Origin of the sequence: Pseudomonas sp. ACN8, assembly GCF_002303925.1 — a bacterium.
Taxonomy (GTDB): domain Bacteria; phylum Pseudomonadota; class Gammaproteobacteria; order Pseudomonadales; family Pseudomonadaceae; genus Aquipseudomonas.
Genome location: NZ_MRCS01000010.1, coordinates 1 through 54684, shown reverse-complemented (window position 1 = coordinate 54684; position 54684 = coordinate 1). Strand labels below are relative to the sequence as shown.

59 protein-coding genes (1 of these 59 only partly in view) are annotated in these 54684 nt (G+C 59.6%); 31 read left to right on the top strand and 28 right to left on the bottom strand.

Annotated features, from left to right (window positions below; translation table 11 throughout):
- Window positions 1–997 carry the 3' portion of a SulP family inorganic anion transporter gene (locus tag BSF44_RS07715; RefSeq protein WP_095942992.1) on the top strand. It extends 530 nt beyond the left edge of the window, so 997 of the gene's 1527 nt are visible here — the last part of the coding sequence; its start codon lies beyond the left edge, outside the window; it ends in the stop codon at window positions 995–997.
- Window positions 998–1117: 120 nt separating this feature from the next.
- Here BSF44_RS07715 and BSF44_RS07710 read toward each other — a convergent pair whose 3' ends face one another.
- Window positions 1118–1768: a hypothetical protein gene (locus BSF44_RS07710; RefSeq protein ID WP_095942991.1), complete on the bottom strand. Its 651-nt coding sequence runs from the start codon at window positions 1766–1768 to the stop codon at window positions 1118–1120.
- A 369-nt stretch (window positions 1769–2137) separates the two neighbouring features.
- On the opposite strand from BSF44_RS07710, the gene coxB reads away from it, so the two are divergent.
- The 4 genes from coxB to BSF44_RS07690 all read left to right on the top strand — a co-directional run bounded on the left by coxB (window position 2138) and on the right by BSF44_RS07690 (window position 6531).
- Entirely contained in the window at window positions 2138–3265 is a 1128-nt protein-coding gene (coxB, locus tag BSF44_RS07705) for a cytochrome c oxidase subunit II (RefSeq protein WP_095942990.1), read from the top strand.
- Between the two features lie 82 nt (window positions 3266–3347).
- Window positions 3348–4940: a cytochrome c oxidase subunit I gene (gene ctaD / locus BSF44_RS07700; RefSeq protein ID WP_095942989.1), complete on the top strand. Its 1593-nt coding sequence runs from the start codon at window positions 3348–3350 to the stop codon at window positions 4938–4940.
- 126 nt (window positions 4941–5066) lie between these two features.
- Entirely contained in the window at window positions 5067–5618 is a 552-nt protein-coding gene (locus BSF44_RS07695) for a cytochrome c oxidase assembly protein (protein WP_056726726.1), read from the top strand.
- Window positions 5619–5643: 25 nt separating this feature from the next.
- Complete coding sequence (locus BSF44_RS07690; RefSeq protein ID WP_095942988.1) at window positions 5644–6531, top strand: cytochrome c oxidase subunit 3; 888 nt, start codon at window positions 5644–5646, stop codon at window positions 6529–6531.
- 11 nt (window positions 6532–6542) lie between these two features.
- Here the strand turns inward: BSF44_RS07690 and BSF44_RS07685 are convergent, their stop codons facing one another.
- The gene (locus BSF44_RS07685) at window positions 6543–6746 is read right to left on the bottom strand and encodes a twin transmembrane helix small protein (protein WP_095942987.1); all 204 of its coding nucleotides are present in this window, start codon (window positions 6744–6746) and stop codon (window positions 6543–6545) included.
- Window positions 6747–6817: 71 nt separating this feature from the next.
- Here BSF44_RS07685 and BSF44_RS07680 point away from each other — a divergent pair, with 71 nt between their 5' ends.
- Genes BSF44_RS07680 through BSF44_RS07660 form a run of 5 tightly spaced genes read left to right on the top strand, consistent with a single transcriptional unit; the run spans window position 6818 to window position 10717 of the window.
- Complete coding sequence (locus tag BSF44_RS07680) at window positions 6818–7558, top strand: SURF1 family protein (RefSeq protein ID WP_095942986.1); 741 nt, start codon at window positions 6818–6820, stop codon at window positions 7556–7558.
- Window positions 7524–8117, top strand: coding sequence for a hypothetical protein (locus tag BSF44_RS07675; protein ID WP_095942985.1), 594 nt, complete (start codon window positions 7524–7526; stop codon window positions 8115–8117). Before BSF44_RS07680 ends, BSF44_RS07675 begins: the two co-directional genes overlap by 35 nt.
- Before the next feature lie 10 nt (window positions 8118–8127).
- Window positions 8128–9198, top strand: a complete 1071-nt coding sequence (locus BSF44_RS07670) for a heme A synthase (RefSeq protein ID WP_095942984.1) — start codon at window positions 8128–8130, stop codon at window positions 9196–9198.
- On the top strand, window positions 9186–10085 hold the full coding sequence (gene cyoE, locus BSF44_RS07665) for a heme o synthase (protein ID WP_095942983.1): 900 nt from the start codon (window positions 9186–9188) through the stop codon (window positions 10083–10085). Before BSF44_RS07670 ends, cyoE begins: the two co-directional genes overlap by 13 nt.
- The gene (locus tag BSF44_RS07660; RefSeq protein ID WP_095942982.1) at window positions 10082–10717 is read left to right on the top strand and encodes an SCO family protein; all 636 of its coding nucleotides are present in this window, start codon (window positions 10082–10084) and stop codon (window positions 10715–10717) included. The genes cyoE and BSF44_RS07660 overlap by 4 nt, the downstream gene beginning before the upstream one ends.
- Window positions 10718–10884: 167 nt before the next feature.
- Here the strand turns inward: BSF44_RS07660 and BSF44_RS07655 are convergent, their stop codons facing one another.
- The 3 genes from BSF44_RS07655 to BSF44_RS07645 all read right to left on the bottom strand — a co-directional run bounded on the left by BSF44_RS07655 (window position 10885) and on the right by BSF44_RS07645 (window position 13406).
- Window positions 10885–11658: a MetQ/NlpA family ABC transporter substrate-binding protein gene (locus BSF44_RS07655; protein WP_095942981.1), complete on the bottom strand. Its 774-nt coding sequence runs from the start codon at window positions 11656–11658 to the stop codon at window positions 10885–10887.
- A 66-nt stretch (window positions 11659–11724) separates the two neighbouring features.
- Window positions 11725–12399: a methionine ABC transporter permease gene (locus BSF44_RS07650; RefSeq protein ID WP_056726718.1), complete on the bottom strand. Its 675-nt coding sequence runs from the start codon at window positions 12397–12399 to the stop codon at window positions 11725–11727.
- Window positions 12399–13406 (bottom strand): methionine ABC transporter ATP-binding protein, encoded by a 1008-nt coding sequence (locus BSF44_RS07645; protein ID WP_095942980.1) that lies wholly within the window; start codon window positions 13404–13406, stop codon window positions 12399–12401. Before BSF44_RS07645 ends, BSF44_RS07650 begins: the two co-directional genes overlap by 1 nt.
- Window positions 13407–13616: 210 nt before the next feature.
- Here BSF44_RS07645 and katE point away from each other — a divergent pair, with 210 nt between their 5' ends.
- Window positions 13617–15755 carry a catalase HPII gene (katE, locus tag BSF44_RS07640; RefSeq protein ID WP_095942979.1) on the top strand — a complete coding sequence of 713 codons (2139 nt, stop codon included), beginning with the start codon at window positions 13617–13619 and terminating at the stop codon, window positions 15753–15755.
- 49 nt (window positions 15756–15804) lie between these two features.
- Here katE and BSF44_RS07635 read toward each other — a convergent pair whose 3' ends face one another.
- From BSF44_RS07635 to zur, 4 genes are read right to left on the bottom strand one after another with little or no spacing between them, the layout of a single operon-like run.
- Entirely contained in the window at window positions 15805–16521 is a 717-nt protein-coding gene (locus tag BSF44_RS07635) for a PA5502 family lipoprotein (RefSeq protein ID WP_095942978.1), read from the bottom strand.
- Between the two features lie 37 nt (window positions 16522–16558).
- Window positions 16559–17347 (bottom strand): zinc ABC transporter permease subunit ZnuB, encoded by a 789-nt coding sequence (znuB, locus tag BSF44_RS07630; RefSeq protein ID WP_046042679.1) that lies wholly within the window; start codon window positions 17345–17347, stop codon window positions 16559–16561.
- Window positions 17340–18125 carry a zinc ABC transporter ATP-binding protein ZnuC gene (gene znuC, locus BSF44_RS07625; protein WP_007989407.1) on the bottom strand — a complete coding sequence of 262 codons (786 nt, stop codon included), beginning with the start codon at window positions 18123–18125 and terminating at the stop codon, window positions 17340–17342. Before znuC ends, znuB begins: the two co-directional genes overlap by 8 nt.
- Window positions 18122–18607 carry a zinc uptake transcriptional repressor Zur gene (gene zur, locus BSF44_RS07620; protein ID WP_095942977.1) on the bottom strand — a complete coding sequence of 162 codons (486 nt, stop codon included), beginning with the start codon at window positions 18605–18607 and terminating at the stop codon, window positions 18122–18124. The genes znuC and zur overlap by 4 nt, the downstream gene beginning before the upstream one ends.
- A gap of 66 nt (window positions 18608–18673) precedes the next feature.
- Between zur and znuA the strand changes: the two genes are divergently transcribed.
- Window positions 18674–19603 carry a zinc ABC transporter substrate-binding protein ZnuA gene (gene znuA, locus BSF44_RS07615; RefSeq protein ID WP_095943057.1) on the top strand — a complete coding sequence of 310 codons (930 nt, stop codon included), beginning with the start codon at window positions 18674–18676 and terminating at the stop codon, window positions 19601–19603.
- Window positions 19604–19736: 133 nt separating this feature from the next.
- Here znuA and BSF44_RS07610 read toward each other — a convergent pair whose 3' ends face one another.
- Both BSF44_RS07610 and BSF44_RS07605 read right to left on the bottom strand, forming a co-directional pair.
- On the bottom strand, window positions 19737–20687 hold the full coding sequence (locus BSF44_RS07610) for a homoserine kinase (protein WP_095942976.1): 951 nt from the start codon (window positions 20685–20687) through the stop codon (window positions 19737–19739).
- A 60-nt stretch (window positions 20688–20747) separates the two neighbouring features.
- Window positions 20748–21035, bottom strand: a complete 288-nt coding sequence (locus tag BSF44_RS07605; RefSeq protein WP_095942975.1) for a DUF2782 domain-containing protein — start codon at window positions 21033–21035, stop codon at window positions 20748–20750.
- A gap of 74 nt (window positions 21036–21109) precedes the next feature.
- Between BSF44_RS07605 and polA the strand changes: the two genes are divergently transcribed.
- A complete protein-coding gene (gene polA, locus BSF44_RS07600) occupies window positions 21110–23923 on the top strand; it encodes a DNA polymerase I (protein WP_095942974.1) in 2814 nt (937 codons plus the stop codon).
- 400 nt (window positions 23924–24323) lie between these two features.
- Here the strand turns inward: polA and yihA are convergent, their stop codons facing one another.
- On the bottom strand, window positions 24324–24968 hold the full coding sequence (yihA, locus tag BSF44_RS07595; RefSeq protein ID WP_046042671.1) for a ribosome biogenesis GTP-binding protein YihA/YsxC: 645 nt from the start codon (window positions 24966–24968) through the stop codon (window positions 24324–24326).
- Between the two features lie 191 nt (window positions 24969–25159).
- Between yihA and BSF44_RS07590 the strand changes: the two genes are divergently transcribed.
- The 7 genes from BSF44_RS07590 to BSF44_RS07555 all read left to right on the top strand — a co-directional run bounded on the left by BSF44_RS07590 (window position 25160) and on the right by BSF44_RS07555 (window position 32404).
- Entirely contained in the window at window positions 25160–25450 is a 291-nt protein-coding gene (locus BSF44_RS07590) for a cytochrome c5 family protein (RefSeq protein WP_095942973.1), read from the top strand.
- Between the two features lie 45 nt (window positions 25451–25495).
- Entirely contained in the window at window positions 25496–26125 is a 630-nt protein-coding gene (locus BSF44_RS07585) for a cytochrome c4 (RefSeq protein WP_095942972.1), read from the top strand.
- A 198-nt stretch (window positions 26126–26323) separates the two neighbouring features.
- Window positions 26324–26965 (top strand): thiol:disulfide interchange protein DsbA/DsbL, encoded by a 642-nt coding sequence (locus BSF44_RS07575; RefSeq protein ID WP_095942970.1) that lies wholly within the window; start codon window positions 26324–26326, stop codon window positions 26963–26965.
- Window positions 26966–26979: 14 nt separating this feature from the next.
- A complete protein-coding gene (locus tag BSF44_RS07570) occupies window positions 26980–27858 on the top strand; it encodes an endonuclease/exonuclease/phosphatase family protein (protein ID WP_057712592.1) in 879 nt (292 codons plus the stop codon).
- Window positions 27855–29831 carry a GGDEF domain-containing protein gene (locus tag BSF44_RS07565; RefSeq protein WP_095942969.1) on the top strand — a complete coding sequence of 659 codons (1977 nt, stop codon included), beginning with the start codon at window positions 27855–27857 and terminating at the stop codon, window positions 29829–29831. Before BSF44_RS07570 ends, BSF44_RS07565 begins: the two co-directional genes overlap by 4 nt.
- A gap of 103 nt (window positions 29832–29934) precedes the next feature.
- A complete protein-coding gene (locus tag BSF44_RS07560; protein WP_095943056.1) occupies window positions 29935–30714 on the top strand; it encodes an N-acetylmuramoyl-L-alanine amidase in 780 nt (259 codons plus the stop codon).
- 76 nt (window positions 30715–30790) lie between these two features.
- On the top strand, window positions 30791–32404 hold the full coding sequence (locus tag BSF44_RS07555; RefSeq protein ID WP_095942968.1) for an EAL domain-containing protein: 1614 nt from the start codon (window positions 30791–30793) through the stop codon (window positions 32402–32404).
- A gap of 7 nt (window positions 32405–32411) precedes the next feature.
- Here BSF44_RS07555 and BSF44_RS07550 read toward each other — a convergent pair whose 3' ends face one another.
- Both BSF44_RS07550 and algB read right to left on the bottom strand, forming a co-directional pair.
- Window positions 32412–34202 (bottom strand): ATP-binding protein, encoded by a 1791-nt coding sequence (locus tag BSF44_RS07550; protein ID WP_095942967.1) that lies wholly within the window; start codon window positions 34200–34202, stop codon window positions 32412–32414.
- A gap of 10 nt (window positions 34203–34212) precedes the next feature.
- Window positions 34213–35559, bottom strand: a complete 1347-nt coding sequence (algB, locus tag BSF44_RS07545; RefSeq protein ID WP_095942966.1) for a sigma-54-dependent response regulator transcription factor AlgB — start codon at window positions 35557–35559, stop codon at window positions 34213–34215.
- Between the two features lie 439 nt (window positions 35560–35998).
- Here algB and BSF44_RS07540 point away from each other — a divergent pair, with 439 nt between their 5' ends.
- The 5 genes from BSF44_RS07540 (at window position 35999) to BSF44_RS07525 (ending at window position 40128) form a co-directional block, all read left to right on the top strand.
- A complete protein-coding gene (locus BSF44_RS07540) occupies window positions 35999–36286 on the top strand; it encodes a hypothetical protein (RefSeq protein ID WP_095942965.1) in 288 nt (95 codons plus the stop codon).
- Between the two features lie 71 nt (window positions 36287–36357).
- Complete coding sequence (locus tag BSF44_RS07535) at window positions 36358–36522, top strand: DUF1328 domain-containing protein (protein WP_095942964.1); 165 nt, start codon at window positions 36358–36360, stop codon at window positions 36520–36522.
- Window positions 36523–36770: 248 nt separating this feature from the next.
- Window positions 36771–37076 carry a hypothetical protein gene (locus BSF44_RS30290; RefSeq protein WP_172435317.1) on the top strand — a complete coding sequence of 102 codons (306 nt, stop codon included), beginning with the start codon at window positions 36771–36773 and terminating at the stop codon, window positions 37074–37076.
- A gap of 285 nt (window positions 37077–37361) precedes the next feature.
- Window positions 37362–38693: a glutamate/aspartate:proton symporter GltP gene (gene gltP, locus BSF44_RS07530; RefSeq protein ID WP_095942963.1), complete on the top strand. Its 1332-nt coding sequence runs from the start codon at window positions 37362–37364 to the stop codon at window positions 38691–38693.
- Window positions 38694–38898: 205 nt separating this feature from the next.
- On the top strand, window positions 38899–40128 hold the full coding sequence (locus BSF44_RS07525; RefSeq protein WP_095942962.1) for a nucleoside recognition domain-containing protein: 1230 nt from the start codon (window positions 38899–38901) through the stop codon (window positions 40126–40128).
- Here BSF44_RS07525 and BSF44_RS07520 read toward each other — a convergent pair.
- Window positions 40110–41207 carry an aminopeptidase gene (locus BSF44_RS07520; protein WP_095942961.1) on the bottom strand — a complete coding sequence of 366 codons (1098 nt, stop codon included), beginning with the start codon at window positions 41205–41207 and terminating at the stop codon, window positions 40110–40112. The genes BSF44_RS07525 and BSF44_RS07520 overlap by 19 nt on opposite strands.
- A gap of 59 nt (window positions 41208–41266) precedes the next feature.
- Between BSF44_RS07520 and BSF44_RS07515 the strand changes: the two genes are divergently transcribed.
- Both BSF44_RS07515 and BSF44_RS07510 read left to right on the top strand, forming a co-directional pair.
- Window positions 41267–41689: a hypothetical protein gene (locus BSF44_RS07515; RefSeq protein ID WP_095942960.1), complete on the top strand. Its 423-nt coding sequence runs from the start codon at window positions 41267–41269 to the stop codon at window positions 41687–41689.
- A 40-nt stretch (window positions 41690–41729) separates the two neighbouring features.
- Entirely contained in the window at window positions 41730–42149 is a 420-nt protein-coding gene (locus tag BSF44_RS07510) for a hypothetical protein (RefSeq protein WP_095942959.1), read from the top strand.
- Window positions 42150–42153: 4 nt separating this feature from the next.
- Here the strand turns inward: BSF44_RS07510 and BSF44_RS07505 are convergent, their stop codons facing one another.
- Complete coding sequence (locus BSF44_RS07505) at window positions 42154–42387, bottom strand: DUF1161 domain-containing protein (RefSeq protein WP_095942958.1); 234 nt, start codon at window positions 42385–42387, stop codon at window positions 42154–42156.
- A gap of 177 nt (window positions 42388–42564) precedes the next feature.
- Window positions 42565–42996, bottom strand: a complete 432-nt coding sequence (locus BSF44_RS07500; RefSeq protein WP_056726695.1) for an OsmC family protein — start codon at window positions 42994–42996, stop codon at window positions 42565–42567.
- Window positions 42997–43235: 239 nt separating this feature from the next.
- Here BSF44_RS07500 and BSF44_RS07495 point away from each other — a divergent pair, with 239 nt between their 5' ends.
- Window positions 43236–44237, top strand: coding sequence for an LLM class flavin-dependent oxidoreductase (locus BSF44_RS07495; RefSeq protein ID WP_008045867.1), 1002 nt, complete (start codon window positions 43236–43238; stop codon window positions 44235–44237).
- Between the two features lie 68 nt (window positions 44238–44305).
- Here BSF44_RS07495 and BSF44_RS07490 read toward each other — a convergent pair whose 3' ends face one another.
- Together BSF44_RS07490 and BSF44_RS07485 are read right to left on the bottom strand one after the other, a co-directional pair.
- Window positions 44306–44527, bottom strand: coding sequence for a DUF1161 domain-containing protein (locus BSF44_RS07490; protein WP_008045869.1), 222 nt, complete (start codon window positions 44525–44527; stop codon window positions 44306–44308).
- Window positions 44528–44648: 121 nt separating this feature from the next.
- Window positions 44649–44864 carry a dodecin gene (locus BSF44_RS07485; RefSeq protein ID WP_095942957.1) on the bottom strand — a complete coding sequence of 72 codons (216 nt, stop codon included), beginning with the start codon at window positions 44862–44864 and terminating at the stop codon, window positions 44649–44651.
- A 157-nt stretch (window positions 44865–45021) separates the two neighbouring features.
- On the opposite strand from BSF44_RS07485, the gene BSF44_RS07480 reads away from it, so the two are divergent.
- Entirely contained in the window at window positions 45022–45345 is a 324-nt protein-coding gene (locus BSF44_RS07480; RefSeq protein WP_095942956.1) for a YqjD family protein, read from the top strand.
- Here BSF44_RS07480 and BSF44_RS07475 read toward each other — a convergent pair.
- Window positions 45342–46235 carry a LysR family transcriptional regulator gene (locus BSF44_RS07475; RefSeq protein ID WP_095942955.1) on the bottom strand — a complete coding sequence of 298 codons (894 nt, stop codon included), beginning with the start codon at window positions 46233–46235 and terminating at the stop codon, window positions 45342–45344. The two genes, BSF44_RS07480 and BSF44_RS07475, sit on opposite strands and share 4 nt — an antisense overlap.
- Window positions 46236–46359: 124 nt before the next feature.
- Between BSF44_RS07475 and trpB the strand changes: the two genes are divergently transcribed.
- Window positions 46360–47580: a tryptophan synthase subunit beta gene (gene trpB / locus BSF44_RS07470; protein WP_008002146.1), complete on the top strand. Its 1221-nt coding sequence runs from the start codon at window positions 46360–46362 to the stop codon at window positions 47578–47580.
- Complete coding sequence (gene trpA, locus BSF44_RS07465) at window positions 47580–48392, top strand: tryptophan synthase subunit alpha (RefSeq protein ID WP_095942954.1); 813 nt, start codon at window positions 47580–47582, stop codon at window positions 48390–48392. The genes trpB and trpA overlap by 1 nt, the downstream gene beginning before the upstream one ends.
- Before the next feature lie 63 nt (window positions 48393–48455).
- Here the strand turns inward: trpA and BSF44_RS07460 are convergent, their stop codons facing one another.
- The 8 genes from BSF44_RS07460 to BSF44_RS07425 form a co-directional block, all read right to left on the bottom strand.
- A complete protein-coding gene (locus BSF44_RS07460; RefSeq protein WP_095942953.1) occupies window positions 48456–50417 on the bottom strand; it encodes a DUF4105 domain-containing protein in 1962 nt (653 codons plus the stop codon).
- A complete protein-coding gene (locus BSF44_RS07455) occupies window positions 50414–50734 on the bottom strand; it encodes a DUF2388 domain-containing protein (RefSeq protein ID WP_057712574.1) in 321 nt (106 codons plus the stop codon). The genes BSF44_RS07460 and BSF44_RS07455 overlap by 4 nt, the downstream gene beginning before the upstream one ends.
- A complete protein-coding gene (locus tag BSF44_RS07450; protein WP_095942952.1) occupies window positions 50727–51080 on the bottom strand; it encodes a DUF2388 domain-containing protein in 354 nt (117 codons plus the stop codon). The genes BSF44_RS07455 and BSF44_RS07450 overlap by 8 nt, the downstream gene beginning before the upstream one ends.
- A gap of 105 nt (window positions 51081–51185) precedes the next feature.
- Window positions 51186–51503, bottom strand: coding sequence for a DUF2388 domain-containing protein (locus BSF44_RS07445; protein ID WP_095942951.1), 318 nt, complete (start codon window positions 51501–51503; stop codon window positions 51186–51188).
- A gap of 142 nt (window positions 51504–51645) precedes the next feature.
- Window positions 51646–51855: a DUF1127 domain-containing protein gene (locus tag BSF44_RS07440; protein WP_095943055.1), complete on the bottom strand. Its 210-nt coding sequence runs from the start codon at window positions 51853–51855 to the stop codon at window positions 51646–51648.
- Window positions 51856–52113: 258 nt separating this feature from the next.
- Window positions 52114–52329 carry a DUF1127 domain-containing protein gene (locus BSF44_RS07435; RefSeq protein ID WP_008018491.1) on the bottom strand — a complete coding sequence of 72 codons (216 nt, stop codon included), beginning with the start codon at window positions 52327–52329 and terminating at the stop codon, window positions 52114–52116.
- A 319-nt stretch (window positions 52330–52648) separates the two neighbouring features.
- Complete coding sequence (locus tag BSF44_RS07430; RefSeq protein WP_095942950.1) at window positions 52649–54142, bottom strand: acetyl-CoA hydrolase/transferase family protein; 1494 nt, start codon at window positions 54140–54142, stop codon at window positions 52649–52651.
- 213 nt (window positions 54143–54355) lie between these two features.
- Window positions 54356–54684, bottom strand: a 329-nt coding sequence (locus BSF44_RS07425; protein ID WP_141250009.1) for an NAD(P)(+) transhydrogenase (Re/Si-specific) subunit beta, incomplete at its 5' end; no start/stop codon positions are given.

Sequence of the window (54684 nt, the reverse complement as noted above, 5' to 3'; positions counted from 1 at the left end):
CATGTGGCTTTGGGAGAAACTCCGTCCGCAATCCCTGCGCTTCATTCCTGGCGCGCTACTGGGCGTCGGCCTGGCCACGGTTGCCAGCCTGGTGCTGGCGTTGCAGGTCAAACGGGTTGAGGTACCGGCCAATCTGACGGAAGCCATAGACTGGCTGAAGCCCGCGGACCTGCTCAACCTGGCTGATCCGACCTTGCTGATCGCGGCGTTTGCCGTGGCCTTCATCGCCAGCGCCGAAACCTTGCTCTCAGCCGCTGCGGTTGATCGCATGCACAGTGGTCAGCGCTCGGACTTCGACCGGGAACTGTCGGCGCAAGGTATCGGCAACATGTTGTGTGGCCTGCTTGGGGCACTGCCGATGACCGGCGTTATCGTACGCAGTTCGGCGAATGTTCAGGCCGGCGCAACCACGCGGTTTTCGACCATTTTCCACGGTCTGTGGTTGTTGGCGTTCGTGCTGTTGCTGTCCAGCGTGCTGCAAAGCATTCCGGTGGCGAGCCTGGCGGGCGTGCTGGTGTACACCGGTTTCAAGCTGGTGGATCTCAAGGTCTTCCGTGGTTTGGGCCGGTATGGTCGGGCGCCGATGTTCACCTATGCGGCAACCGCACTCACCATCGTTTTCACGGACCTGCTGACCGGCGTGTTGATTGGCTTCGGCCTGACGCTGGTGAAGCTGGCGCTGAAAGCTTCGCGGTTGAAAATCAGCCTGATCGACCTGCCTCAGGACGGTGAAATGGAATTGCGCCTGGTGGGGGCGGCGACCTTCCTCAAAGTGCCAGCGCTGACCCAGGTGCTGAGTAGTATTCCACCAGGCGCGACGGTGCATGTGCCGCTCAACAACCTGAGCTATATCGATCACTCGTGTCTGGAACTGCTGGAGGAATGGGGTCGGGCGAACGCGGCCAAGGGGTCGAAGCTGTTGATTGAATCACGGGGGTTGAAGCGCAGGCTCGAAGGCAGGGTTCGTACCAACACGGGTACTGGTGCGGCTGGCTGAGGCCCAATGTGGGAGCGAGCTTGCTCGCGATGGCGGCGGATCAGTCAACGTTGATGTTGAATGTCATGACCCCATCGCGAGCAGGCTCGCTCCTACAGGAGGACAGTGTTTACCGGTGGATCAAGCCGCCGGCTGATCCAGTTCCAGGCCTACGCCCAGGCGGCGGGACATGCACGGCCAGCGTTTCCACGCGGCGCCGGTGTCCGGGCTGCTGAGCTTGTCGCGGTAGGCTTCCACCGACTCTAGCGCAAAGCTCTCTTCGGTCAACATTTGCTCGAACGCGTGATGTACGACTTCGTCCAGTTGGTTGGCAAATTCCTCACCGATCAATTGGTGAGCAATCAGGTTGGCGACAGTCATGTCCAAGGGGATCAGTGGCTGGCCGAAATGCTTGATGTACAGGTCGTTGACCTCTTCGACAAACCGGTGCGCCAGGTAAGCTTCATCCAGCAGGCTGTCGAGCCCGACATGGCCGGCCATGATGGCTGGCGGCTGGAGGAAGTACTGCTCGGCGATACTCAGTACCGGTTTGATCTGTGACTCAATGCCCGCTTCCCTGGCGACTTCATTGGCTGCATCCAGCAGATCGGGCACTTCTTCGATGTAGGCGGCGACAAATCGCGTCAGTACGCCGTTGGTATCGGCCTCCGGCAATTGGATCGCCGGGTGCAGATGAGGCAGTTTACTTTCCAGCTGACGCGTCAGCAGACCGGTCTCGGCTTCGTGTTGTTGGGCTTTTTGGATCTGCTCGCGCAATGCGGCGGTGTTCATGAAAACTCCAGGAAACAAGGCAATGAAATAGGGAAGACATAACTTAGCTGGCTTACGAAAAATGCTAAGACGCATTTGTCATAATTATTTCATCCTTGAGACGGCTCCGTTATATCGATTTGCCACCACTCGTCTGCATCCTTCTCCATTCGTGCCCTGCAACGCAAGTCAATGCTGTTTCAGATCATTTACGCCTTCGCATTGCGAGGTCAGAGTCGCTGTCTATACTCGGGGTGGAATGGAGTTAGCTGATGACGCCCGACTGCATATGCAGCAAGGCCCGGTGCTCAAGTTCGTAGTCTGATGCAGCCGCTCCCTTGCCGCAGGTGAAAGCCGGCGGGATAACAAGAACGATAAGGGGAACCCGCAATGATGCGACATCCACATGTCTGGATGGGCCTCCTGTTGTGGTCGATTTTCAGTCAGGCGCAAGCGGCCTGGACTGTGAATATGGCGCCTGGAGCGACTGAAATCAGTCACGCAGTATTCGACCTGCACATGATCATTTTCTGGATCTGTGTGGTGATCGGCATCATCGTATTTGGTGCCATGTTCTGGTCGATGATTCTCCACCGCCGCTCGACCGGGCAGGTGGCCGCCAAATTTCATGAAAGCACCACCGTCGAAATCCTCTGGACCATCGTGCCCTTCCTGATCCTGGTGGCCATGGCGATTCCCGCTACCGCGACCCTGATCAAGATGTACGACGCCAGCGAGCCGGAAATCGATATCCAGATCACCGGCTATCAGTGGAAGTGGCACTACAAATACCTGGGCCAGGACGTCGAGTTCTTCAGCAACCTGACCACCCCTCAGGATCAAATCCACAACAAGGAAACCAAGGGCGAGCACTACTTGCTCGAAGTCGACAAACCATTGGTGCTACCGGTCGGCGCCAAAGTGCGCTTCCTGGTGACCTCCGCCGACGTGATCCACTCCTGGTGGGTGCCGGCTTTTGCGGTCAAGCGCGACGCGATTCCCGGGTTCGTCAATGAAGCCTGGACCCGCATCGACAAGCCCGGCATCTACCGTGGCCAGTGTGCCGAGTTGTGCGGCAAGGATCACGGCTTCATGCCGACCGTGGTCGAGGTCAAGGAAAAGGCCGATTACGAAAAATGGCTGGCCGAGCGCAAGACCGAGGCCGCGCAACTCAAAGAGCTGACCAGCAAGGAATGGACCCTCGACGAGCTCAAGGATCGCGGCGACAAGGTCTATCACACCACCTGCGTGGCCTGTCACCAGGCCGAAGGCCAGGGCCTGCCGCCGATGTTCCCGGCGCTCAAGGGCTCGAAGATCGCCACCGGGCCGAAAGACGCTCACCTGAGCATTGTCTTCCACGGCAAGCCTGGCACCGCCATGGCCGCATTCGGCAAACAACTGTCGGAAGTCGATATCGCAGCGGTCGTGACCTATGAACGTAACGCCTGGGGCAACAACAAGGGCGACATGGTCACGCCTAAAGAAGTGCTGGAGCTGAAACAGGCGGAAAGCAAATGACCCGGTCTATTGCGCACGAAAGGAACCGGTCGGGGCTAAGCACCCCGGCCTGCCCAGCCCATCTGTTTGCAGGAGACAGGACATGACTGCTGTAATCGATGAACATGTTCATACCGCCACCGACCACGCCCACGGCCCTGCTAAAGGCCTGATGCGCTGGGTGCTGACCACCAACCACAAGGACATCGGTACGCTGTACCTGTGGTTTGCGTTCTCCATGTTCCTGCTTGGCGGTTCGTTCGCGATGGTTATTCGCGCCGAGCTGTTCCAGCCTGGGCTGCAGATCGTCCAGCCGGAGTTCTTCAACCAGATGACCACCATGCACGGTCTGGTGATGGTCTTCGGTGCGGTGATGCCGGCCTTCGTCGGTCTCGCCAACTGGATGATCCCGCTGATGATCGGCGCGCCGGACATGGCCCTGCCGCGCATGAACAACTTCAGCTTCTGGCTGTTGCCGGCGGCGTTCCTGCTGCTGGTGTCGACCCTGTTCACTCCGGGTGGCGGACCGAACTTCGGCTGGACGTTCTACGCACCGCTGTCGACGACCTACGCGCCGGAAAGCGTGACCTTCTTCATCTTCGCCATCCACTTGATGGGGATCAGTTCGATCATGGGCGCGATCAATGTGATCGCCACCATCCTCAACCTGCGCGCCCCCGGCATGACGTTGATGAAAATGCCGTTGTTCGTCTGGACCTGGCTGATCACCGCGTTCCTGCTGATCGCGGTGATGCCGGTACTGGCCGGTTGCGTGACGATGATGCTGATGGACATCCATTTCGGCACCAGTTTCTTCAGTGCCGCCGGTGGCGGAGACCCGGTGCTGTTCCAGCATGTGTTCTGGTTCTTCGGTCACCCCGAGGTGTACATCATGATCCTGCCGGCGTTCGGTGCGGTCAGCTCGATCATTCCGGCTTTTTCGCGCAAGCCACTGTTCGGCTACACCTCGATGGTCTACGCCACGGCGAGTATCGCGTTCCTGTCGTTCATCGTCTGGGCGCACCACATGTTCGTGGTCGGCATTCCGCTGGTGGGTGAGCTGTTCTTCATGTACGCCACATTGCTGATTGCGGTGCCGACGGGTGTGAAGGTGTTCAACTGGGCCAGCACCATGTGGCAGGGCTCGCTGACGTTCGAGACGCCGATGCTGTTTGCCGTGGCGTTCGTGATCCTGTTCTCCATCGGCGGTTTCTCCGGGTTGATGCTGGCCATTGCCCCGGCGGACTTCCAGTACCAGGACACCTACTTCGTGGTCGCGCACTTCCATTACGTGCTGGTGCCGGGGGCGATCTTCGGGATCTTCGCCTCGGCCTATTACTGGATGCCGAAATGGACCGGCCACATGTACGACGAAACCCTCGGCAAGTTGCATTTCTGGTTGTCGTTCATCGGCATGAACCTGGCCTTCTTCCCGATGCATTTCGTGGGGCTGGCGGGCATGCCGCGACGGATTCCGGACTACAACCTGCAATTCGCCGACTTCAACATGGTGTCGTCGATCGGCGCATTCATGTTCGGCGCCACGCAGATTTTCTTCCTGTTCATCGTGATCAAGACCATTCGCGGCGGCCCGGCGGCACCGGCCAAGCCATGGGATGGGGCTGAAGGCCTGGAGTGGAGCATTCCGTCACCGGCGCCGTATCACACCTTCACCACGCCGCCGGAAGTGAAATGAACGCGCGCCTTGTAGGAGCGAGCTTGCTCGCGATGGCCGTCAACGATAACGCTGGAAGCCTGACACACAACGGCGCTCTCAAGTTTTTCGCGAGCAAGCTCGCTCCTACAGGGTTGTGCGGAAGTCATGGCTGACTCAATTTCGATGAAGAAGCTGGTCACGCGCCTGCTGACCGTGGTGGTGGCAATGTTTGTGTTCGGCTTTGCCCTGGTGCCGATCTACGACGTGATGTGCAAGGCCTTCGGCATCAATGGCAAGACCGGCGGGCAGTACGAAGGTGAGCAAACGGTCGACACCTCGCGGCAGGTGCGTGTGCAGTTTCTGTCGACCAACACCGCTGACATGCCTTGGGACTTTTACCCCAAACATGACGAATTGACCGCGAACCCGGGGGCTGTGAACGAGATGATCTTCATCGCCCACAACCCCACCGATAAGCCGATGAGCGCCCAGGCCGTGCCGAGCATTGCGCCCAGCAATGCGGCGGCGTACTTCCACAAGACCGAATGCTTCTGCTTTACCCAGCAAGTGCTGCAGCCCGGTCAGCGGATCGAGATGCCGGTACGTTTCATCGTTGACCGTGACATGCCCAAGGATGTGAAGCACCTGACGCTGTCCTACACGCTGTTCGATATCACCGCCCGACATCCACCGGTAGCTGTAAACACTGGCGGCTGAGCGTGCCCGATAAGGAGAACAATAAATGGCAACTCATGAACATTATTACGTCCCGGCCCAGAGCAAATGGCCGATCATCGCAACTGTCGGGATGTTCGTCACAGTGTTTGGCCTGGCCACCTGGTTCAACGATCTGAAAGCGGCGCGTCCGGAATCCCACGGGCCGCTGATCTTTTTCGTCGGTGGCCTGTTGGTGGCTTACATGCTGTTCGGCTGGTTCGGCACGGTGATCAAGGAAAGTCGCGGTGGCTTGTACAGCGCACAGATGGATCGCTCGTTCCGCTGGGGCATGAGCTGGTTCATTTTCTCGGAGGTGATGTTCTTCATCGCCTTTTTTGGCGCCCTGTTTTATGTCCGCCATATCTCCGGGCCGGCGCTCGGCGGTGAAGGCGCCAAAGGCATGGCGCACATGCTGTGGCCGAACTTCCAGTTCACCTGGCCGCTGCTGAGTAACCCCGACTCGAAACTGTTTCCGCCGCCCAGGGAGGTCATCAGCCCCTGGGGCCTGCCGTTGCTCAACACCGTGTTGCTGGTGAGTTCCAGCGTGACTGTGACCATCGCCCACCATGCCTTGAAAAAGGGCCATCGCGGTGCACTGAAACTCTGGCTGTTGCTCACCGTATTGCTCGGCTGTGCGTTCCTCACCTTCCAGGCCGAAGAGTACATTCACGCCTACCACGAACTGGGCCTTACCCTGGGTTCGGGCATCTACGGCGCAACTTTCTTCATGCTCACCGGGTTCCACGGCGCCCACGTCACCATCGGCACCATCATCCTGTTCGTGATGCTGGTGCGGATCATGCGCGGGCACTTCGACAACGAGCACCAGTTCGGTTTCGAAGCGGCGAGCTGGTACTGGCACTTCGTGGATGTGGTGTGGATCGGGCTGTTTGTTTTCGTCTATGTGCTCTAAGGCAGCTACAGCTACCAGGGGGCATTGGAAACCAGCTGGCCGCTGAAAAAGCCCCAGGCGATCAGACCGAGGGTAATGGCGGCCAGAGTGACACGCACACTCAAGGCAATGACGAGGCGGTTTGAGCGGCTGTCGTCCTTGACCAGAAAAAACAGGCCGCTGAACAGGCTGACAACCGTGGCAATCAGCATCAGGACGATGGCTGCTTTGAGCATGGTGAGACTCCGGGGGGATAAGCGATGCACTTGAGTATAGCTATCGCGATGACCGACTTTCTGGCAATGCCATGAAGCGCTTTCGGCCGGGTATCGTGCCAACGCTGGTGGTGGCGATGTTGCTGCCGCTACTGGTGTCCCTGGGGTTCTGGCAGTTGAGCCGGGGCGCGGAGAAAAGCGCGCTGCTGCAAACCTACGCCGAGCGCCGGGCCGCCGAGCCGATGGCCAGCACCGAACTGCAACACACGACAGACCCGGCCTTCCGTCGGGTTCACCTGTACGGCCAGTTCGATGCTGAACACAGCCTGCTGCTGGATAACAGTCAACGCAACGGCAAGGTCGGCGTCGAGCTATTGCAACCCTTTCACGATCAGGCATCCGGGCTTTGGTTGCTGGTCAATCGCGGTTGGCTGGCATGGCCGGAGCGCCGCACACCACCGCAATTCAAGACACCTGCCGAAGCAGTCAGCCTCGACGTGTGGGTCTACGTCTCCCCCGGTGCGACGTTCCAATTGCACGCTGACCCCACAACGTTGACGTGGCCGAAGCTGATTACGGCCGTTGAGCCAGACAAGCTCTGGGCAGCCCTGAATCGCGAAGGTTTTGCCTACGAACTACGTGCTGAAACCGGCCCCGTCACCTATCAGGCTGACTGGCCAGTAGTCGCCACGGGCCCGGAAAAACACGTCGCTTATGCCGTGCAGTGGTTCGCCATGGCGATCGCCCTGTTCGGTCTTTATCTCTATCTCGGCTGGTACAACGCAAAGGAGAAACACCATGGGAGCGGCCATGAATCCACCCAGCATGTCTGAGGCGAAACCGTCGGTGAACCGGCGCAAGGGCCGTATGCAACTGCTGTTGATCCTGCTCGGGGTGATCGGTCCGATGATCCTCGCCACCGGCATGTACAAGCTGAATTTCTGGGTGCCCGAGGGCCGCAGTTATCACGGCGAACTGATCGGCAACGGCCAGACCCGCGCGGACATCGGCGTGCAAGCCCGGGAAGATCGCTGGCAGATATTGGTGACCGCGCCCAAGGATTGCGCGGTGGACTGCCAGCAACTGGTGTATCTGGCGCGGCAAATCCAGATCGGCCTGGGCCGCGATGCGTCCCGCGCCAGCCATGCATTGGCCGCCGCGCAAACGCTGAACAGCGATTACGAGACTAAACTTCAACGCGAGTACCCGCAGTTGCAACGCTATTCACTGGACTTGCCTGCCTACACAAAAGCCGCCCAGAGCAATGACGCGCCGCATCTGTGGATCATCGATCCCCACGGCAATCTGGTGCTGCGCTACGACCCGTCGGTAAAGGGCAAGGACCTGCTCAACGATCTGCGCCACCTGTTGAAACTGTCGAACATCGGATAAGGGCATCGTCATGGCCAAGCCTGGATTTCGCCTCGCGTTGTTTGCCACCTTACTGGCACTGATTGTGGTGTTGCTCGGTGCCTACACCCGCCTGACCCACGCCGGCCTCGGCTGCCCGGACTGGCCCGGCTGCTACGGTTTCATCAGCGTGCCGAAAAGCGAAGCTCAGCTGGCCCATGCCGAATTGCATTTCCCGGACGCTCCGGTCGAGGCCCACAAGGGCTGGAACGAGATGGTCCACCGCTACTTCGCCGGCACTTTGGGGCTATTGATCGCGGTGTTGGCCGGTCGTTCGTGGGTGCATCGCCGACATCCCGGGCAGCCGGTGAAGCTGCCGTTGTTTCTGTTGGCGGTGGTTGTTGGCCAGGCCGCGTTCGGCATGTGGACGGTAACGCTAAAGCTCTGGCCGCAGGTGGTCACCGGGCATTTGCTGGGCGGCTTCGCGACCTTGAGCCTGTTGTTTCTGCTGACCTTGCGCCTGTCCGGCGTAGTGCCGGCGCTGACCGTGCCACGACGTTTGCAACACTGGGCGACGGCGGGGCTGCTGCTGGTGATCGGGCAAATCGCCCTCGGTGGCTGGGTCAGTTCCAATTACGCCGCCGTAGCCTGTATCGACTTCCCGACCTGCCACGGCCAGTGGTTGCCACCGGCGGACTTCGCCAACGGCTTTCACCTGACCCAGCACATCGGCCCGAACTACCTCGGCGGGCAACTGGACAGCGACGCCCGTACTGCGATTCACCTGACTCACCGTATTGGCGCCCTGTTGGTGACTTTGGTGCTGCTCGGTCTGGCATGGCAACTGAAAGCCGTCGGCATGACGCGCCTGGCAGGCCTGGTGCTGATCGCCCTCGGCGCACAAATCACCCTGGGCATCAGCAACGTGCTGTTCCATCTGCCACTGCCGGTGGCTGTCGCACATAACGCGGGCGGCGCGGCGCTGTTGCTGACCATGGTGCTGGTCAATTACCACGCCCGAACCAGTCTGGTCCGGGTCAAGCAAGCGCGCTGGCACTTCAGCCCGCGTAAACACTCAGCCGGGCCCATAACAATAAAAGGAGAGATGCCATGGCGATTCTGATCGGCGAACGTCCCAGTCAGGCGATCTGGCGTGACTACCTGGAACTGACCAAACCCAAAGTCGTGGTGCTGATGCTCATCACTTCACTGGTGGGGATGTTCCTCGCGACCCGTGCCGGGGTGCCGTGGACGGTGCTGATTTTCGGCAATCTGGGCATCGCCCTGTGTGCCGGTGGCGCAGCGGCGGTCAATCATGTGGTGGACCGGCGCATCGACGCGGTGATGGCGCGCACCCGCAAACGGCCGCTCGCCGAAGGCCGGGTTTCGCCGACCGCAGCGCTGACGTTCGCGCTGGTATTGGCGGTCCTCGGGCAAGCCATGTTGCTGGCGTTCACCAACCCGCTGACAGCGTGGCTGACCCTCGCCTCGTTGCTTGGCTACGCGGTGGTCTACACCGGATTCCTCAAGCGCGCGACCCCGCAGAACATCGTCATTGGTGGTCTGGCCGGTGCCGCGCCGCCATTGCTTGGCTGGACCGCCGCCACCGGTCACGTCAGCGCCGAACCGCTGTTGCTGGTGCTGATCATCTTCGCCTGGACCCCGCCGCACTTCTGGGCGCTGGCGATCCATCGCAAGGAGGAATACGCCAAGGCCGATATCCCGATGCTGCCGGTCACCCATGGCGAGCACTACACCAAGATTCACATCCTGCTATATACCTTCGCATTGCTTGCCGTCAGCCTGATGCCTTATGTGATCCACATGAGCGGCACGCTCTACCTGGTCTGCGCGCTCGGGCTGGGCGCGCGGTTTCTGCAATGGGCCGTGGTGCTGTACCGTGGCACTCGGCCGCACGCGGCGATCAACACGTTCAAGTACTCTATTTACTACTTGTTCCTGCTGTTTATCGCCCTGCTCGTAGACCACTACCTACTGTTGAACCTATGACTCGAACCCAGAAAACCGTCTTCATACTCGTCGCCCTGGTCGCACTGATCCTGGGCCTGACCGTCAACAAGGTATTGTCCGGGAAAAACCAGGGCGATCCGACGGCGCTGATCGACGCCGGTATCATCCTGCTGCCGCAGAGCCGTAATCTGCCGGACGTGACGATGACCAATCAGGACGGCCAGCCGGTCGCGATCAATGAATTGAAAGGCAAGTGGAGCCTGCTGTTCTTCGGCTACACCTTCTGCCCGGACATCTGCCCGACCACCCTCGCCCAGTTGCGGCAGATCAAGAGCGAGTTACCGCCCGAGGCTGTGGATAAACTGCAAATCGTGCTGGTCAGCGTCGACCCCAATCGCGATACACCCAAGCAGCTCAAGCAGTACCTGGGCTACTTCGACCCGCAGTTTGTTGGCCTGACCCCGGCGTCGACCGATGAGCTGCAAACGATCGCCAACGCGGTGAGCATTCCATTCATTCCGGCGGACACCAGCAAGCCGAACTACACCGTTGACCACAGCGGCAACCTCGCGGTGATCGGGCCGGACGGCACCCAGCGCGGGTTCATCCGTGCGCCGTTGAACAATGCGAAGCTGGTGGCGCAGTTGCCGGTGATGCTCAAGCGCAATTAAGCACCGCAATCCCTCTGTAGGAGCGAGCTTGCTCGCGAAGGTGTGTCAGTCGACATCACAGTGGCTGACACACCTTCGCGAGCAAGCTCGCTCCTACAAGGGGCTGTGTTTCAGGCACAAAAAAGGGGCGCATTCGATGCGCCCCTTTTTGCGTTGCAGCAGTTCGGTCAGAACGCCGGCACCACCGCGCCTTTGTACTTCTCGAGAATGAAGGCCTTCACTTCCGGGCTGTGCAGGGCAGCCACGAGCTTCTTCATCGCGTCACTGTCCTTGTCGTCCGGGCGAGCCACCAGAATGTTCACGTAAGGCGAGTCGCTGCCTTCGATGAACAGCGCGTCCTTGGCCGGATCGAGCTTGGCCTCCAGCGCGTAGTTGGTGTTGATCAGCGCCAGGTCGACCTGGGTCAGCACGCGCGGGATGGTCGCGGCTTCCAGTTCGCGGATTTTCAGGTCCTTGGTGTTCTCGGTGATGTCCTTCACGGTCGACAGGATGTTGTTCGAATCCTTCAACTTGATCAGGCCGGCCTTGGCCATCAGCAGCAGCGCACGGCCGCCGTTGGTGGCATCGTTCGGGATAACCACGGTGGCACCGCCAGGCAGTTCGGCAATGGTCTTGTACTTGTTGGAGTAAGCGCCCAAGGGCTCCAGGTGCACGCCGGCCACGGAAACCAGGTGGGTGCCCTTGGCCTTGTTGAACTCATCCAGGTACGGCTGGTGCTGGAAGAAGTTGGCGTCCAGGCGTTTTTCCGCGACCTGCACGTTCGGCTGGATGTAGTCGGTGAATACCTTGACCTTCAGGTCCACGCCCTCTTTGGCCAGGGCCGGCTTCACGAATTCGAGGATCTCGGCGTGGGGAACCGGAGTGGCCGCGACGGTCAGGGTGTCGGCCGCGTGGGCCGAGAATGCGGCAACAGCAGCGAAGGCGACGAGTAGTTTTTTCATTCAGCTAACTCCTTGTGCGGCACCGTTTCCGGCGCCTGCCAGCGTATGGCCGGCTCATGTCTTGTCTTATTTACGGGAGAAATGCACAACCAATTTGTCGCCAACGGTTTGCAGCACCTGGACCAATACCAGCAGCAATACCACCGTCACGACCATCACATCGGTCTGGAAACGCTGGTAACCGAAACGGATCGCCAGGTCACCCAGACCTCCGGCGCCCACGACACCGGCCATCGCCGTGTAGGACACCAGTGTAATGGCTGTCACCGTAATCGCCGCGAAGATGCCCGGACGAGCCTCCGGTAGCAAGGCATTGGTGATGATCTGTCGCGTGGTCGCGCCCATGGCCTGGGTCGCCTCGATGATGCCGCGATCCACTTCACGCAGGGCGGTTTCCACCAGGCGGGCGAAAAACGGCGTGGCACCCACCACCAGCGGCGGGATTGCACCGGCGACACCCAGGGACGTACCGGTGATCAACACGGTGAACGGGATCATCACGATCAACAGGATGATGAACGGCAGCGAACGCAGGATGTTCACCACTAGCGACAACATCGCGTAGACGCCTTTGGCTTCCAGCAACTGGCGCGGGCTGCACAGGAACAGCAGCACGCCAAGGGGCAAGCCGAGCAGCACGGTGAACAGCAGCGAACCGCCGAGCATCAGCATCGTGTCGCCAGTGGCCAGCCAGATTTCGAACCAGTCGATATTGGCGAAGAAACTTGTCAGGGCTTCCATTAGCGCAGCACCTCCATGTGGACGTCGGCAGCGGTGAAGCGGGCAAAGGCCGCTTCCATATCACCGCCGGTCACGGCCAGGGTCAGTTGCCCGTAGGGGATGTCTTTGATGCGGTCGATACGACCGGCCAGGATGCTGTAGTCCACACCGGTTTCCCGGGCGACAGTGCCCAACAGCGGTGCGTAGGTCGCTTCGCCCTGGAAGGTCAGACGCAGGATGCGCCCCGGTACGTGAGCGAAGTCGTCACGCTGTTCGCTTTCGTCGATCTGCTCGTCTTCCTGCACGAAGCGCTTGGTGGTCGGGTGCTTCGGATGCAGGAACACCTCGGCCACCGAGCCTTGCTCGACGATCACGCCGGCGTCCATCACGGCTACCTGGTCGCAGACCCGGCGGATCACGTCCATCTCGTGGGTGATCAAGACGATGGTCAGTTTCAGCTCGCGATTGATCTCGGCCAGCAATTGCAAGACCGATGCGGTGGTTTGCGGATCGAGGGCGCTGGTGGCTTCGTCGCACAGCAGGATTTTCGGCTTGGTCGCCAGCGCACGGGCAATGCCGACACGCTGCTTCTGCCCGCCGGACAATTGCGCCGGGTACTTTTTCGCGTGGTCGGACAAACCGACCCGCGCCAGCAACTCGGCCACGCGGGAATCGATCTCGTTGCGCGACAGCTCGCCGGCCAGAGACAGCGGCAGCGCGACGTTGTCGGCGACAGTCTTGGAGGCCAGCAGGTTGAAGTGCTGGAAAATCATCCCGACCTGTTGACGGAAGCGGCGCAGGCCGTTGGCGTCGAGGGCGGTGACTTCTTCACCGTCGACGATGATCTTGCCGCCGCTGGCATTTTCCAGGCGATTGATCAGACGCAGCAGGGTACTTTTTCCTGCGCCGGAATGACCGATCAAGCCGTAAACCTGCCCGTTCTCAATCGTTAGACTGGTCGGATGCAGGGCGGGGATTTCCTTACCGGCGACGCGGTAGGTTTTGTGGACGTTTTGAAACTCGATCACGTAGCGAACCTTGTGGGGCGCGTTAGAAAAGGATCAGCGGTTAGCCGGGCGCGCATTTTAGCCTGTCCGTATAGAGGTTCTTAGCATTTATTTCGCATTTGTCCTGCCATTTGGCAATAACGCGATCAAAGGTCAGAAAAAAGGAACGGCTGACGAAGCCCGTCAGTCACTACTTAGGCCACTGGAATACGCCTGAGGAGTTCACGCCTGATGAGTACCAAGAAGCCTGCCGCCACCCAGAGTGCCGTGGCCGGGTCCGATACCCCGGACCGCCATAACACCAACACCAAGCTCGACAGCCTGGAAACGTTTCGCTCCGATGCCACTGAGCAGGCCTTGCGTACCAACCAGGGCGTGAAGGTGGCGGACAACCAGAACACCCTGAAGGCCGGGGCCCGCGGGCCATCGTTGCTGGAAGATTTCATCATGCGTGAAAAGATCACGCATTTTGATCACGAGCGGATCCCGGAGCGCATCGTTCACGCTCGTGGCGCTGGTGCCCATGGTTATTTCCAGAGCTATGAAAGCCACTCTGTGCTGACCAAGGCAGGTTTCCTGCAGGATCCAGCGAAGAAAACCCCGGTCTTCGTACGCTTTTCCACGGTGCAGGGGCCGCGTGGGTCTGGCGATACCGTGCGCGACGTACGAGGTTTCGCGGTGAAGTTTTTCACCGATGAAGGCAATTTCGATCTGGTGGGCAACAACATGCCGGTGTTCTTCATTCAGGACGCCATCAAGTTTCCCGACTTTGTGCATGCGGTCAAACCCGAGCCACACAACGAAATCCCTACCGGGGGGTCGGCCCATGACACCTTCTGGGACTTTGTCTCGCTCGTGCCGGAGTCGGCGCACATGGTGATGTGGGCGATGTCCGACCGGGCGATCCCGAAAAGCCTGCGCAGCATGCAGGGCTTCGGCGTGCATACCTTTCGCCTGATCAACGCCGAAGGAAAATCGCGGTTCGTCAAATTCCACTGGCGCCCCACGGCCGGCACTTGCTCGCTGGTGTGGGATGAGGCGCAGAAGCTTGCGGGTAAAGATACCGACTACCACCGTCGTGATTTGTGGGAGTCGATCGAGGTCGGCGACTATCCGGAGTGGGAGTTGGGGGTGCAGGTCATCGAAGAAGAGAACGAACATGCCTTCGATTTCGACATTCTTGACCCCACCAAGCTGATCCCCGAAGAGTTGGTCCCTATCACGCCACTGGGCAAGATGGTGCTGAACCGCAACCCGGACAACTTTTTCGCCGAAACCGAGCAGGTCGCCTTCTGCCCCGGACATATCGTCCCGGGAATCGACTTTTCCAATGACCCTCTACTGCAGGGGCGATTATTTTCCTACACCGACACGCAAATAAGCCGACTCGGCGGGCCGAACTTTCACGAGATCCCGATCAACCGCCCGGTGTCACCCTTCCACAACGGCCAGCGGGATGCGCAGCACCGCACCACTATCGACAAGGGGCGTGCCTCCTATGAGCCAAACTCCATTGATGGCGGCTGGCCAAAGGAAACGCCGGCCTCCGTTCAGGACGGCGGGTTCGATAGCTACCCGGAACGCATCGACGCCAACAAGATTCGCCAGCGCAGCGAGTCGTTCGCGGACCACTTCTCCCAGGCTCGCTTGTTTTTCCACAGCATGAGTGAACATGAACGGGAGCACATCATCTCGGCCTATAGCTTTGAGTTGGGCAAGGTTGAGCGCGAGGCGATTCGCGCCCGGGAAGTGAACGAAATCCTCGCCAATATCGATCTGGAGTTGGCCAGGCGTGTGGCGCAGAACCTTGGATTGCCTGCGCCCAGTCGAGGAACCATCGAGGTGCGCAAAACCTCACTGGATCATTCGCCGGCATTGAGCCAGGCCAATCTGTTGCCGGAGAGCATCAAGACGCGGAAAGTCGCGATTTTGGCGGCGAACGGTGTCGATGGCGCCTCGATCGATGCAATGAAGAAAGCGCTGAAAGCGGAGGGCGCCCACGGGAAGTTGTTAGGACCAAGTTCGGCGTCAGTGAAAACGGCCGATGGCAAAACCCTGGCTGTCGATGCTTCGATGGAGGGATCGCCGTCGGTGACGTTCGATGCGGTGTTCGTGCCGGGTGGAGCAGCGTCGATCAAGTTGTTGAGCACTGACGGTGTGGCGCTGCACTACCTGTTGGAGGCATACAAGCATTTGAAGGTTATCGCCTTGCAGGGCGAGGCGAAGCAGTTGCTGGATGTGTTGAAGCTGGAGGCGGATGGGGGATTGATCGTGGGCGCGGATGTAAAATTGATCAAACCGTTTCTGGTCGCGATCGGGCAGCATCGGGTTTGGGACAGGGAGGCGAAGGCCAAGGCGATTCCGGCCTGAGGGTTTTACTGCCAGACAGGACGCCTTCGCGGGCAAGCTCGCGACGCTTTTAAGATTTGCGAGGTGTTAGAACCATCTGCGCCGGAACACTGCGCAAAATCTGCCGCTCTAGCTTCAGATCAAACTCAGAGTCGAGTTTATTCACCCGTTTGGTCAGCAAGTTAGCCAGCCAGGGGTAATCGTTGGTGCGTGGAGCCTGAATGCTTACGTCGCACTCAAAATTCACCACATCGGCGGCGATGGCATCCAGTTGGCGACGCAGTTTCCCCATATCGTTGATATTCAGCACGACCGTGGTGCTTTCAGCCGTCAGGTCGATGACCTTGGCTTTTGGCCTGGCTTCGGCAGCCTTTAGGGCGGCTTCGGCTTTTTCCAGCTCGGCCTTGCGCGCCTGGGCAATCGAGCCGTTGACTCCACCGGTCAGTGCCGGAGCCTTGGGCATCAATGCGCGGGCACGGCTCAGGGCGGTCGCGGCGGCATCCACGTCACCCTTTTGCAACACGCTCTGGCTGCGGCGCAGATAGGCTTCCGCCAGTTGCCGCTGGTATTGCTCAAGGGAAGCATCGTTGGGCGTTTCGGCCTGCAGGGCTGCCAATTGGTCTTCGGCGATAGCCAGTTCATCGCTGGCGATGTTTTGTTCCAGCTGCACGATGGCCGTGGCCCGCGCATCCGCGGCCTCGGTGGCCGCCGGTGGCGTGCTTTGGCAGGCGCCCAGCAGCAAAGAAAATGCGACAAGGAGCAGATAACGGGAGGCGAACGACTTCATTCCTGCGACTCTCTATTTGCGCAAAAAACGAGCAAGTCTACACCCCTCGACGGGGCAGAACAAAACTCAGCAGAAATAGCGCGGCGGCCGTCACCACAATCGACGGGCCGGCCGGGGTGTCCTTGAACCAGGACAGCGCCAGCCCGCCACACACAGCGAGTATGCCCAGCAGGCTCGCGCCCAGTGCCATCTGCTCCGGCGAGCGGGCGTGACGTTGTGCCGCAGCCGCCGGGATGATCAGCAACGAGGTGATCAGCAATACCCCGACGATTTTCATCGCCACGGCAATCACTACGGCGATCAACAGCATCAGGGCCAGGCGCAATCCTGCGACCGGCAGGCCTTCGACCCTGGCCAGTTCTTCGTGCACCGTGATCGCCAGCAATGGGCGCCACAACGCAACCAGCAAGAGCAGTACCGCAGCGCTGCCGCCAAGGATCCAGGCCAGATCGGTCGGACTGATCGCCAGCAGGTCACCGAACAGATAGGCCATCAGGTCGATCCGCACTTCGTGCATGAAGCTTAGTACCACCAGGCCCAGAGAGAGCGTGCTGGGTGCGAGAATTCCCAAAAGCGTGTCGGACGCCAGCGGCTGGCGTTGTTGCAACGTCACCAGCATCACCGCCAACAGCAAGCAGCCAACGGTGACGGCAACGGTCGGGCTGACATCCAGCAGGAAGCCCAGGGCCACGCCGAGCAACGCCGCGTGGGACAGGGTGTCGCCGAAATAGGCCATGCGCCGCCAGACCACGAAAGACCCCAGTGGGCCCGCGACAACGGCCAGGGCCAGGCCTGCAAGCAGGGCGTAGAGCAGAAAATCAGCCATGCTTGCAGCTATCTCCGTGAACATGGGGTTGGCCCGATGCGGGCGCCTTGACCACCGAGCCGTGCAAGTCGTGGGCGTGGTCGTGATGGTGGTGATAAATCGCCAGGCTTTGTGCGTTCTTTCCGAACAGCTCGACGAAAGCCGGATCGCCGCTGACCTGCTCGGGATGCCCGGAGCAGCAGACGTGGCGATTGAGGCAAACCACCTGATCCGTGGTGCTCATCACCAGATGCAAATCGTGGGAGACCATCAGCACGCCGCAACCGTGACGGTCGCGCAGGCGGGTGATCAGGCTGTACAGCTCGGCCTGGCCGGCTACGTCGACACCCTGTACCGGCTCGTCGAGTACCAGCAGTTCAGGCTCGCGCAACAAGGCCCGGGCCAGCAACACGCGTTGCATTTCGCCACCGGAAACGCTTTGCACCGGGCTGTCGATCACCTGTTCGGCGCCGACTTCCTTGAGTGCCGCCAAGGCCATCGCACGGTCCACGCCCGGCACCAGGCGCAGGAAACGCAGGACCGACAGCGGGAGGGTCGGATCGACATGAAGTTTTTGCGGCATGTAACCGACCCGCAGTTTCGGCTTGCGCCAGACGCTGCCGCTGTCCGGTTTCAACAGGCCGAGCACGGCGCGCACCAGGGTGGTTTTGCCGGCGCCGTTGGGGCCGATCAGGGTAACGATCTGCCCCGGCTCGACGCTCAACTCGATGTTGTCCAGCACCGGTTGCCCGGCGAACGTGACGGCAACCTGCTCAAGACGGATCAGCGCGTTGCTCATCTAGCCCCCTGGCAACCCGAGCAGAGACCAACCACTTCAACGGTCTGGCCTTCGACGACGAACCCGACATCCCTGGCGCAGGCGATGATCGCGTCGCTGATGGATTTTTGCTCAAGTTCGATCGCGGCGTGGCATACACGGCAGATCAGGAATTGACCCTGGTGGGCATGTTCCGGGTGATTGCAGCCGATGAAGGCGTTGAGCGAGGAAATGCGATGGACCAGGCCGTTCTCCAGCAGGAAATCCAGCGCACGGTACACCGTCGGCGGCGCGGCACGGCGACCGTCCTGCTCGCTGAGAACCGCGAGAATGTCATAGGCCCCCAGCGGCTTGTGGCTTTGCCACACCAGTTCCAGCACTCGCCGGCGCAACGCGGTCAGGCGCAGGCCTTGACGTGCGCACAGGGCATCGGCCTCGGACAAAGCGCTGTGAACGCAATGTGAGTGGTCGTGGGGACGGCTGGCGATCGGTGTTTTTAGCATGAGCGGCGACGAGGTTTGTGAGAGACGTTATTATGTTACCCGTTCTCGCCTCTTCGAGTGGTCATCGTGTCCCGACTTTTTTCTGTTTTTGTCGCATTTATCGCAAGTTTTCTGCTGATCGGTCCGGCGCAGGCCGAGGTCAAGGTCCTTACCAGCATCAAGCCTCTGCAGTTGATCGCCGCGGCGGTGCAGGACGGCGTGGCGATCCCCGAGGTTTTGCTGCCACCGGGTGCCTCACCGCATAACTATGCGTTGCGCCCTTCCGACGTACGCAAGGTGCAATCGGTGGACCTGCTGTACTGGATCGGCCCGGACATGGAAGGTTTCCTGCCACGGGTGCTCAATGGTCGTACGTTGCCCAACGTCGCCGTGCAGGATTTGCCAGGCATGAAACTGCGCCGATTTGCCGAAGATAGCCACTCCCACACCGAAGAAGCCGAAGAAGCCGACGACCACGACCACGATCACCGTCCGGGCAGCCTGGATGCACACCTGTGGCTGTCGCCGGTCAACGCCCGGGTCATCGCCACGAAAATGGCCGCTGACCTGAGTGCCGCCGATCCTGAAAATGCCGCGCGCTATCAGAGCAATCTGAAAGCCTTCGACGAGCGTCTCGATGCATTGGATACGCGCCTGAAGAAACGCCTGGCCGATGTTCAAGGCAAGCCCTACTTCGTTTTCCACGAAGCTTTCGACTACTTCGAAGACACCTACGGCCTCAAGCACGTGGGTGTGTTCAGCGTCGCGGCCGAAGTGCAACCCGGTGCCCAGCATGTCGCGGCGATGCGCGCTCGTTTGCAGGAAGTCGGCAAGACCTGCGTGTTCAGCGAACCACCGCTGCGGCCGCGCCTGGCGGAAACCCTGGTGGCGGGGTTGCCGGTGAAACTGGCTGAACTGGATGCGCTGGGCGGGTACACGCCGGCGACTGCTCAGGGTTATGAGCAGTTGTTGGAGAAGCTGGGGAATGATTTGGCGGGGTGCCTGGAGTCGTTGTAACCGCACCAGACATGTGGGAGCGAGCTTGCTCGCGATTGCTGCATTACATTCAACATCAATGTTGACTGACCCGCCGCTATCGCGAGCAAGCTCGCTCCCGCAGGGTTGCGGTGACCCTGCAGGAGCGAAGCGTTTAAAGGGCGAAAGGCAACGGCGTATTGACCGTCTGCCGTTGCGCCAGGCGCGACTGGAACTCCATCGGATCGTGAATCAACACGTCTTGTCCGGCGAATGACTCCGCCGCGATCAGGCGTGACAACCAGAACCGTACGCAAGCCACCCGCAGCATGGTCGGCCACAACTCGGCTTCGGCGGCGGTGAACGGTCGCAGGGCTGCGTAAGCGCCGAGCAAGGCCCGCGCTCGCGGTCCATCGATCACGCCATCGTCGTCCGAGCACCAGTCGTTCAAGGCAATCGCCACGTCGTAGAGCATCGGCCCGGAACAGGCGTTGTAGAAATCGATCAGCCCGGTCAGGTGCGTGCCTTCGAACATCGCGTTGTCCCGGAACAGGTCGGCGTGAATGTTCGCCCGCGGCAGTGCCAGGATTTTTTCTTTCTGCCGGGTGATTTCTTCCAGCGCCCGCTGCAGCAGGTCTTTCTGTTCGGCACCGAGGTGCGACAAAAACTGCGTGCCCTCTTCCAGCATCCAGTCCAGGCCGCGATCGGTTTTGCGTTTGATCATATTGGCCTGGGTCGCCAGGTGCAGATGGCCGAGCAACTCGCCAATCTGTGCACAATGTTGCGCGTTGGCTTGCTTGATGTGCTTGCCGGTCAGGCGCGGTTGCAGCAGCGCAGGTTTGCCCGCCAGTTCGCGCAAGGCCACGCCGTCGGTGGTGCGCAAGGCGTAAGGCACCGGCAGGTCGGCGCTGTGCAGCACGTCGAGCAACTCGATGAAGAACGGCATTTCCTGGACCGGACCGCGCTCGACCAGGGTCAGGACGAACTCGCCCTGCTCCAGGCTGATGAAGAAATTGGTGTTTTCGCTACCGGCGGCAATCCCCTGGAAATCAAGCAGGCGGCCGAGGCCATAAGGGGCGAGAAAAGCTTCCAGCTCGGGCCGAGCCAGGGGGGTGAACACAGACATGTTTAAACTGCCAGTACGGGCGCCGCTCGTGAGCCGGCGCCGATTAAAGTTAAGGACGACTTACCACTTAAATATTTCCCACGCCGGAATCAGCATATCCGGGTAGTCGGAGCGGACGAAGTTACCCTCCGAACCATCCGCTCGCACCAGGAAATACGGCTTGCCAACCTTCGGGGTGACCTTGATGGCGTACAAAAAGCCGTTTTGGCGGTATTCCTGAATGGTTTTATCGCCTTCCGTGCGAATGGTTACATCCGGATCTGCCGATGGGGCGTCATCCGCCGCCATGACGGCCAAAGGTGTGATTGCAAACAAGCCAGCCAGCAACAGGCGATTTAGTGTGCGCATGATAACCTTGTCCCTTTGTCGTCAACGGTCCCGCTATTCTAGCGCCGGACCCGCCGAAAAGGTTGATCCTGCTCATGAGCCAAGCCCCCCTCGTCCTGGTGGACGGTTCTTCTTACCTGTACCGCGCCTTTCACGCGCTGCCACCGCTGACCACGTCCAAAGGCCTGCCGACCGGCGCGGTCAAGGGCGTGCTGAACATGCTCAAGAGCCTGCGCAAGCAATATCCGGATAGTCCGTTCGCCGTGGTGTTCGACGCCAAGGGTGGGACTTTTCGCGATGAGATGTTCGCCGAATACAAGGCCAACCGCCCGAGCATGCCCGACGACATGCGCGTGCAGATCGAGCCGCTGCACCAGAGTGTGATCGCCCTGGGCTTCCCGCTGCTGTGCGTCGAAGGCGTCGAGGCCGATGACGTAATCGGCACTCTGGCCCGCAGCAGCGCGGCGGCGGATCGCCCGGTGATCATCTCCACCGGTGACAAGGACATGGCGCAACTGGTCGACGGTCACATTACCTTGGTCAACACCATGACCGGTAGCAGCATGGACGTGGAGGGCGTGAAGGAGAAATTCGGCGTCGCTCCCGAGCAGATCATCGATTATCTGGCGCTCATGGGCGATTCTTCCGACAACATTCCGGGTGTTCCAGGTATCGGTCCGAAGACCGCTTCCGGTCTGCTGGTCGGTGTGAACGGCGGCCTGACCGAGCTCTATGCGCAGCTCGACATCGTGCCGACTCTGCCGATTCGCGGCGCCAAGACCCTGCCGGCCAAACTCGAAGAACACAGGGAAATGGCTTTCCTCTCTTATCGGCTGGCGACCATCAAGGTCGACGTGCCACTGGACATCGGTCTCGATGACCTGCAAATGGGCGCGGAAGATCCGGCGAAACTCTACGAGTTGTACACCCTGCTGGAGTTCAAGAGCTGGCTGAACGACCTGGATCGCGACGCCAAACGCCTGGAGCTGAGCGCTGCCGCCGAGCCGGGGCCGGTCGTTGATCTGTTTAGCGCCACCGAGGTCGAGGTCGAGGCCGCCGTCGTGGTGGTCACTGAAGTCCGATATGAAACCATCCTGGATCAGGCGCGTTTCGATGCCTGGCTGGAAAAACTGAACAACGCCCAGCTGTTTGCTTTCGACACCGAAACCACTGGCATCGATGCGCAGCAGGCGCAACTGGTGGGCCTGTCGTTCGCGGTGCAGGCCAACGAAGCGGCCTACATCCCCTTGACCCACTCCTACATCGGCGTACCGCAGCAACTGGACCGCGACACGGTCCTGCGCGCGCTCAAGCCGATTCTGGAAGATCCGAACAAGCTCAAGGTCGGCCAGCACGCCAAGTTCGACATGAACATCCTGGCCAACTGCGCCATCGGCGGCGATCAGGCAAACGGCATTACCGTGCGGGGCATCGCCTTCGACACCATGCTTGAGTCCTACGTGCTCAACTCCACGGCCACGCGCCATGACATGGACAGCCTGGCGCAGAAGTACCTGGACCACACCACGGTAAGTTTCCAGGACATCGCCGGCAAAGGCGTGAAGCAGCTGACGTTTGATCAGATCGCTCTGGAGCAGGCCGGGCCTTACGCCGCCGAAGATGCGGATATCACCTTGCGTCTGCACCAGACCCTGTTCGAAAAGCTCTCGGCCATTCCGAGCCTGGCCAGTGTGCTGACCGACATCGAAATCCCGTTGGTGCCGGTATTGGCGCGTATCGAGCGCCAGGGCGCATTCGTCGACGCTGCCTTGCTGGGCGTGCAAAGCATCGAACTGGGCGACAAGATGGTGGCGCTGGAGCGTGAAGCCTTCGAGATTGCCGGCGAGGAATTCAACCTCGGTTCGCCCAAGCAACTTGGCGTGATCCTTTACGAGAAGCTTGGCCTTCCGGTGTTGAAGAAAACCGCCAAGGGCCAGCCCTCCACCGCCGAAGAGGTGCTGGCCAAGCTGGCAGAAGACGACTACCGATTGCCGAAAGTGCTCATGGAATACCGCTCCATGAGCAAGCTGAAAAGCACCTACACCGACCGTCTGCCGGAGCAGATCAATCCGCGTACCGGGCGGATCCATACCTCGTACCACCAGGCTGTGGCATCCACCGGGCGGCTGTCCTCCAGTGATCCGAACCTGCAGAACATCCCGGTGCGCACCGCCGAAGGGCGTCGCATCCGCCAGGCCTTCGTGGCCCCGGCCGGTTACAAGCTGCTGGCGGCGGACTATTCGCAGATCGAACTGCGGATCATGGCTCACCTGTCCCGGGACGAAGGGCTGATGAACGCCTTCCGCCACAATCTGGACGTACACACCGCGACCGCCGCCGAAGTGTTCAAGGTCGAACTGGCCGACGTGACCTCCGACCAGCGCCGCAGCGCCAAGGCGATCAACTTCGGCCTGATCTACGGCATGGGCGCGCAAAAGCTCGGCAAGGACATCGGCGTCGACACCAGGACCGCCAAGGCCTACATCGATACCTACTTCGCTCGGTACCCCGGCGTTCGCCAGTACATGGACCGCACGCGTGCCCAGGCCGCCGAGCAAGGTTATGTCGAGACGTTCTTCGGCCGTCGCCTGTACCTGCCAGACATCAACTCCAACAAGCCGCAAGAGCGCGCCGCCGCCGAACGCACGGCGATCAACGCACCGATGCAAGGCACCGCGGCGGATATCATCAAGAAAGCCATGGTCGCGGTGGATAACTGGCTGACCGCGTCGGGCCTCGACGCCAAAGTCATCTTGCAGGTGCACGATGAGCTGGTGCTCGAGGTGCGTGAAGACCTGGTCGACCAGGTTCGCGATGAAATTCGCGTGCACATGAGTGAGGCAGCGAAACTGGATGTGCCGTTACTGGTCGAAGTGGGTGTCGGAAACAACTGGGATGAGGCTCACTGAGCCTTCTTGTAGGAGCGAGCTTGTTCGCGATGGAGTGTCAGGCACATCGATTTCGACTGAAATTCCATCGCGAGCAAGCTCGCTCCTACAGAAAATTGTCGTGTTCTGTTGCGGCATAGTGCCGCGGGGCGAAAACAGCTTAGTCCGAAAGGCAGTCAGAGTTATTTCAAAGCTATTTGAAAAAAATCTGAACTAATCTTGCATACCACCACTCAGAGTTACTGAATGGCTGGTGAAGCCCTTCGATGCTCCTATGTTGTGTTAAGTGTTGGCAGATATCTGGACCCCGCCCTAGCGGTCTAGAGCTTGAACCCCGGAACTTCTCCCTCCCCATATGAAGCCCGGGGTTTTTTTTGCCCCGAGAAAACTGCCTGCGTGCGCCGCAGGCAGTTTTCGGCACTTACTGAGCTTCTGCCTCGGCACCCTTGTCCGCCAGCTCCATCCAGCCAGCCAGTACGGTGTAGGCATCTTCCAGGCCCATGCGTTTCGGGGCCGAAAACAGCTGGATTGTCACCAGATCGCCCCAGCCCTTGCGGATTTCCGCCTGAACCTTGAGCAGTGTGTTCTTGGCCGCGCCATAGGTCAGCTTGTCCGCTTTGGTCAGCAGAATGTGCATCGGCATGCCGGCAGCCACGGCCCAGTCGAGCATCAGCAGGTCGAAGTCGGTCATCGGATGGCGGATGTCCATCATCAGGATCAGACCTTTCAAACTCTCGCGACCACCCAGATATGCCTCCAGGTGACGCTGCCAGTGTTGCTTGAGCGGGATCGGTACTTTTGCATAACCGTAGCCCGGCAGGTCGACCAGACGGCGTTCATCGTCTAGCTTGAAGAAGTTCAACAGCTGTGTGCGCCCCGGGGTTTTCGAGGTGCGCGCCAGGCTGGCGTGGGTCAGGGTGTTCAAGGCACTCGACTTGCCGGCGTTGGAACGCCCGGCGAAGGCGACTTCGAAGCCCTCGTCATCCGGACATTGGTCGACTTTGGCGGCGCTGAGCATGAAGGTGGACTGTTGGCACAGACCGAGGATGGGATTCTTGAGTTGCATGGGATTTCCGATGTGGGCGGCGCCAGGAATGGGGGCGGCAAGCAGTGTCGCTTCCGTTTCAGTGACGCCAGTATATAATGCCGCAGATTTTGTGTGCGCTTTGTCCCAGCGTAGGATGAAGTTCACGAGAGCGACAGACCTTGATTGCGCACTAGAACGCAGCTCGCTCTCAACCCTGAAAAGGTCGTTTTATGACGAAATGGCTGCTAGCTGCCGGTGTCTTGATGCCGCTTTACAGCGCTCAGGCTACACAGGATCCGCAAGCTGTGTACAACCGTGTTTGTGGTGCCTGTCATTCCGGCCAACTCCCCATGGCGCCGAAAAAAGGCGATCAGGAAGCTTGGACGCCGAGGTTGGCGAAAGGTATGGAGACGCTGGTGCAACACGTGACCCAGGGTTTCAAGGCGATGCCGCCGCGTGGTTTGTGCATGGACTGCAGTGCCGAGGATTACCAAGCCATCATCCTTTGGATGAGCGAGTAAGCCCGGTCCATAACTCTTAACCCTTAGCCGTAGTTGGATTAGCTGATGAAGAAATTGATCGTGAGTCTGCTGTTGACCGTGGGCATCTCCGGCATGGCCCATGCTGCAGGTGAGGCAGTACAACCGGGTGATGCAAAAGCCGGCCAGGCCAAAGCCGCCGTCTGTGGCGCCTGCCACGGCCCGGATGGCAACAGCATGGCGCCAAACTTTCCAAAACTGGCGGGTCAGGGTGAACGCTACCTGACCAAGCAATTGCACGACATCAAGTCGGGCAAGCGCACCGTTCTGGAGATGACCGGCCTGCTGACCAACCTGAGCGATCAGGACCTGGCGGACATCGCCGCCTACTTCGCCAGCCAGAAAGGCAGCGTCGGAGCCGCCGATCCGAAGATCGTCGCTCGCGGTGAAGCCCTGTTCCGTGGTGGTGACCTGGCCAAGGGCCTGCCAGCCTGCACCGGTTGCCACTCGCCAAATGGCGCAGGTAACGCGGCTGCCGGTTTCCCGCACCTGGGTGGCCAGCACGCTCAATACGTCGGCAAGCAACTGGTCGATTTCCGCAAGGAAGACGGCGGCCGTACCAACGACGGCGATACCAAACCCATGCAGAGCATTGCCAAGAAGCTGAGCGACGAAGACATCGCCGCGGTGTCCAGCTACATTCAGGGCCTGCACTAAGGCCGGTGGATCGGGCGTTGAACGGCGTGCTGATCGCCTGCAACGTTAACGCTCGATTAATCCGTTGCAACGAGTATAAAAAGGGTGGCCTTGGCCGCCCTTTTTTGTGGCCGCTGCCGTTACACTACAGAACTCAAGCCCGCCAGGATCTGTCTGAAAACAACCGCGCGAGGCGAAAAAATTGTCCAGGAGTAAAGCATGCGTAATCTGATCATCAGCGCCGTTTTTGCCGCTGCCAGCCTGTTCGGCATGACTGCCCAGGCTGCTGACGCCCCCGCCGCACCTTATGTCGAACTGAGCAATCCGGTTCCGGTCGCCGTGCCTGGCAAGATCGAAGTGGTAGAGCTGTTCTGGTATGGCTGCCCGCATTGCTACGCTTTCGAGCCGGTGATCAATCCTTGGGTCGAGAAGCTGCCTTCGGACGTGAACTTCGTGCGCATCCCCGCCATGTTCGGTGGTGCGTGGGATGCTCACGGTCAGATGTTCCTGACCCTTGAAGCCATGGGTGTCGAGCACAATGTTCACGCCGCGGTGTTCAACGCGATTCAGAAAGAACACAAGAAACTGACCGACAAAGACGACATGGCCGACTTCCTCGCTACCCAAGGCGTGGACAAGGACAAGTTCCTCGCGACTTTCGACTCTTTCGCTATCAAGGGTCAGATCGTCAAGGCTCGTGAACTGGCCAAAAAGTATGAAATCTCCGGCGTTCCAACCATGATCGTCAACGGTAAGTACCGCTTTGACGTGGGTTCTGCCGGCGGTGCCGAACAGGCTCTGCAACTGGCCGACAAACTGATCGACAAAGAGCGGGCGGCTAACAAGGCTGCCGCCAACTAAGGGCAGTCACTGCCATGCGCCGATGGGGCACTGAACGCATCGTTGGCCTTCATGATCCGCGGGTCAACGAACATCATCTGGAGTCCACGGGCCTGCCCGCAGACAGTCGTCTGCGCTTGCTCAGTTTCAATATCCAGGTCGGCATCAGTACCGAGCGCTATCGGCATTACCTGACCCGGGGCTGGCAGCACTTGCTGCCGCACACCGGGCGTGCCGACAATCTGCAGAAAATCGGCAATTTGCTGGGCGACTTCGATCTGGTCGCCTTGCAAGAGGCCGATGGCGGCAGCCTGCGATCAGGCTACGTCAATCAGGTCGAACACCTGGCCCAGCTCGGTGCCTTTCCCTACTGGTATCAACAACTCAATCGCAATCTTGGTCGCCTGGCCCAGCACAGCAATGGCGTGCTCAGCCGATTGCGCCCGTGGGCAATTGAAGATCATCCGTTGCCGGGGCCAAAGGGTCGCGGAGCCATTCTGGTACGGTTCGGCGAAGGTCCGGAAGCACTGGTGGTGGTCATGATGCACCTGGCGTTGGGCGCCCGGGCACGCAGTCTGCAACTGGCCTATATCCGCGAGTTGATTGGCGACTACAAGCATCAGGTACTGATGGGCGACATGAACACCCATGCCAGTGACCTGCTGCAACATTCCCCGTTGCGCGATCTCGGCCTGCTCGCGCCGCAACTGGAAGCGACGTTTCCCAGCTGGCGCCCACAGCGTTGCCTGGACCATATCCTGCTGAGCCCGAGCCTGACCCTGGAAAAGGTCGAGGTGCTGGCACAGCCCATTTCCGATCACCTGCCGGTCGCGGTAGAGATTCGTTTGCCGGGTTCGCTCACGGCCGATGCATTGCCCGCGTTGAGTCCTGCCCCTCGCGGATCCCATGAATGAGCGACGAAGCACAGCGCTGGAAAGAGAAATACCTCAAAAGCATCGAACAACAGGAAAAGCTCGAACGTCGCTGGGACGCGCGGCTCGACTTGCTGCGTCGCGGGCTGGTGCGCAGCACCCTGGCGGCGGAAGGTACAGACCGCGCGGTTGACCAATGCATGAAGGAAATGCGCGAGGTCGTGCGCACCGATGACATGGACGCCGGCCTGGCCGCGCTGATTCCACGCCTGGAAAAAGCCGTGCTCGACTCGGAGCAGCGACGGGAAACCCGGGTCAACCAGACCAGTGCCGCCCTGACTGCGCTGGTCACGCAATTGCAAACATTACCGCTGCCGCGGGATGTGAGCCGGCCACTCAAGAGTTTCGCCAAGCAGCTGGAGGCGCGGGTCAGTCAGGCACGTGAGATACCCTTGCTGCTCAGCGAGCTGAGTGGCTTGCAGGGCCAAGCCCTGAGCCAGCTGGAGACCCCGACGGAGAACGGCCGGCCGGGCTTGCTGCAGCGGTTGTTCGGCGGTCGTGAAGCGGAGGAGGGGGCATCAACGGTTATTTCTCCTGACCTGGTCCCTGTAGCCGAGAACCCTGCGGCAACTTTCGAGATTCCCCCTGCTGAGCGGGTTGAAGACGACTCCGCACCGACCGAGCCAACCGTGGCTGCGCCTGCTCCGGCAGTCGTGGCTTTTGCCTCCCCGGCTGCGGAGTCTCAACCGGCCAGTGCCGCCATGACAGAAATCGAACAGGCCGAGCAACCGACACCGGAAACCATCTCGACGCTTTCTGAGTCGGAAACAAACCCCGACGAGCTGACCACGCAAGCATTGCCGGATAGCTTGCCTTTACCTCCGATGCCCATGGAGGACGTAGCCGCCGTCGATCAGGCACCCTCCGAACACGACATTCTCTACGCACTCCCGGATTCCCCCGAGCCCTCCTACAGCTCGGTGGCCAGCCACATCGAAGACACGCTGCTGGGGCTACTCGACGATCTGACATTGCCCGAGCGTCATCGCCCGCAAGCCGAATCCATGCGCGATCGTCTGAAAAACGGTCTGAACTGGTACGAATTGCTGCCGATCCTCGACGACTTCGCCACCTTGATGCTGGCCATTACCGACAGCGGCCAGCATGAGTTCGAAGCCTATCTGCAACGACTGAACGAGCGCCTCGAATCGTTCCAGAGCAACCTGCAGGCCGCCACCGCAGGACACGCCGACAACCGTTCGGCTGCGCGGCAGATGGACACGCAGATCCGCGAACAGGTCGATGGCCTGCAAAGCAGCATGCAGGAAGCCGCGGACCTGGAAGATCTCAAGCACGTACTTGAAAACCATCTCGAAGGCTTGCTGGGCACCATGGATCAGCACCAGAAGCAGCGCGATGAGCGTGAGCAAGAAGTCGCTGCGCGCCTGCACAGTCTGGCCGAGCGGGTCGCCCATATGGAACAGGAGGCCCAGGGTTACCGCGAGCACCTAGAAGAGCAGCGGCAGAAGGCATTGGTCGACCCGTTGACCGGGCTGCCCAACCGCGCGGCCTGGAGCGAGCGCCTGCATCATGAAGTCACACGATGGCAGCAACATGGCAACACGCTGTTGCTGGCCATGCTCGACCTCGATCATTTCAAGCGCATCAACGATAACTACGGGCACCTGGCCGGTGACAAAGTGCTGAAAATCATTGCCAGCGTGTTGCGCAAGCGGCTGCGCGGGACGGATTTCATTGCCCGGTTTGGCGGCGAGGAGTTTGTGCTGTTAATGCCATCCACGGTGCCGGCGGCGGGGCTGAAGTTGCTGGAAAGCTTGCGGGCCTCCATTGAGGCCTGCCCGTTCCACTTCAAGGGAGAGCCGGTGACCATCACCGTGTCTATCGGGATGACGGCGTTCAGGCCGGGTGAACATGGCGATCAGGTGCTTAAAAGAGCCGATCAGGCGCTGTATCGCGCGAAAAATGCCGGCCGCAACCGGGTGGAACCCAGCTGACGGTTATTTGTTCCATTTTGTTTAATTCGATGGGATTACCGTCTGCCAGCAAGGCATTACGTTACACTGTTGCATTATTGTCTTGTGTGTAATGCCTTTCGCCATGAAATATTTTGCTCTGATCGTATCGCTGATTGTGCTTGCCGGCTGTGCCAGCGGTCCTCGTTTCGACACTAGCCACCCTTCGGCCAATTACGACAGCCGCGTGCAATTTGTGGTGGTGCATTACACCAATGCCTCGCTGGAGCGTTCATTGCAATTGCTGACCCACGGTGAAGTCAGCAGCCATTACCTGATCGGTGACGACAAGGGCGCCACCATCTACAAGCTGATGGATGAAAACGTGCGGGCCTGGCACGCCGGGGAGAGCGAGTGGGATGGCCGAACCTGGCTGAATTCCAGCTCCATCGGTATCGAAATCGTCAATCCGGGGTTCAAGGACACCCCGACCGGACGCCTGTGGTATCCCTACACCGAAGATCAGGTCCAGTCGTTGATCGTGTTGCTCAAGGACATCAGCAAGCGTCACGGCATAAAACCTCGCGACATCATTGGCCATAGCGATATCGCACCCTTGCGCAAGCTGGACCCGGGGCCGCTGTTTCCCTGGAAGCGTCTGGCTTTTGAAGGCCTGGGCATCTGGCCGAATGAACAGTCGGTGGCACGCCAGCAAATGTTGTTCGCCGAGCAGTTGCCGAGCATCAGCTGGTTTCAGGCGCAGTTGGCCCGCCTGGGTTATGCTTCGCCACAAACCGGCGAGCTCGATGTCGCGACGCGACATGTGATCGCGGCATTTCAGATGCATTTCCGTCCGGCGCGCTTCGATGGCACTCCGGATGCGCAAACTGCCGCGCTATTATTGGTGTTGAATCAGACAAAATAATGACGCCCGCCCGACGGTCAGGGCTTTTTTCCAATCAGCAGCTATAACTCATTGGTAATCCTTCGGATATTTCACAATGACTGCTGCTCGAGAGACCTTCCGTAGTTGGTTCCATCGCCCCTGGTTCCTGGGGCTGATGTCTACTGTCTTGAGCGCAACGTTATTGATGGCCGGCAGCCTGTTCGTCGCCATACACCAGGTCGAGCAAAACGAAAGCGAAGAAATGAATGCTCAGGGCGAACGCTTCCTCGCCCGTCTGGAACAGCTCTTCGGTCAATTGCGTGAAAGTCTTGACGACCTTGAAGCGCAACCGTTGCGCGGCTGCGATGCTGAAATGATCGCAACCTTGCAGCAGGTTTCGTTCAATTATCGCTTCGTCTACGAAGCCGCCTACATGGACTCCTCGCGAATCTGCTCCAATCGCCCCCGCCAGGAAGGGTTGTCGCTGAGTCGATCGCCAGACATCAAAGGCCCGACTTACAGCTATTGGCTCAACACCACCACCGAACCCGATGAAAACCGCGCCGCGCTGATGCTCGGGCGCGGGAATTTTCGGGTCGCGACCTCTCGCGGGCATTTGACCGATATGGTCGACCTGTCGCCGGGCAGCAGCTTACTGGTGGTCCTCGACCATGGCGCGCGCGCGATTCCGGTGCTCGGCGCTTCTCAGGTCTGGCCGCCGACCGAGGCCTGGCCACCGAAAAACCGTGATGCGCTGCAGATCACCCAGGCACGCCTGATATACCGCATGCCCACCGACAACCCGGAATATCAATTGGTGTTGATCAGCCCACGCACCGGCATGCATATCCCGGCGGTCTGGTGGTGGTTGTTGCCGGCCAGCCTCGGGCTGGGCACCTGTGTTGGGTTCCTGGTGTTTCTGCTGGTACGCCAGCGGCAGTCGCTGGACGCCGAACTGACCGGGGCGATTCGCCGTGGCGAGTTGCAGGTGCTGTATCAACCGATCTTCGACCTTGATAGCCGCAACTGTGTCGGGGCTGAAGCACTGCTTCGCTGGCGCAGGCCGGACGGCACCCTGACCAGTCCCGACCTGTTCATTCCGATGGCGGAGAACACCGGGCAGATTCGCCAGATGACGGACTTCGTCCTGCAACGCCTGCTCGAGCAACTCGGCCAGTTGCTGCGTGCCAACCCGCAGTTGTACATCTCGGTCAATCTCGCGGCGTGTGATGTGATGGTTCCGCGGATCGGCCAGGTGATGGCGCGGCTGCTGACCCTGCATCGCGTCGCTGCGCGGCAAATTGCCTTTGAAGTCACCGAGCGCGGGCTAGTCGATGTGGTGGTGGCCCGGGAAAACCTGCAAGCGCTGCGGGATGTCGGGCACCAGGTGTTGATCGATGACTTTGGCACCGGCTATTGCAGCCTCGCCTATTTGCAGACCCTGCCGGTCGATTGCCTGAAAATCGACAAGGCGTTCATTGATGCGCTGGGCCATGACGCCGCCAGCAGCGGCGTGGCCCCGCACATCATTCACATGGCCCAGTCGCTGCACCTGAAGGTGATTGCCGAGGGTATCGAGCATGAGGCCCAGGCCGCGTTCCTGTGCAGCGAAGGCGTGAAGTTCGGCCAGGGCTGGCTTTTCGCCCGCGCGCTGAGCGCAGTGCAGTTCACTGAATTGATTACCCGGGGGCGTCGTCGGGGAGGCCGGCGCCTGGATGATGAAGCGTGAGGGTGATCTACACGGTCAGCGTCATATAGAACTGAGTACCCTGCCCCGGCCGTGAATAGACGCCTATCCGCCCGCCATGCAATTGCACGATTTCCTTGCACAAGGCCAGCCCGAGCCCTGCCCCGCCTTTCTTGCGTCCAACCTGCACGAACGGCTCGAAGATACGCCCCTGCTGACCGTAGGCAATGCCTTCACCGTTGTCCTCGACACTGATGATGACCCGGTCTCCGTGCCGCCGGGCCTGCAGGCGTATCCGCCCACCGGAGCCGGTGTGACGCAAGGCGTTGTCGAGTAAGTTGTCGAGTACCCGGTCCAGTTGTGGCGGGTCGGCCTGCAACCGCGGCAAAGGTCCCTGCACTTCCACCAGCAGATTGATCTCCTTTTCTTCGGCCGCCGTGGCAAAGCGTGACTGTGCCTGTTCCAGCAACGCCTCGATGGAGCACGGCGTCAGGGTGAGTTTCTGCAAACCGTTCTGGTAACGGGAGAAATTCAGCAGGTCATTGATCAGCTGCATCAGCCGCTGCATCTCTTCATTCACGGTATTGAGCAGGTCGGCTTCCCGGGAGTCCGGAGCAAAGTGCGCGCGCTCACGGAACAATCCGAAGGCCATGTGCATGCCGGTGACCGGTGTGCGCAACTCATGGGAAGCGCGCAATACAAATTCGCTGCGTACCCGTTCGAAGGCTCGTTGTTCGGTGACGTCATGCAGCACCATCACGGCACCCAGGATATGGCCCTGGGTATGGCTGACCGGGGTCAGGCTGTAGGTCAGCAGTCGAGACTCGCCATCGACTTCGACACTCAAGTCTTCCGGTGCCCGCTCCAGCGTGCCCCCGCGCAGCACCAGTTGCAGCTGCTCATCGAGCTCGGGGCGCTCCAGCGCCGTGCCCAACCCCTGACCCAGACGATCGGACTCCCAGCCCAACTGACGCTGGGCCACAGGGTTAAGGTGTTCCAGATGGCCCTGGCGGTCGATCATCAGCAGTCCGTCGTCAATGCTGTCGAGCACGGCCTGCAAGCGTTGCTGGCCGGCCAGCAGCTCATCGACGTTGGTGGCCTGATGTTCGCGCAGCGCCTGGGCCATGATCCCGAAGCGCCGGGTCAGTTGGTTCAGTTCCATCGCCGAAGAAATTGGCAGGGTGACATCGAAATTGCCTTGGCCGATATTGTCCGCCGCCTTGGCCAAGGCCTCGATGGGCTCCCCGAAACGTCGGGCAATGGCCTGCGCGGTCACGAAGCCGATGATCAGCACTGCCAGCCCCACCAGGCCAAGCAACCCGGCAATCAGCAGTGCCTGCTCCCGGGCCTGGCGCTCGGTACCGCTGATGTTATCCAGCGCGCGCTTGTGCTCGGCGATCAGACCGTTGCGTAGCGCGTTGAATTTTTCCGTCAGGTTGTCGTGGCTGCTGAGCACATTCGACGGGTCCGGGGAGGTTTCATAAGCCTGGATAAAGCTCTCGTAGTCGGCCTTGGCTTTTCTGAAGCCGTGCTCGCTTCCGGTTTCTGCCGGCTCCTGGGCGATGCCTTCCTCCAGCAATTCGAAGTAATGCTGCTTCGAGGCGGCGAAAGCGGCGGAGTCAGGCTTCTCGCTGAGCATGATGATCAGTTGATCACCCAGGGTCTGACGCAGCTTGAGCCCCAGGTCCAGGGTGATGAAGTTACTGCGGATCAGTACTTCCTGGCTTCCGGCCATTTGCATCACGCTGACCAGCCCGAGCAAGAGCCCGAGCAACGCGACGGTGATCAGTGCGGAGATGCTCAGGAAAAGCCGGGTCCGCAATTTCAGCGGCAGTTTCATCGGCTAATGCTCACAAGTTGTACTGCTTGCGTTTGCGGTACAGCGTCGAGGCGTCGATGCCGAGGGTTTTCGCCGCTTGATCCAGGGTGTCGGCGGTGGCGAGGACCGCCCCGATGTGAGCCTTTTCCAGCTCCTCCAGGCTCAACGCCGCGCCGATGTGCGGTGCATTGTTGACCGGGGTTTCGGCCATGCCCAAATGACTGATCTCGACCCGTTCCTGCGGACAGATGATGCTTGCCCGTTCAATCACATTGCGCAGCTCACGGATGTTGCCCGGCCAGCGATAGCCCAGCAGTGCTTCCCGGGCCTCGTCGCTGAAGGCGCGCGCGGGACGGGCGTACTCCTTGACGAAGCGCGCCAGGAAGCGGTCGGCCAGGTTGAGAATATCTTCGCGGCGTTCGCGTAGCGGTGGCAGGTGCAAGGTAATGACATTCAGGCGATAGAGCAGGTCTTCACGGAAGCGACCGTCGCGCACCATGTCCTCAAGGATGAGGTTGGTGGCCGCAAGGATGCGCACATCGGCACGGCGGGTCACCGGATCACCGACGCGCTCATATTCCTTGTCCTGAATAAAACGCAGCAACTTCGGCTGCAATGCCAGGGGAAAGTCGCCGATCTCGTCGAGAAACAGCGTTCCGCCGTCGGCCTGGCTGACTCGCCCCAAGGTACTTTCGCTGGCGCCTGTGAAGGCGCCGCGGCTGTGGCCGAAGAGTTCGCTTTCCATGAGCTCGGCGGTCAGCGACGGGCAGTTGATCGTGACGCAGGATTTTTTCGCGCGTTTGCTCCAGCCGTGAATGGCTTGGGACAGTTCGCCCTTGCCGGTACCTGACTCACCCAGAATCAGGATATTGGCATCGGTCGTGGCAACCTGGCAGGCGGTTTCGAGTACCACTTTCATGGCCGGGCTGTGGGAGTCCAGACCATCCTGGGGCTTGCGCACCTCGCCTTCCAGGGCTTCCAGTCGCGCCGAAAGTTGCCGCACTTCCAGTTGCTTGGCGGCTGCCAGCCGCAATTGATCGGGGCTGCACGGTTTGACCAGATAGTCGACGGCGCCGGCCTGAATCGCATCCACTGCCGTGTCGACGGCTGAGTGGGCAGTGACGATCACCACCCGCATCCAGGGTGCCTGGATACGCATTTGGGCCAGCACATCAAGGCCGTTGTCTTCACCCAGGCGCAAGTCGAGGAAGCACAGGTCGAAGACCTGCCGCTGCAACAAGACTTCTGCCTGCGCGGCGCTGGTGGCGGTGGCCACGCTGTAGCCTTCGTCTTCGAGGCAGTAACGGAAAGTACGCAGGATGGCGGACTCATCATCCACCAGCAGAATGCGGCCTTGATGCTCAGTGGCGGATTCCATTTTCCTACGCTCCTTAATGAAAGATCTTAATTTAGTCCCGGAGAAATCGGGCAAGTTGCATGATTGATTCTGAGCCTTTCCTGTTCAGGCAGAGTAGCTCTCATCCGATGCATCGGTTAGCCACATGATTTTGCGGGTCTTTTGATTGATACCCGGTCTCTGCCGGCGGTTAGCGTGAGTCTCTGACCTGCGCACCCTCCTCTCAATTCAAAAAATTTAAGCCTTCCTTCAATTCAATCGTGCAATACGCACGACGGCACAAGGGGCATCGTGCAGGATGCGCGCGGAGTGGTTTCTTTGATGCTAATAACACATTGATATTAAAGGAAATACTTTCGAATCAAGGCTGGCATGCGCCCTGCAGTTGTCTGGTTAACCAGGGCATTCATAAACAAGCGCCCGCTATCGAATACCGACCCCCAGTGGCAGGAGCTCCAGGATGAAACGTCAACATGCCGCCCACCTGCACCTCTGGCCTGTGCATATCCAGCAAGGACTGTTTGCTGTTCTGGCGCTGTTGATCACCCTGATCGGCGGCCAGCAGTTTCTGCGCTGGGAGCTGAGCCGGCAGCCGGAAGCTCCATGCCTGTCGATTGCGCATCCGGCCCAAACCCATTTCAGCGCTGTCAGCCGCGAGCAGGCCGATAGCACCCCGACGCGCATGATGGATGTCGACCAGGCCGGGCCTGTGGGTGAGATACGTCATCAAGAGCGTTGGGTGTTCTAGGCAAAACTTCCGCCGCACCCATGCGCCGGGAAAACGCAGCACCTCTAAACAGAAGCGTAAGGAGAATCACCATGTTGAGCTGGGCAATCACATTCCTGATCATCGCCATCATCGCCGCTGTACTGGGCTTCGGTGGTATCGCGGGCACCGCCACGGGTATCGCCAAGATTCTGTTTATCGTGTTCCTGGTGATGTTCATTGCCTCCTTCTTCTTTGGCCGTCGCGGTCGAGGCTGATATGAGAGGGGTGTTCAAGACACTGGCAGCCGCCCTGCTGTTGGGCGGTAGTGCCATGGCATGCGGGCTGGCGTTTCCCCGGCATGCCTGACCTGCGCATGCAGGGCTTGTTGGCAGGACAGAATTTGTACACGAAGGAGGTCACAGCGCCTCTTTCCACCTGCGCCACCTGAGGAGGGTCGGCGCATGACCAAGGGGTCGGGACGTTCTGCCTGTTTCAGGGGCGGAGTGACCTACAGGTACAGGGAGTGCCTGCGCAAGGGCCGGGTCAGGAAAAGCTGCTGCGCAAGTTCGTCGGACCGCCAAGGCTCGACGAGCTTGCGAAGGGCTTGATCAAGCAACACTTTGAAATAGAGCGCTCGTCCCGTTTCATCACTGTTTTCTCGTCCTTGTCCTTGTTACGTCGGAAAATACTTTTCCCGGTGTTTCATCTGCGACCGTATATCGAGAAAAATCACCTTTCTTTGGCCGCGATTTTTCCCTTCGTCCTGCGGGATTTTGCTGAAAAACCAACGCTCGGCCACTGCTCAAAAAATATTCAATCTGCTCTGTGATGGCCGGTTCACGGCACTTATGCCTGCCGAAATGTCGTATTCGAACCGGTTGGGACGCGCGTTTCGCTAAAAAAACCTCATGCCGATTCGGCATGGGGTAGGCGTTTACGGCATTAGACGGCGCTCCCTTGCATCGGAATAGTTGCGCCTTTTTTCGCCTGCCAGAGAGCTGCAAACACGAGCTCCGGGGCACCTTATACGGGGGGCAGATGCACTGGACTTTTTCGCCATAAGCGTTCCAGTTCGCGCATCTCCCTGAGTCAAACAATAAGTAAGGGTAAAGATATGAAGAAGGCAAAGCTTAGCCTCGCCTGGCAGATCCTCATCGGTCTGGTATTGGGGATTGCAATCGGTGCGCTGCTCAACCATTTCAGTGCCGAAAAAGCCTGGTGGATCAGCAACGTTCTGCAACCGGCAGGCGATATCTTTATCCGTCTGATCAAGATGATCGTGATCCCGATCGTCATTTCCTCTTTGATCGTCGGCATTGCCGGCGTCGGTGACGCCAAGAAGCTGGGGCGCATCGGCTTCAAGACCATCATCTACTTCGAGATCGTCACCACCATCGCCATCGTGGTCGGTCTGCTGCTGGCCAACCTGTTCCATCCGGGTGCCGGCATCGACATGAGCACCCTGGGCACTGTGGATATTTCCAAGTACCAGGCCACGGCGGCCGAGGTTCAGCATGAACACGCGTTCATCCAAACCATCCTCAACCTGATCCCGTCGAACATCTTCGCGGCGATGGTTCGCGGCGAAATGCTGCCGATCATCTTCTTCTCCGTATTGTTCGGTCTCGGTTTGTCGAGCCTGCAGGCAGACCTGCGCGAGCCGCTGGTGAAGATGTTCCAGGGCGTATCGGAAAGCATGTTCAAGGTCACTCACATGATCATGAACTACGCCCCGATCGGCGTGTTCGCACTGATCGCGGTGACTGTGGCCAACTTCGGCTTCGCCTCGCTGATACCGCTGGCCAAACTGGTGATCCTGGTTTACGTCGCCATCGCCTTCTTCGCTTTCGTGATCCTGGGCCTGATCGCTCGTCTGTTCGGGTTCTCGGTGATCAAGCTGATGCGCATCTTCAAGGATGAGCTGGTACTGGCCTACTCCACCGCCAGCTCTGAAACCGTGCTGCCGCGAGTGATCGAGAAGATGGAAGCCTACGGCGCGCCGAAGGCCATTTGCAGCTTCGTGGTGCCGACCGGTTACTCGTTCAACCTCGACGGCTCGACCCTGTACCAAAGTATCGCGGCAATCTTCATTGCCCAGCTGTATGGCATCGACCTGTCGATCAGCCAGCAACTGCTGCTGGTACTGACCCTGATGGTCACCTCCAAAGGCATCGCCGGTGTACCGGGCGTGTCCTTCGTGGTGCTGCTGGCCACCCTGGGCAGCGTCGGTATTCCGCTGGAAGGCCTGGCGTTCATCGCTGGTGTCGACCGCGTCATGGACATGGCCCGTACCGCACTGAACGTGATCGGCAACGCCCTGGCCGTTCTGGTTATCGCTCGTTGGGAAGGCATGTACGACGACGCCAAGGGCCAGCGCTACTGGAACTCCCTGCCGCACTGGCGCAGCAAGGAAAAGCTGCCAGCCGGCGAAGTTTCCAGCAACTGACACAAATCCCCCTGTAGGAGTGAGCCTGCTCGCGATAGCGCAATTTCGAACAACAGAGATGTTGAATGTACCGCCCTCATCGCGAGCAGGCTCGCTCCTACAGTGAGCAGCGCAGGCAGTAACAAACAAACCCCGGAGAAATCCGGGGTTTGTCGTTTCTGGCCACCCCGCTATCATTCGCGGATCTTTTGGGGGGATTTGACTGATGCTCAATGGCCTGTGGCTTGGCTTCTTCATCGTGGCAGCCGTATCGGCGCTGGCCCAGTGGCTGATTGGCGGCAACGCCGGGATATTCGCGGCGATGGTGGAAAGCATTTTTGCCATGGCCAAGCTGTCGGTCGAAGTCATGGTGCTGCTGTTCGGCACCCTCACCCTCTGGCTGGGCTTTTTGCGCATCGCCGAGAAAGCCGGCATCGTCGAATGGTTGGCCAAGGCCTTGGGGCCACTGTTCTTGCGCCTGATGCCTGAAGTCCCGCCGGGCCATCCGGCCATCGGCCTGATCACCCTCAACTTCGCCGCCAATGGCCTGGGCCTGGACAACGCCGCCACACCGATCGGTCTCAAGGCCATGAAAGCGCTGCAAGAACTCAATCCCAGCGCGACCGTCGCCAGCAACGCACAGATCCTGTTCCTGGTGCTCAACGCCTCCTCGCTGACCCTGCTGCCGGTGACGATCTTCATGTATCGCGCCCAGCAAGGCGCGCCTGACCCGACGCTGGTGTTCCTGCCGATCCTGCTGGCGACCAGTTGCTCGACCATTGTCGGCTTCCTGTCGGTGGCATTCATGCAGCGATTGCGCATCTGGGACCCGGTGGTGCTGGCCTACCTGATCCCCGGCGCCCTCGCCCTCGGTGGTTTCATGGCGTTGCTGGCGACCCTTTCGGCGACTGCGCTGGCCGGCCTGTCATCGATACTCGGCAACCTGACGCTGTTTGGCCTGATCATGCTGTTTTTAATGATCGGCGCGCTGCGCAAAGTGAAGGTCTACGAGGCCTTCGTTGAAGGAGCCAAAGAGGGTTTTGACGTCGCCAGGAACCTGCTGCCCTACTTGGTGGCGATGCTCTGCGCGGTGGGCGTACTGCGCGCGTCCGGGGCTCTGGACTTCGGTCTGGACGGGATCCGTCATCTGGTGGAATGGGCCGGTTGGGACACACGTTTCGTTGACGCCCTGCCGACGGCGATGGTCAAACCCTTCTCCGGTAGCGCCGCCCGGGCGATGCTGATTGAAACCATGAAGACCTCGGGCGTGGACAGCTTCCCGGCGCTGGTGGCGGCAACGGTCCAGGGCAGTACCGAAACGACGTTCTATGTCCTGGCGGTGTACTTCGGCGCCGTGGGTATCCAGCGCGCACGCCATGCCGTCGGTTGTGCATTGCTGGCCGAGCTTGCCGGGGTGCTGGGCGCGATCGGGGTTTGCTACTGGTTCTTTGGTTGATTGGCTCCGTCAGCCAAAGCCTTCAGCGTGGCCTTGCGCTCGTCCGTCGGCAAGGCGCCAAGCTTTTCCACGGCGGCGTAAAATTTAAGCCAGTCGCCATTTTCCTGATGAAACAGCGCGCCAAATGCCGGCACCCATTGGTCGTACAAGCCAAACGGCAATAGCCGGGCATTGTTCATGGGTGCATGGATCCAGGCGTCGTAGCGTTTGTCTGCGGCCCACTGACTGTCGCGCAATTGCCGGTATTCGTTGCGCAAGCGCTCGAATTCGGCCGCCTTGCGCTGGCGCATTTGTTCGGTGGGCAGCGGCAAGGTGTAGAGCTTCTCCAGTCGGGTGCGGGTGTTGAGCACCAACTCGGTGAACTGTTCGCGCTGACGTGCCTGCGCATTGTTGTCCGGTGGCAGGTGGCGGTAGGCGCGCCATTGGCGAGTACCTTCCTGCTCGACGAAGGTGGCGAAGGATTCGTTGAACTCCGTGTCGTCCTTCACATAGACGCGTTGATGGGCCAGTTCGTGAAAGATCAGCGTGGCCAGTCGTTCATCCCCCCAGCCCATCATCGAACTGATGATCGGGTCGTTGAACCAGCCGAGTGTCGAATAGGCCTCGACGCCGCCAATCGACACGTCCATGCCTTGCAAGCGTTGCAAAGCCGCTGCGCCGCGGGCTGCGCTCTGGTTGTAGTAACCGCGATAGGCCACGCAACCGGCAATGGGGAAGCAGTGGTTTATGGGCTTGAGGGAAAATTCCGGCGTAGCGAAGACATTCCAGACGACGAAGGGACGCCCAATGTCCGCGTACAAGCGGTAACTCTGGTTATCCGGCAGGTGCAATTGCTGGCTGGCGAAGGTTCGGGCCTTTTGCGATTGCTCCAGGTGTATACGCAGTTTTTGGTCGCGCGCCGGGTTGGCAATCACGCTGGAAACCGGCTCCCTGGCCCGCAGCAACTGAAGTTGGCCGCTGACCAGTTGGCTGTAATAGCTGGCGCTGGTGCAGCCGTTGAGCAACAAAAACAACAGGCTCGGAAACAAAACGCGAAAAACGCGATCAAGTAACCCAAGGCTAGGAAGCGGCCTGATCACAATAATTCTTCCTTGGAGAGTCTTTCCGCAAGACTATCCCGCCAGACTGGAGCTCCGCTATGCGCATGTTGATACTGACAGGAGGCCTGCTGATGCTGGCCGGCTGTGCTGGTTTCGGAATACCCCGCCATGATCCTGCGCAAGCCTGGATCGACCTGGACTCGAAGCAAGAGGATACGGCGCTGCAGGCGCTGGAGGTCGATAACAGGATCACCGACGATAAACGCTATTTCCAGGTTCATCCCGGTAGTCATGAGTTGACGGTCCGCTACCAATTCTCGGTCCAGCCTACCAACATTGGCCCTGACGCCGAGCCGTTGTGGCGCGATTGTCAGTTGAACGTGAAATTCAGCGATTTCAACGCGGGTGAGCGTTATCAACTACAAGCGGGGAACATCGGCTTTCGGCCTTGGGCGAAGCTCTACGATCAGCAGCGCAGGGTGATTGGCCAGGGCACGCCGGCAGGCTGTCAACACACCTGATCGGCGTTATGCTGGATGTATATCCCTTGGGACATCCATCATGCGCAAGTTGATGCTGTTACTCGCCGTCGGTGTTGTCACGGGCTGTCAAAGCCCGATGCCGACACCCAATCCAAAAATGGCCTGGGTCGAATTCTCGACGCCCTTCCCTAACGACAAGTTGTTGATGGCCGAGCGACTGGATAAACAACGCCTGCGCGACGGGCGTTTTTTCGAGGTCACGCCGGGCAGCCATGAACTGATTGTGCGTTTCGACTTTGAAGTGCCTGGTGGTGGGTTGGGCATGATGAGCGGCCCTTCGGAGCGGCTGTGCTACCTGACCATCAAATATGATCATTTCGAAGCCGGTCAGCGTTATGTGCTCGAAGGCCGTTCCATCGCCTTTACCCCCGGCGCCCGGCTGTACAACGCCAAGCGGGAGATCGTTGCTGAAGACCGGGAGTCTTACTGCTTGATGTGAGATGTCAGCGGTCGTTCTTCTGATAGATGATTTTCCTGGTGCCGTTTTCGCACGAGCCAACGACCATGTTCTGGTCGTGTACCTCGTCGTTGGTGACGATTTCAAGCGTATAGGAAGTGACGCCGCTGGCCTGGATCTTGGCTTCGATCTCGGCCTTGAGTTCTTCGCAGGGTTTCGGTGCCGCCAGAGCCGAAGTGGCCAGTGCGCAACAGATAACCGCCAGGGTAAAACGTATCATGGTTGAAGCTCCTTTGAGGCAGCACGCACAATCGTGGTTTTTGCTGCTGTCATTTATTCGACCACAGTTTTAACGGGCAAGTCTGTCGCGACGCAAAAAAGATCGCAGCCTTGAGCACCTTTTACCGAATGATCCCGGTAGATTGCACAAAGCAGCGATCTTTTTTTCAACGAAAATCTAGCCGACCAATGTTGCCTCCAGGCTGATCTTCGCATTCAGCACTTTGGATACCGGACAGCCCTCTTTGGCCTTGTTGCTGAGCTCTTCGAACCGGGCCTGGGTCGCTCCAGGGATTTTCGCCTTCAGAATCAATTTCACTGCGGTGATCGCAAAACCGCCGTCCACTTGATCCAGAGTGACTTCTGCCTGGGTGTCGATACTATCGGCCTTCAGACCGGCATCACCGAGAATCATGGAAAACGCCATGGAGAAACAGCCGGCGTGGGCCGCGCCGATCAGCTCTTCCGGGTTGGTGCCCCGGCCGCCTTCGAATCGCGCCTTGAAGCCATAGGGTGCTTCCCGGAGCACGCCGGTTTCTGTGGAAATCGAGCCAATGCCGGTTTTCAGATCACCTTCCCAATGAGCCGAAGCTTTCTTAACGATAGCCATGCCTGCCTCCTCAAGATTGGCGCGAAACGTCGCGCCTTCGTGGTTTTCGTTTGCCAGGGTTGTGAGGATAGACGGTGGCGCAAAGTTCATCTCGTCTGATCAATCTGCTTTTTTCGTAGGATTTTTTACCAGGCTATTGAAACTCGGGTATATGCCCTCATTGCATGAACACGCTTTTGGATTCGGCAGGTTTGCGTTCGCAAGAACAAACCTGCGCCCTCAATTGGAGAAGCAGGTTTATGAAACGACTGTCCGATATCAAGTTCTCGACCCTCGATCTGGTGCCAGTGCGCGAGAACGGCAGCGCGGCCCAATCGCTGCGCAACTCGCTGGACCTGGCGCAGCATGTCGAGAAGTTCGGTTACAACCGCTTCTGGGTGGCTGAGCACCACAACATGGATGGCATCGCCAGCTCCGCCACTTCAGTGCTGCTCGGGTATCTGGCCGGTGGTACGTCGACCATTCGAGTCGGTTCGGGCGGAGTGATGTTGCCCAACCACGCACCGTTGGTGATCGCCGAACAGTTCGGCACTCTGGAAAGCCTTTATCCGGGCCGGATCGATCTGGGCCTGGGGCGTGCCCCCGGTTCCGACCAGATGACCGCACGTGCACTGCGCCGCGAACGCTCCGGCAGCGCCGACGACTTCCCGGAAGATGTGGCGGAACTGGTGCGCTACCTCGGGCCACGTACCCCGGACCAACGCATCATCGCGATGCCGGGAACCGGGACCAATGTGCCTGTCTGGTTGTTGGGGTCGAGCCTGTTCAGTGCGCAACTGGCGGGTGAGCGTGGTTTGCCCTACGCCTTCGCATCGCATTTCGCACCGCGCTACATGCATGAAGCGATTCGGGTCTACCGCAATCACTTCAAACCGTCAGCCGTTTTGGACAAACCTTATGTGATGCTCGGCGTGCCATTGGTTGCAGCCGATACCGACGAGCAGGCCGATTACCTGGCGACCTCGGTGTTCCAGCGGATTCTCGCCCTGATGCGTGGCCAAAGCCTGGTACAGCGTCCGCCGGTGAAGACCATGGACGGCTTGTGGCTGCCCCATGAGAAAGATGCCGTGCACGATTTCCTTGGCCTGGCCATGATCGGCAGCCCGCAGAAAATCCGCGCCAAACTCGAGGTCCTGATCGAGCAGACCCAGGCTGACGAGCTGATTTTCACCTGTGACCTGTACGAACATGCCGATCGCGTGCATTCCTACGAATTGCTGGCGCAGGTCATGCGGGGCTGATACTCAAACGGCAGGCATGAAAAAGCCGGCGCCACGGCGTCGGCTTTTTCATTCGGGCGAGAATCGGCCTACTTTTTATAGACGATCACTTTTGCGCCCGCTTCGCATTTGCCAACAACTTTCCCGCCGGCAGCGGCACCTTTATCGACGATCTCCAGCGAATATCCGGAAACGCCCTTGGCATCAAGTTTCGCTGCGATTTCGGCTTTCAGCTCTTCGCATGGCTTGCCGCCCGCCAATGCGCTCCCCGCAAGGCTCAACAAACCTACTGCCAACATAAACTTCTTCATCGGTTGCATTCCCTGGTCGGATCATAGGGGTAACCAGCCGTCAGCCGGACGCACTCATGTAGTGCTTTGCCATTCCCTATGGCATTCGACCGGCGTGCAAGTTCAGAAGACTAGTCCAAAGTCAGCTGCTGGCAATCCGGAACCCGACTTTCAAGGTCACTTGAAAGTGCGCAGCCTTGCCGTCCCTGATGTGCCCACGGGTCTCGGTCACTTCAAACCATTCCATGTACTTGATGCTTTTGCTGGCTTCGGTCAGCGCGTTATTGATCGCATCTTCGATACTGCTGGTGGACGAGCCGATCAGCTCGACTTTCTTGTAGGTGTGATGGTCAGACATGGCGTTCTCCTCGGCGTGTGAATTACAGATTAGCAGTGATTTTTTCTATTTCTTCCGTCGGCCGTTCTGAGGGTGAAGTTCAGATTTTCTGCACTTTCTCGAACCCATGAAGTCCCAACCAACACACGCCACTCATCACCAATGCAGGAGAGCCACCATGGCCAACACCTCGTTACGCAAAGCCTCATTGCAAAGCATGGAAGCCGAGATCGAGAGTCTGCTCAAGTCATTGGAAAGCTTGAAGGACGACGCCTCGGACGAGTCGCGTAAAACCCTCAAGACCCTGAAAAGCAACGCCGAGAATGCCTTGAAGCATTCGCGCCATCTGCTTGCCGATGCCTATGAAGAGGTCAAGGTCAAAACCCGTGAAACCGGGATTGCCACTCGGGACTACGCCCAGGAACACCCTTGGACAGCAGCGGGTGTCGCAGTGGGTGCATTGGGCCTGTTGGCTGCTTATCTGTTGTGCAAGCGTGATTAATCCGCTCGACGCAGCTCGTTCTTGAGCCACTGCGCCAGTTGCCGGGCGCGCCCGTCCGCGGCGCGCTTGGGTAGCCACAACGCCAGTTGCGCCGGGGTTTCACTGAAGCCCCAAGGCGCAACCAGGCGGCCGGCCTTCAAGTCCTCCGTCACCAAGGGTTCGGGGGCAATCGCCACGCCAAGACCTGCGACGGCGGCTTCCAGCAAGTAATACAAATGTTCAAATCCCTGACCGTACTTCAACGCCCTGGCGTCGAGCCCGCGTGGTTGCGCCCAGTTCGGCCAGGCTTGCGGGCGTGAGGTGGTATGCAGCAAGGGTTCGCTCAGCAGTGCGGTTTCCGGCGCCTGCTTGAGTCGTGCATAGCCGGCGAACCGCGGACTCATGACCGGGCCGATACGTTCACTGGTCAGCTCAAAAACCTGCATGTCCGCCGGCCAGGGTGGCTCGGCAAATACCAGCAAGGCATCCAGCCCGGGTCTTCGCGGATCCAGATCGCCTTCTCCGGCCGACAGGTGCAGGCGCAAGTCCGGCAGGTCGGCGTTGAGTCGGCCCAGTCGCGGGATAAACCAGCGCGCCAGCAGACTTCCCGAGCAACCGAGCACGAATGGCGCATCGGCTGTGCTTTGTGTGAGTTCGGTGCAGACGCTACGCAGGCGCTCGAAGGCTTCGCTGCTGGCGTCACGCAGTCGCAACCCGGCATCTGTGAGTTTCAGGCCGCGACCGTCCTTGATGAACAGGCTTAAGCCGAGGTGTTCTTCAAGCACCTTGAGTTGCCGGCTGACCGCACCGTGGGTGACGTGCAACTGTTCGGCGGCTTGACTGACGCTGTTCAGGCGGGCAGTGGCTTCGAAGGCTCGAAGCGCGTTCAGCGGAGGAAGGTCATGGCTCATTTGATCTGTGAGTTTTCCTGACAGGTTGTGGCGATCTTATCGGTTTTCAGGTCGGGGCGTCAGGGGTAGAGTGAAGCCCACTATCTCTTTATGCATCACTTCACGCATTCAACTGGAGCGCCCCATGACCCAGACTAATCTGCGCAACGGCCCTGATGCCAACGGCCTGTTTGGCGCGTTCGGCGGCCGCTACGTTGCCGAAACCCTGATGCCGTTGATCCTCGACCTGGCCCGCGAATACGAGCTGGCCAAGGAAGATCCTGCATTCAAGGAAGAACTGGCTTACTTCCAGCGCGACTACGTCGGACGTCCAAGCCCACTGTACTTCGCCGAGCGTCTGACCGAATTCTGCGGCGGTGCGAAGATCTACCTCAAGCGTGAAGAGCTGAACCACACCGGCGCGCACAAGATCAACAACTGCATCGGCCAGATCCTGCTGGCGCGGCGCATGGGCAAGAAGCGCATCATCGCCGAGACCGGCGCCGGCATGCACGGTGTGGCCACTGCCACCGTCGCTGCGCGTTTCGGTCTGGATTGCGTAATCTACATGGGCACCACTGACATCGAACGTCAGCAGGCCAACGTGTTTCGCATGAAGCTGCTGGGCGCCGAAGTGATCCCGGTAGTGGCCGGCACCGGCACGCTGAAAGACGCGATGAACGAAGCCCTGCGTGACTGGGTGACCAACGTCGACAGCACCTTCTACCTGATCGGCACCGTGGCTGGTCCACACCCTTACCCGGCAATGGTTCGCGACTTCCAGGCCGTAATCGGCAAGGAAACCCGCGAGCAGTTGCAAGCCCAGGAAGGCCGGCTGCCGGACAGCCTGGTGGCGTGCATCGGTGGTGGTTCCAACGCCATGGGCCTGTTCCACCCGTTCCTCGACGACAAGAGTGTCGAGATCATCGGCGTTGAAGCCGCCGGTTACGGCATCGAGACCGGCAAGCATGCGGCCAGTCTGAACGGCGGCGTACCTGGTGTGTTGCACGGCAACCGCACCTTCCTGCTGCAGGACGACGATGGCCAGATCATCGATGCCCATTCGATCTCCGCTGGCCTGGACTATCCGGGCATCGGCCCGGAACACGCCTGGTTGCATGACATCGGCCGCGTTCAGTACACCTCGGTGACCGACGACGAAGCCCTCGCTGCATTCCACCAGTGCTGCCGCCTGGAAGGGATCATCCCTGCCCTGGAAAGCGCCCATGCCTTGGCTGAAGTATTCAAGCGCGCACCGACCTTGCCTAAAGATCACCTGATGGTGGTCAACCTGTCCGGCCGTGGCGACAAAGACATGCAGACCGTGATGCACCACATGGAACAATCCAAGCAGGAGAAACACTGATGAGCCGCCTGCAAACGCGTTTTGCCGAACTCAAGGAACAGAACCGCGCCGCCCTGGTGACCTTCGTCACTGCTGGCGACCCGAGCTACGACACGTCCCTGGCCATCCTCAAAGGCTTGCCGGCGGCTGGCGCCGATGTGATCGAGCTGGGCATGCCCTTCACCGACCCGATGGCTGACGGCCCGGCCATCCAGCTCGCCAACATCCGTGCGTTGGGTGCCAAACAGAATCTGGCGAAAACCCTGCAAATGGTTCGCGAGTTCCGCCAGGACAACAACGATACGCCACTGGTGCTGATGGGTTACTTCAACCCGATCCACATGTACGGCGTACCGCGCTTCATTGCCGAAGCCAAGGAGGCTGGCGTTGATGGTCTGATCGTGGTCGATCTGCCGCCCGAACATAACGGCGAGCTGTGCGATCCGGCGCAGGCCGCGGGCCTGGACTTCATTCGCCTGACCACGCCAACCACCGACGATGTGCGCCTGCCGACCGTTCTCAACGGCAGCTCCGGCTTCGTCTACTACGTCTCGGTGGCCGGTGTGACCGGCGCCGGTGCCGCCACGCTGGAACACGTCGAGGAAGCGGTCGCCCGTCTGCGTCGCCATACCGACCTGCCGATCAGCATCGGTTTCGGTATCCGGACTCCGGAACAGGCGGCGTCCATCGCGCGTCTGGCGGACGGTGTTGTGGTGGGCTCGGCGTTGATCGATCACATCGCCAATGCCACCTCCCCGGAACAAGCCGTGGATGGCGTGCTGAGCCTCTGCTCGGCGTTGGCCGAAGGTGTGCGTAAGGCCCGCGTCAGCTGAAGGTAAAGTTCCTGAACGCTGTAAACCTTGTGGGAGCGAGCTCGCTCCCACAAGGTTGCGGTATCAAGGCAACTCTATCCCGCCTGATGCCTTGTGCAGTTTGCGCAGGTGCTCACCGATCTGCTTCACGTTGGCCTCGTTGGCGGCCATTTCGGCGGCACGGCCCGGTTCAAGCAAGGCTCTCACTTCCTTGTCCAGATCCCCGGACAGCGCCAGGAGCTGCTTCTGGCGTTGGCTGCTTTCCGATTCCAGATGCTTCCACTCGCTTGGTTGCGGCAACCCGTAACCTGCGGTCCCCAGCAATTCTGCCGGGCGGCTGAGGAAGCCGCTGTTGGCGAGAATCTGCTTCAGCGTCTCGTTGGCCTTGTCCATGCCGCCGTTTTTCAGCTCCCGAGCGCCCAGATAGCGTTGCTTCACCTCGTCCTGGGCCAGCAGCATCTGTCGACGGAAACTCGCCTGTTCCAGCAGCAGCAATGCCGCGCTAGTACGCAAATCAGCCTGTTCGAACCATTGCCGCCGCTCTGCGGCTTTCAAATCCAGCCACTCTTCGACAGTTTCCTGTTTGATCGGCATCTGCTTTTTCAACACGTCGAACATCGCTTGGTAGCGATCACGGAAGGAGTCGAAGCGATAACCCAGGCGCAGTGCTTCGCGAGGATCATCCAGCACGCTGGTATCGGCCAGACCACGCCCCTTGAGCACTTCGAGCATGCCGTTGGGCATGATGTTGTCCAGACCCACCAGCTGCGGGTTGTTAGTGCTGCTACGCAGCAGTTTCAGTCCTTCTACTGCACAGTTGTTGGACAGGAAGAAGTAGTTGCCGTCGTAGCTCCAGTGCATTTCGGCGGCGTGCTCCACCACATCATCGATCTCGCGGCGCGACAGGTTAAGTGGCACTGAGGCCAGGCTGCGCAACTCGGTCTTGGTGTATTCATCGATGACCTGGGAAAGCGGCAGGACAAACAGGCGCGACGGGTACTTGCCGACCAGCCCGTTCCAGCTCGACATCTGCACATCACCGACAAAAGCACGGTACGACAGCACCAGATGCTGGTCCAGGTCCAGTCGGCAATCCGGTCCGCGTGGCCGGCCCGGTGCGCAAATGACCAGGCGCAACATGCTGTGACCCCAGTAGCTGAACAAGTTCTGGTTAGCTTCGGCCAGCAGGTAGTCGATGGCGTAAACCCGTTCAGGATCGACCTGGCCCAGTGGTGTTTTGGCGAAATCACTGCCGGCATTGAGGAAGGCGACGGTTTTGCCGCAAGCGTCTTTGGCCGTGGGTGCCCAGCCGAAATGTTCTTTGTAGTAGCGGTACAACGCGGGACGACGGCAGGCGTAGCTCGGATCGAGCAGGAAGTACTCCATATTGACCGCGACGAACTCCTTGGGGCTGCTCGTCTCGTAGATGTCCGGGCTGCGCGCGATCTGCCGGTTGTACTGTTCGCGCTCGCCACGACGGCCGACGTATTGCGGCCAGCCGGCGAGGTCGAGCAGGCGTGGATCATCGCTAAGGGTATAGCGGCGGCCGGTCTGGCCGCGGCATTGGTCGGGGATGCCGACCAGCCCTGAGCTGCTGTCTTGTCGGGTACAGCGTTGAATCAGTGTGCGCTCCGCCTTTGGCCACAGACGTGAGCGATCGTAGATGTGAGTCAGCTCGTGCAACACCGTGGCCAGCATTTCCCGGCGCACGGTGCCATGGGGGCGATGGGTCTTCTTGGTCGCGGCGCTGCCATCGGTGAGGCCGGCCAGCAGGTTGCGGTTCAGATCGAGTTCGGACACCAGTGTCGCCTGACCGTAGGCATTTCTCGGCATGTCATCGGTCCAGCCGACATCGATGCGCCGGTCCAATTGTTCGACAAAGCGTGGCGGCAGTGCCTGCATGGCTTCATCGAGCAACGCCTGGCTGGCTTGCTGTTGCGCGGGCGTCAGACCTTCGGTCTTGAGCTGTAATTGAAGGCCAGCGTGGGCCGTGTTGCCGAGCAGCAACAGGGCTCCGGCCAGCAGCCAGGCGCCTGGACGCTTCACAGTGCGAGGATGGCTTCGGCGAGATCCTGGTCACTGGCGTCACGAGCTTCCGGCACACGGGTGCGCAGCAAATCGAAGGCGGATTCCAGGTGAGCGCCACGAATGTCGCCATTGCTGGCAACGAAACTGGCGGCGTCGTCCTGGGCTTCGCGCACGATTTTCGAATCGCGAATGGACGTGGTGGTGTCGGAGGTGAAATCGAGGGTGCGCTGGGTAGCACGGATCAGAATATTACTGGTGGCAACCAGAGTATGTGCCTGGGCCACATCGGCCAACAGCAGCAGGCCTAAGGTGGCAGCAATCAGCGGGTTACGCATGGAATGACTCCAGAAAAAACAGGGATAACCATTGGACGAGAATTGCTTGTGCCAGTTCAAGGTCGCTGGCATGAAGTTTTGCCTGGGTTCGGCGCAGATACCGCAGGGCCGACTCCAGTCGTGCGCCTCTTAGTTGGCCGTCGCTGGCAATGAATGCCGCGGCGTCATCCTGGGCTGCGAGCAGCAGTTTATGGTCGAAGGGGGCGGAGGTCACCATGCTTGTGGCATATCCACTGGCCACGACCCCTTGGGTTGACAGGTTAAAGGCGTCGTAGGCGTGGGCTGAGCCTGACCAGGCGGCAGTAACCATGACTGGAGTGATCAACAGATTTGCAAGAAAACGCATGAGACTCGACAGTTAAAAGTGAGTCCCAAGGCTAGCGCAAGGCCCATTCCAGAGCCAGCACGGAAATATTGGGACACGTCGAGCGTGTCCCCGGCCAGAAGTCGATCAGATCGTCAGGATCGCCTGCGCCAGTTGTGCATCGGTTGCGTTCAACTGGGGTGCCTGATGACGAATATGGTCGAGCGCGCTTTCCAGTTTCACCCCGCGGATAGAACCTTCGCTGGCAACGAAGCTGGCGGCGTCGTCACGTGCTGCGAGCACGATCTTGTCATCTTTGAACGAAGACGTGATGTCGGACGTCGCATCGGAACTGGATTTGAGTGCCCCAACGACTGCGTCGGTGGTCACGATAAAGCTGGTGGCGTGGGAATTGGCTGCTACGGCAAGCAGGGCTGCAGCGCTGAGCAAGCGAAGTCGGGACATGGTGTAACTCCTAGGGTAAGCCGATTGGAAGATGGCGCAGTGTCTGCAAAGTCAGACGCCAGGCGCTTGGCGCTCGCCACGTTCTGACCTGATATTAGGCCTGAGTGTGTCAATTCGAACAGCCCGACATGCAAGCAGGCAGTCAGCGCCAGAACGGTTTATCCAATTCATTGATGCGCTCAGCATGGCTGATGCAAAGATCCGATAGCTGACGATCATCGAGTTGAGCCAGTAAACGCCGTGTTCTCGCCCTTTCCAGACTAGCGAAGAGTCTTGTTAACAGGTATCTGACCCAGCGCAAGCAAGGTCTCGATTGAACCTGTGGTGTGGAAACATCCTGTAAAGAACTCATGGCGCGGTCCCTGTCTTGATAAGTAGAGAGCTCCATGCTGACACCGGTCGAATATCCGCTACAGACACACCGCGATGATATTGTACTCATTCAGTTTGTTGTTTTTACAAACTGTACTGGTGTCTTGGTTTTCTACTGTTCGAGCGGATTTGACAGGCCAAAACGACAAAACCCGTCGTGGTTTCCCACGACGGGTTTTGTTTTTTCAATTCGGGTTGCTGGCGGTGGACCCTTCAGGTCAGAGCCAGCGACGCTAACTTAGCGCCAGAACGGCTTGCTCAGCTCTTCGTAGCGTTGTGCTTCGCTAATACCGGCGTCAGCCAGCAGACGCGAATCCAGACGAGCCAGTTGATGGCGGCTGGTGATGCGGCGCTGCCACAGCATCAGGTTGGCGATAACGCGCAGAGGCAGGGAAGCCTGGGTTTTTGCAGCGGTGTCTTCGAAGAACAGTTCGGAACTGAGTGTACGTTCCATGGTTTTCATCCTTCCGCTTATGGCGGGATTAGGTAGTGGCTTAACTGGTGCCCATGATCCTCTCGTTTGCCTAGTCTCTGTAGATACAGTTCATCTGTATTGTAAGAGCTCAGTTAACTGTTTAAAGGGGGTGTACTGGTCTAAATTGAGGCAACTGTACCTGTCTGCACTATTAAGGTGCAAAATTGTTGTTTTGGCTTGGCAGCGTAGGCGTTTTCCTAAAGAAACGACCAGTACAGCAGTACAGTTTTTTTAATATTCGGAAGGGGCAAGGGCAAGCTGACGAAACTGTGTTTGCGCCAGCTGCTATCTGTACCAATTACTTCTTCAGCATTTGCCCGGTTTCTTCCAGGTTGATGTGCCAGCTCAGGGCGTCACGCAGGATGTGGGGGGTGTGCCCGCCGATGGCGCACGCGGCGGTGAAGTAATCATTCAGCGCCTGGCGGTAATCCGGGTGCACGCATTTGTCGATGATGACCCGGGCGCGTTCCCGAGGCGCCAGGCCACGCAAGTCTGCCAGGCCCACTTCGGTCACGAGAATGTCGACGTCATGTTCGGTGTGGTCGACATGGCTGACCATCGGCACCACGCTGGAGATCGCACCGCCCTTGGCGATCGACTTGGTCACGAACACGGACAGGTGTGCGTTGCGCGCGAAATCGCCCGAGCCGCCGATGCCGTTCATCATCCGCGTGCCGCAGACGTGAGTGGAGTTGACGTTGCCGTAGATATCGAACTCCAGTGCCGTGTTGATGCCGATGATGCCAAGGCGGCGCACGACTTCAGGGTGGTTGGAGATCTCCTGCGGGCGCAGAACCAGCTTGTCCTTGTAGCGCTCCAGATTGCCGAACACGTCGGCATTGCGTCGGCTCGACAGGGTGATCGAACTGCCCGAAGCAAAACTCAGCTTGCCGGCGTCGATCAGGTCGAAGGTCGAGTCCTGCAGCACTTCGGAGTACATCGTCAGGTCTTCGAACGGCGAGTCGATCAAGCCGCACATCACCGAGTTGGCGATGGTGCCGATACCGGCTTGTAGCGGGCCGAGTTTGTTGGTCATGCGCCCTGCTGCCACTTCCTGTTTGAAGAAGTCGATCAGATGATCGGCAATGGCTTGGGTCTCGGCGTCCGGCGCCAGCACCGTGGAGGGCGAGTCAGCCTGGTGGGTGACTACGATGGCGACGATTTTTTCCGGTGGAATCGGGATGGCGGTGCTGCCAATGCGATCGTCGACCTTGATCAGCGGAATCGGCGTACGGGTCGGACGGTAGGTCGGAATATAGATGTCGTGCAGACCTTCGAGATTCGGGTTGTGCGCCATGTTGATCTCGACGATCACGTGCTTGGCGAAAATCGCGAAGCTGGCCGAGTTGCCGACCGAAGTGGTTGGCACGATATGTCCTTGCTCGGTTATCGCTACGGCTTCAATCACGGCAATGTCCGGCAGCTTCAATTGCTGGTTGCGCAATTGCTCCACGGTTTCCGACAAGTGCTGGTCGATGAACATGACCTCACCGGCATTGATCGCCTTGCGCAGGGTACTGTCGACCTGAAACGGCATGCGTCGCGACAGCACACCGGCTTCGGTCAACTGTTTGTCGAGGTCGTTGCCCAGGCTTGCGCCGGTCATCAGGCTGATCTTCAGCGGCGTGACCTTGGCACGCTCGGCCAGCGCCTGAGGGACGGCCTTGGCTTCGCCGGCGCGAGTAAAGCCACTCATGCCGACGGTCATGCCGTCCTCAATCAGGGCGGCAGCGTCGGCGGCGCTCATCAATTTGTCCAACAACGAAGGCAGGCGAATACGGTCACGGTACATGGATTGTTATCTCGGGCAACAGGTAGCAGGACGTGCAGTCTAGTGAATTGCGCCAGCTTCTGTCCCGCTACCAAGGTCGCAATCGAGGCGTCTATTCAGGGCCTTTCAAGCAAAACACCGTTACCGGATCGGTAACAAAAGGACAGTTTGTCCGACGATTTGCGCAAACAAAAACGCCCCGACGAGTCGGGGCGTTCCGTGTGCCGCAGAGGGTTAGTCGACGGCTTTTACCATGTCTTCGATGACCTTTTTAGCGTCGCCGAACACCATCATGGTCTTGTCCAGGTAGAACAGCTCGTTGTCCAGGCCGGCATAACCGCTGGCCATCGAGCGTTTGTTGACGATGATGGTCTTGGCCTTGAACGCCTCGAGGATCGGCATGCCGGCAATCGGCGATTTCGGATCGTTCTTCGCGGCCGGGTTGACCACGTCGTTGGCGCCCAACACCAGTACCACGTCGGCCTGGCCGAACTCGGAGTTGATGTCGTCCATCTCGAACACCTGGTCGTAAGGCACTTCGGCCTCGGCCAGCAACACGTTCA

What these genes read in the sequence shown, in the direction of transcription:
- BSF44_RS07555 (WP_095942968.1), top strand. Translation starts at nt 30,791, where the DNA reads ATGACTGCTGCTCGAGAGACCTTCCGTAGTTGGTTCCATCGCCCCTGG.
- BSF44_RS07660 (WP_095942982.1), top strand. Translation starts at nt 10,082, where the DNA reads ATGACTCGAACCCAGAAAACCGTCTTCATACTCGTCGCCCTGGTCGCA.
- BSF44_RS07505 (WP_095942958.1), bottom strand. Translation starts at nt 42,387, where the DNA reads ATGATACGTTTTACCCTGGCGGTTATCTGTTGCGCACTGGCCACTTCG.
- algB (WP_095942966.1), bottom strand. Translation starts at nt 35,559, where the DNA reads ATGGAATCCGCCACTGAGCATCAAGGCCGCATTCTGCTGGTGGATGAT.
- yihA (WP_046042671.1), bottom strand. Translation starts at nt 24,968, where the DNA reads ATGCAACTCAAGAATCCCATCCTCGGTCTGTGCCAACAGTCCACCTTC.
- BSF44_RS07445 (WP_095942951.1), bottom strand. Translation starts at nt 51,503, where the DNA reads ATGTCCCGACTTCGCTTGCTCAGCGCTGCAGCCCTGCTTGCCGTAGCA.
- BSF44_RS07535 (WP_095942964.1), top strand. Translation starts at nt 36,358, where the DNA reads ATGTTGAGCTGGGCAATCACATTCCTGATCATCGCCATCATCGCCGCT.
- BSF44_RS07690 (WP_095942988.1), top strand. Translation starts at nt 5,644, where the DNA reads ATGGCAACTCATGAACATTATTACGTCCCGGCCCAGAGCAAATGGCCG.
- BSF44_RS07485 (WP_095942957.1), bottom strand. Translation starts at nt 44,864, where the DNA reads ATGTCTGACCATCACACCTACAAGAAAGTCGAGCTGATCGGCTCGTCC.
- BSF44_RS07605 (WP_095942975.1), bottom strand. Translation starts at nt 21,035, where the DNA reads ATGCGCACACTAAATCGCCTGTTGCTGGCTGGCTTGTTTGCAATCACA.
- BSF44_RS07435 (WP_008018491.1), bottom strand. Translation starts at nt 52,329, where the DNA reads ATGGAACGTACACTCAGTTCCGAACTGTTCTTCGAAGACACCGCTGCA.
- BSF44_RS07670 (WP_095942984.1), top strand. Translation starts at nt 8,128, where the DNA reads ATGGCCAAGCCTGGATTTCGCCTCGCGTTGTTTGCCACCTTACTGGCA.
- BSF44_RS07655 (WP_095942981.1), bottom strand. Translation starts at nt 11,658, where the DNA reads ATGAAAAAACTACTCGTCGCCTTCGCTGCTGTTGCCGCATTCTCGGCC.
- BSF44_RS07440 (WP_095943055.1), bottom strand. Translation starts at nt 51,855, where the DNA reads ATGAGTTCTTTACAGGATGTTTCCACACCACAGGTTCAATCGAGACCT.
- BSF44_RS07495 (WP_008045867.1), top strand. Translation starts at nt 43,236, where the DNA reads ATGAAACGACTGTCCGATATCAAGTTCTCGACCCTCGATCTGGTGCCA.
- BSF44_RS07475 (WP_095942955.1), bottom strand. Translation starts at nt 46,235, where the DNA reads ATGAGCCATGACCTTCCTCCGCTGAACGCGCTTCGAGCCTTCGAAGCC.
- BSF44_RS07480 (WP_095942956.1), top strand. Translation starts at nt 45,022, where the DNA reads ATGGCCAACACCTCGTTACGCAAAGCCTCATTGCAAAGCATGGAAGCC.
- BSF44_RS07570 (WP_057712592.1), top strand. Translation starts at nt 26,980, where the DNA reads ATGCGCCGATGGGGCACTGAACGCATCGTTGGCCTTCATGATCCGCGG.
- BSF44_RS07525 (WP_095942962.1), top strand. Translation starts at nt 38,899, where the DNA reads ATGCTCAATGGCCTGTGGCTTGGCTTCTTCATCGTGGCAGCCGTATCG.
- gltP (WP_095942963.1), top strand. Translation starts at nt 37,362, where the DNA reads ATGAAGAAGGCAAAGCTTAGCCTCGCCTGGCAGATCCTCATCGGTCTG.
- coxB (WP_095942990.1), top strand. Translation starts at nt 2,138, where the DNA reads ATGATGCGACATCCACATGTCTGGATGGGCCTCCTGTTGTGGTCGATT.
- katE (WP_095942979.1), top strand. Translation starts at nt 13,617, where the DNA reads ATGAGTACCAAGAAGCCTGCCGCCACCCAGAGTGCCGTGGCCGGGTCC.
- polA (WP_095942974.1), top strand. Translation starts at nt 21,110, where the DNA reads ATGAGCCAAGCCCCCCTCGTCCTGGTGGACGGTTCTTCTTACCTGTAC.
- BSF44_RS07540 (WP_095942965.1), top strand. Translation starts at nt 35,999, where the DNA reads ATGAAACGTCAACATGCCGCCCACCTGCACCTCTGGCCTGTGCATATC.
- zur (WP_095942977.1), bottom strand. Translation starts at nt 18,607, where the DNA reads ATGCTAAAAACACCGATCGCCAGCCGTCCCCACGACCACTCACATTGC.
- BSF44_RS07710 (WP_095942991.1), bottom strand. Translation starts at nt 1,768, where the DNA reads ATGAACACCGCCGCATTGCGCGAGCAGATCCAAAAAGCCCAACAACAC.
- znuC (WP_007989407.1), bottom strand. Translation starts at nt 18,125, where the DNA reads ATGAGCAACGCGCTGATCCGTCTTGAGCAGGTTGCCGTCACGTTCGCC.
- BSF44_RS07515 (WP_095942960.1), top strand. Translation starts at nt 41,267, where the DNA reads ATGCGCATGTTGATACTGACAGGAGGCCTGCTGATGCTGGCCGGCTGT.
- BSF44_RS07590 (WP_095942973.1), top strand. Translation starts at nt 25,160, where the DNA reads ATGACGAAATGGCTGCTAGCTGCCGGTGTCTTGATGCCGCTTTACAGC.
- BSF44_RS07450 (WP_095942952.1), bottom strand. Translation starts at nt 51,080, where the DNA reads ATGCGTTTTCTTGCAAATCTGTTGATCACTCCAGTCATGGTTACTGCC.
- znuB (WP_046042679.1), bottom strand. Translation starts at nt 17,347, where the DNA reads ATGGCTGATTTTCTGCTCTACGCCCTGCTTGCAGGCCTGGCCCTGGCC.
- BSF44_RS07565 (WP_095942969.1), top strand. Translation starts at nt 27,855, where the DNA reads ATGAGCGACGAAGCACAGCGCTGGAAAGAGAAATACCTCAAAAGCATC.
- BSF44_RS07685 (WP_095942987.1), bottom strand. Translation starts at nt 6,746, where the DNA reads ATGCTCAAAGCAGCCATCGTCCTGATGCTGATTGCCACGGTTGTCAGC.
- BSF44_RS07550 (WP_095942967.1), bottom strand. Translation starts at nt 34,202, where the DNA reads ATGAAACTGCCGCTGAAATTGCGGACCCGGCTTTTCCTGAGCATCTCC.
- trpB (WP_008002146.1), top strand. Translation starts at nt 46,360, where the DNA reads ATGACCCAGACTAATCTGCGCAACGGCCCTGATGCCAACGGCCTGTTT.
- cyoE (WP_095942983.1), top strand. Translation starts at nt 9,186, where the DNA reads ATGGCGATTCTGATCGGCGAACGTCCCAGTCAGGCGATCTGGCGTGAC.
- ctaD (WP_095942989.1), top strand. Translation starts at nt 3,348, where the DNA reads ATGACTGCTGTAATCGATGAACATGTTCATACCGCCACCGACCACGCC.
- BSF44_RS07695 (WP_056726726.1), top strand. Translation starts at nt 5,067, where the DNA reads ATGGCTGACTCAATTTCGATGAAGAAGCTGGTCACGCGCCTGCTGACC.
- BSF44_RS07430 (WP_095942950.1), bottom strand. Translation starts at nt 54,142, where the DNA reads ATGTACCGTGACCGTATTCGCCTGCCTTCGTTGTTGGACAAATTGATG.
- trpA (WP_095942954.1), top strand. Translation starts at nt 47,580, where the DNA reads ATGAGCCGCCTGCAAACGCGTTTTGCCGAACTCAAGGAACAGAACCGC.
- BSF44_RS07490 (WP_008045869.1), bottom strand. Translation starts at nt 44,527, where the DNA reads ATGAAGAAGTTTATGTTGGCAGTAGGTTTGTTGAGCCTTGCGGGGAGC.
- BSF44_RS07510 (WP_095942959.1), top strand. Translation starts at nt 41,730, where the DNA reads ATGCGCAAGTTGATGCTGTTACTCGCCGTCGGTGTTGTCACGGGCTGT.
- BSF44_RS07680 (WP_095942986.1), top strand. Translation starts at nt 6,818, where the DNA reads ATGAAGCGCTTTCGGCCGGGTATCGTGCCAACGCTGGTGGTGGCGATG.
- BSF44_RS07610 (WP_095942976.1), bottom strand. Translation starts at nt 20,687, where the DNA reads ATGTCTGTGTTCACCCCCCTGGCTCGGCCCGAGCTGGAAGCTTTTCTC.
- BSF44_RS07560 (WP_095943056.1), top strand. Translation starts at nt 29,935, where the DNA reads ATGAAATATTTTGCTCTGATCGTATCGCTGATTGTGCTTGCCGGCTGT.
- BSF44_RS07585 (WP_095942972.1), top strand. Translation starts at nt 25,496, where the DNA reads ATGAAGAAATTGATCGTGAGTCTGCTGTTGACCGTGGGCATCTCCGGC.
- BSF44_RS07455 (WP_057712574.1), bottom strand. Translation starts at nt 50,734, where the DNA reads ATGCGTAACCCGCTGATTGCTGCCACCTTAGGCCTGCTGCTGTTGGCC.
- BSF44_RS07500 (WP_056726695.1), bottom strand. Translation starts at nt 42,996, where the DNA reads ATGGCTATCGTTAAGAAAGCTTCGGCTCATTGGGAAGGTGATCTGAAA.
- BSF44_RS07650 (WP_056726718.1), bottom strand. Translation starts at nt 12,399, where the DNA reads ATGGAAGCCCTGACAAGTTTCTTCGCCAATATCGACTGGTTCGAAATC.
- BSF44_RS07675 (WP_095942985.1), top strand. Translation starts at nt 7,524, where the DNA reads ATGGGAGCGGCCATGAATCCACCCAGCATGTCTGAGGCGAAACCGTCG.
- BSF44_RS07635 (WP_095942978.1), bottom strand. Translation starts at nt 16,521, where the DNA reads ATGAAGTCGTTCGCCTCCCGTTATCTGCTCCTTGTCGCATTTTCTTTG.
- BSF44_RS07575 (WP_095942970.1), top strand. Translation starts at nt 26,324, where the DNA reads ATGCGTAATCTGATCATCAGCGCCGTTTTTGCCGCTGCCAGCCTGTTC.